This window comes from Novosphingobium decolorationis (genome assembly GCF_018417475.1).
Taxonomy (GTDB): domain Bacteria; phylum Pseudomonadota; class Alphaproteobacteria; order Sphingomonadales; family Sphingomonadaceae; genus Novosphingobium; species Novosphingobium decolorationis.
This window is the reverse complement of sequence record NZ_CP054856.1, coordinates 1,019,314-1,076,462: the sequence shown is the minus strand read 5'-3', so window position 1 is coordinate 1,076,462 and position 57,149 is coordinate 1,019,314. Positions and strand designations below refer to the sequence as shown.

General features: G+C 66.3%; 49 protein-coding genes and 2 riboswitches (2 of these 51 only partly in view). Of the genes, 26 read left to right on the top strand and 23 right to left on the bottom strand.

Annotated elements, in window-relative coordinates:
• The 3 genes in view from HT578_RS04890 to HT578_RS04880 are tightly spaced (at most 14 nt apart) and all read right to left on the bottom strand, a layout consistent with a single transcriptional unit that may run on beyond the window.
• On the bottom strand, positions 1-36 hold the 5' end (the start) of the coding sequence (locus HT578_RS04890) for a sulfotransferase family protein (RefSeq protein WP_213502390.1). The gene continues 846 nt to the left of window position 1, outside the view; 36 of the gene's 882 nt are visible here — the first part of the coding sequence; the start codon lies at positions 34-36; the stop codon falls past the left edge of the window.
• The gene (locus tag HT578_RS04885; RefSeq protein WP_213502389.1) at positions 36-1,238 is read right to left on the bottom strand and encodes a DegT/DnrJ/EryC1/StrS family aminotransferase; all 1,203 of its coding nucleotides are present in this window, start codon (positions 1,236-1,238) and stop codon (positions 36-38) included. The genes HT578_RS04890 and HT578_RS04885 overlap by 1 nt, the downstream gene beginning before the upstream one ends.
• 14 nt (positions 1,239-1,252) lie before the next feature.
• Positions 1,253-3,349: a nucleoside-diphosphate sugar epimerase/dehydratase gene (locus HT578_RS04880; protein ID WP_213502388.1), complete on the bottom strand. Its 2,097-nt coding sequence runs from the start codon at positions 3,347-3,349 to the stop codon at positions 1,253-1,255.
• A gap of 461 nt (positions 3,350-3,810) precedes the next feature.
• Between HT578_RS04880 and HT578_RS04875 the strand changes: the two genes are divergently transcribed.
• From HT578_RS04875 to HT578_RS04860, 4 genes are all read left to right on the top strand, one after another.
• Positions 3,811-5,073: a glycosyltransferase family 4 protein gene (locus HT578_RS04875; RefSeq protein WP_213502387.1), complete on the top strand. Its 1,263-nt coding sequence runs from the start codon at positions 3,811-3,813 to the stop codon at positions 5,071-5,073.
• 49 nt (positions 5,074-5,122) lie between these two features.
• Positions 5,123-6,034 carry a methionyl-tRNA formyltransferase gene (locus HT578_RS04870; RefSeq protein WP_213502386.1) on the top strand — a complete coding sequence of 304 codons (912 nt, stop codon included), beginning with the start codon at positions 5,123-5,125 and terminating at the stop codon, positions 6,032-6,034.
• Positions 6,035-6,037: 3 nt separating this feature from the next.
• Positions 6,038-6,727, top strand: a complete 690-nt coding sequence (locus HT578_RS04865) for a PIG-L deacetylase family protein (protein ID WP_039392713.1) — start codon at positions 6,038-6,040, stop codon at positions 6,725-6,727.
• A gap of 414 nt (positions 6,728-7,141) precedes the next feature.
• The gene (locus HT578_RS04860) at positions 7,142-7,924 is read left to right on the top strand and encodes a LuxR C-terminal-related transcriptional regulator (protein ID WP_213502385.1); all 783 of its coding nucleotides are present in this window, start codon (positions 7,142-7,144) and stop codon (positions 7,922-7,924) included.
• 15 nt (positions 7,925-7,939) lie between these two features.
• Here HT578_RS04860 and HT578_RS04855 read toward each other — a convergent pair whose 3' ends face one another.
• The 3 genes from HT578_RS04855 to HT578_RS04845 are packed head-to-tail and all read right to left on the bottom strand — an operon-like array spanning position 7,940 to position 10,532.
• Positions 7,940-9,319, bottom strand: coding sequence for a cobyrinic acid a,c-diamide synthase CobB (locus HT578_RS04855; RefSeq protein WP_213502384.1), 1,380 nt, complete (start codon positions 9,317-9,319; stop codon positions 7,940-7,942).
• Positions 9,316-9,951 carry a cob(I)yrinic acid a,c-diamide adenosyltransferase gene (gene cobO, locus HT578_RS04850; RefSeq protein WP_239026485.1) on the bottom strand — a complete coding sequence of 212 codons (636 nt, stop codon included), beginning with the start codon at positions 9,949-9,951 and terminating at the stop codon, positions 9,316-9,318. Before cobO ends, HT578_RS04855 begins: the two co-directional genes overlap by 4 nt.
• Positions 9,948-10,532 (bottom strand): hypothetical protein, encoded by a 585-nt coding sequence (locus tag HT578_RS04845; protein ID WP_213502383.1) that lies wholly within the window; start codon positions 10,530-10,532, stop codon positions 9,948-9,950. Before HT578_RS04845 ends, cobO begins: the two co-directional genes overlap by 4 nt.
• A gap of 228 nt (positions 10,533-10,760) precedes the next feature.
• Positions 10,761-10,966, bottom strand: a riboswitch (cobalamin riboswitch).
• 62 nt (positions 10,967-11,028) lie between these two features.
• A riboswitch (cobalamin riboswitch) is annotated at positions 11,029-11,216 on the top strand.
• A gap of 223 nt (positions 11,217-11,439) precedes the next feature.
• Between HT578_RS04845 and HT578_RS04840 the strand changes: the two genes are divergently transcribed.
• The 11 genes from HT578_RS04840 to HT578_RS04790 are packed head-to-tail and all read left to right on the top strand — an operon-like array spanning position 11,440 to position 21,485.
• Positions 11,440-13,371, top strand: coding sequence for a TonB-dependent receptor plug domain-containing protein (locus tag HT578_RS04840; protein ID WP_239026484.1), 1,932 nt, complete (start codon positions 11,440-11,442; stop codon positions 13,369-13,371).
• Positions 13,371-13,790, top strand: coding sequence for a DUF1636 domain-containing protein (locus tag HT578_RS04835; protein ID WP_213502381.1), 420 nt, complete (start codon positions 13,371-13,373; stop codon positions 13,788-13,790). Before HT578_RS04840 ends, HT578_RS04835 begins: the two co-directional genes overlap by 1 nt.
• Positions 13,787-14,806, top strand: coding sequence for a nicotinate-nucleotide--dimethylbenzimidazole phosphoribosyltransferase (cobT, locus tag HT578_RS04830; RefSeq protein WP_213502380.1), 1,020 nt, complete (start codon positions 13,787-13,789; stop codon positions 14,804-14,806). The genes HT578_RS04835 and cobT overlap by 4 nt, the downstream gene beginning before the upstream one ends.
• Entirely contained in the window at positions 14,803-15,384 is a 582-nt protein-coding gene (locus tag HT578_RS04825; RefSeq protein WP_213502379.1) for a histidine phosphatase family protein, read from the top strand. Before cobT ends, HT578_RS04825 begins: the two co-directional genes overlap by 4 nt.
• The gene (locus HT578_RS04820; RefSeq protein ID WP_213502378.1) at positions 15,381-16,094 is read left to right on the top strand and encodes an adenosylcobinamide-GDP ribazoletransferase; all 714 of its coding nucleotides are present in this window, start codon (positions 15,381-15,383) and stop codon (positions 16,092-16,094) included. The genes HT578_RS04825 and HT578_RS04820 overlap by 4 nt, the downstream gene beginning before the upstream one ends.
• A complete protein-coding gene (locus tag HT578_RS04815) occupies positions 16,091-17,071 on the top strand; it encodes a threonine-phosphate decarboxylase (RefSeq protein ID WP_213502377.1) in 981 nt (326 codons plus the stop codon). The genes HT578_RS04820 and HT578_RS04815 overlap by 4 nt, the downstream gene beginning before the upstream one ends.
• On the top strand, positions 17,064-18,017 hold the full coding sequence (cbiB, locus tag HT578_RS04810) for an adenosylcobinamide-phosphate synthase CbiB (protein WP_213504053.1): 954 nt from the start codon (positions 17,064-17,066) through the stop codon (positions 18,015-18,017). Before HT578_RS04815 ends, cbiB begins: the two co-directional genes overlap by 8 nt.
• Positions 18,005-19,465, top strand: a complete 1,461-nt coding sequence (locus HT578_RS04805; RefSeq protein WP_213502376.1) for a cobyric acid synthase — start codon at positions 18,005-18,007, stop codon at positions 19,463-19,465. Before cbiB ends, HT578_RS04805 begins: the two co-directional genes overlap by 13 nt.
• Complete coding sequence (cobU, locus tag HT578_RS04800) at positions 19,462-19,992, top strand: bifunctional adenosylcobinamide kinase/adenosylcobinamide-phosphate guanylyltransferase (RefSeq protein ID WP_213502375.1); 531 nt, start codon at positions 19,462-19,464, stop codon at positions 19,990-19,992. The genes HT578_RS04805 and cobU overlap by 4 nt, the downstream gene beginning before the upstream one ends.
• A gap of 45 nt (positions 19,993-20,037) precedes the next feature.
• Entirely contained in the window at positions 20,038-20,790 is a 753-nt protein-coding gene (yaaA, locus tag HT578_RS04795; RefSeq protein WP_213502374.1) for a peroxide stress protein YaaA, read from the top strand.
• Positions 20,787-21,485: an SDR family NAD(P)-dependent oxidoreductase gene (locus HT578_RS04790; RefSeq protein WP_213502373.1), complete on the top strand. Its 699-nt coding sequence runs from the start codon at positions 20,787-20,789 to the stop codon at positions 21,483-21,485. The genes yaaA and HT578_RS04790 overlap by 4 nt, the downstream gene beginning before the upstream one ends.
• Here HT578_RS04790 and qhpE read toward each other — a convergent pair.
• From qhpE to HT578_RS04740, 10 genes are all read right to left on the bottom strand, one after another.
• Complete coding sequence (qhpE, locus tag HT578_RS04785) at positions 21,482-22,240, bottom strand: subtilisin-like serine protease QhpE (RefSeq protein ID WP_213502372.1); 759 nt, start codon at positions 22,238-22,240, stop codon at positions 21,482-21,484. The genes HT578_RS04790 and qhpE overlap by 4 nt on opposite strands.
• Positions 22,240-24,012 (bottom strand): ABC transporter ATP-binding protein, encoded by a 1,773-nt coding sequence (locus HT578_RS04780; protein ID WP_338422167.1) that lies wholly within the window; start codon positions 24,010-24,012, stop codon positions 22,240-22,242. Before HT578_RS04780 ends, qhpE begins: the two co-directional genes overlap by 1 nt.
• On the bottom strand, positions 24,009-24,950 hold the full coding sequence (locus tag HT578_RS04775; protein ID WP_213502371.1) for a macro domain-containing protein: 942 nt from the start codon (positions 24,948-24,950) through the stop codon (positions 24,009-24,011). The genes HT578_RS04780 and HT578_RS04775 overlap by 4 nt, the downstream gene beginning before the upstream one ends.
• A 155-nt stretch (positions 24,951-25,105) precedes the next feature.
• Positions 25,106-26,209 (bottom strand): YncE family protein, encoded by a 1,104-nt coding sequence (locus HT578_RS04770; RefSeq protein WP_239026483.1) that lies wholly within the window; start codon positions 26,207-26,209, stop codon positions 25,106-25,108.
• Positions 26,210-26,318: 109 nt separating this feature from the next.
• Entirely contained in the window at positions 26,319-26,690 is a 372-nt protein-coding gene (qhpC, locus tag HT578_RS04765) for a quinohemoprotein amine dehydrogenase subunit gamma (protein WP_213502370.1), read from the bottom strand.
• Positions 26,687-28,165: a quinohemoprotein amine dehydrogenase maturation protein gene (gene peaB, locus HT578_RS04760; RefSeq protein WP_239026482.1), complete on the bottom strand. Its 1,479-nt coding sequence runs from the start codon at positions 28,163-28,165 to the stop codon at positions 26,687-26,689. Before peaB ends, qhpC begins: the two co-directional genes overlap by 4 nt.
• A complete protein-coding gene (gene peaA / locus HT578_RS04755) occupies positions 28,162-30,033 on the bottom strand; it encodes a quinohemoprotein amine dehydrogenase subunit alpha (protein WP_213502369.1) in 1,872 nt (623 codons plus the stop codon). The genes peaB and peaA overlap by 4 nt, the downstream gene beginning before the upstream one ends.
• A 234-nt stretch (positions 30,034-30,267) precedes the next feature.
• Positions 30,268-31,494 (bottom strand): MFS transporter, encoded by a 1,227-nt coding sequence (locus HT578_RS04750; protein WP_213502368.1) that lies wholly within the window; start codon positions 31,492-31,494, stop codon positions 30,268-30,270.
• A 71-nt stretch (positions 31,495-31,565) separates the two neighbouring features.
• Positions 31,566-32,261 (bottom strand): TetR/AcrR family transcriptional regulator, encoded by a 696-nt coding sequence (locus tag HT578_RS04745; RefSeq protein ID WP_213502367.1) that lies wholly within the window; start codon positions 32,259-32,261, stop codon positions 31,566-31,568.
• Positions 32,262-32,414: 153 nt separating this feature from the next.
• Complete coding sequence (locus tag HT578_RS04740) at positions 32,415-34,454, bottom strand: tetratricopeptide repeat-containing sulfotransferase family protein (RefSeq protein WP_213502366.1); 2,040 nt, start codon at positions 34,452-34,454, stop codon at positions 32,415-32,417.
• Positions 34,455-34,917: 463 nt separating this feature from the next.
• Here HT578_RS04740 and HT578_RS04735 point away from each other — a divergent pair, with 463 nt between their 5' ends.
• The 4 genes from HT578_RS04735 to HT578_RS04720 all read left to right on the top strand — a co-directional run bounded on the left by HT578_RS04735 (position 34,918) and on the right by HT578_RS04720 (position 41,906).
• Positions 34,918-37,602, top strand: coding sequence for a TonB-dependent receptor (locus HT578_RS04735; protein ID WP_213502365.1), 2,685 nt, complete (start codon positions 34,918-34,920; stop codon positions 37,600-37,602).
• Between the two features lie 256 nt (positions 37,603-37,858).
• Entirely contained in the window at positions 37,859-38,314 is a 456-nt protein-coding gene (locus tag HT578_RS04730) for a (2Fe-2S)-binding protein (protein ID WP_039392729.1), read from the top strand.
• Positions 38,311-40,590 carry a xanthine dehydrogenase family protein molybdopterin-binding subunit gene (locus HT578_RS04725; RefSeq protein ID WP_239026481.1) on the top strand — a complete coding sequence of 760 codons (2,280 nt, stop codon included), beginning with the start codon at positions 38,311-38,313 and terminating at the stop codon, positions 40,588-40,590. The genes HT578_RS04730 and HT578_RS04725 overlap by 4 nt, the downstream gene beginning before the upstream one ends.
• A 221-nt stretch (positions 40,591-40,811) precedes the next feature.
• Positions 40,812-41,906 (top strand): TauD/TfdA family dioxygenase, encoded by a 1,095-nt coding sequence (locus HT578_RS04720; RefSeq protein ID WP_039392731.1) that lies wholly within the window; start codon positions 40,812-40,814, stop codon positions 41,904-41,906.
• Positions 41,907-41,946: 40 nt separating this feature from the next.
• On the opposite strand, the gene HT578_RS04715 is transcribed toward HT578_RS04720, so the two are convergent.
• Positions 41,947-42,621, bottom strand: a complete 675-nt coding sequence (locus HT578_RS04715) for a cysteine hydrolase family protein (RefSeq protein WP_213502364.1) — start codon at positions 42,619-42,621, stop codon at positions 41,947-41,949.
• A complete protein-coding gene (locus HT578_RS04710; RefSeq protein WP_213502363.1) occupies positions 42,621-43,451 on the bottom strand; it encodes an oxidoreductase in 831 nt (276 codons plus the stop codon). Before HT578_RS04710 ends, HT578_RS04715 begins: the two co-directional genes overlap by 1 nt.
• 204 nt (positions 43,452-43,655) lie before the next feature.
• On the opposite strand from HT578_RS04710, the gene HT578_RS04705 reads away from it, so the two are divergent.
• The 7 genes from HT578_RS04705 to HT578_RS04675 all read left to right on the top strand — a co-directional run bounded on the left by HT578_RS04705 (position 43,656) and on the right by HT578_RS04675 (position 52,078).
• Positions 43,656-44,618, top strand: a complete 963-nt coding sequence (locus HT578_RS04705) for a ribokinase (RefSeq protein ID WP_213502362.1) — start codon at positions 43,656-43,658, stop codon at positions 44,616-44,618.
• A 36-nt stretch (positions 44,619-44,654) separates the two neighbouring features.
• A complete protein-coding gene (locus tag HT578_RS04700; protein ID WP_213502361.1) occupies positions 44,655-45,779 on the top strand; it encodes an LLM class flavin-dependent oxidoreductase in 1,125 nt (374 codons plus the stop codon).
• Complete coding sequence (locus HT578_RS04695; protein ID WP_213502360.1) at positions 45,772-46,422, top strand: cysteine hydrolase family protein; 651 nt, start codon at positions 45,772-45,774, stop codon at positions 46,420-46,422. The genes HT578_RS04700 and HT578_RS04695 overlap by 8 nt, the downstream gene beginning before the upstream one ends.
• Before the next feature lie 76 nt (positions 46,423-46,498).
• Positions 46,499-47,749: an MFS transporter gene (locus HT578_RS04690; RefSeq protein WP_213502359.1), complete on the top strand. Its 1,251-nt coding sequence runs from the start codon at positions 46,499-46,501 to the stop codon at positions 47,747-47,749.
• Between the two features lie 41 nt (positions 47,750-47,790).
• Positions 47,791-49,191, top strand: coding sequence for a zinc-binding metallopeptidase family protein (locus HT578_RS04685; protein ID WP_239026480.1), 1,401 nt, complete (start codon positions 47,791-47,793; stop codon positions 49,189-49,191).
• A gap of 133 nt (positions 49,192-49,324) precedes the next feature.
• A complete protein-coding gene (locus tag HT578_RS04680; RefSeq protein ID WP_213502358.1) occupies positions 49,325-51,691 on the top strand; it encodes an acetamidase/formamidase family protein in 2,367 nt (788 codons plus the stop codon).
• A gap of 168 nt (positions 51,692-51,859) precedes the next feature.
• Positions 51,860-52,078, top strand: a complete 219-nt coding sequence (locus HT578_RS04675) for a hypothetical protein (protein ID WP_213502357.1) — start codon at positions 51,860-51,862, stop codon at positions 52,076-52,078.
• Positions 52,079-52,085: 7 nt separating this feature from the next.
• On the opposite strand, the gene HT578_RS04670 is transcribed toward HT578_RS04675, so the two are convergent.
• The 5 genes from HT578_RS04670 to HT578_RS04650 all read right to left on the bottom strand — a co-directional run.
• Complete coding sequence (locus HT578_RS04670; protein ID WP_213502356.1) at positions 52,086-53,555, bottom strand: MFS transporter; 1,470 nt, start codon at positions 53,553-53,555, stop codon at positions 52,086-52,088.
• 67 nt (positions 53,556-53,622) lie between these two features.
• Complete coding sequence (locus HT578_RS04665) at positions 53,623-54,435, bottom strand: TauD/TfdA dioxygenase family protein (protein ID WP_213502355.1); 813 nt, start codon at positions 54,433-54,435, stop codon at positions 53,623-53,625.
• A gap of 122 nt (positions 54,436-54,557) precedes the next feature.
• A complete protein-coding gene (locus HT578_RS04660) occupies positions 54,558-55,652 on the bottom strand; it encodes an acetamidase/formamidase family protein (RefSeq protein ID WP_213502354.1) in 1,095 nt (364 codons plus the stop codon).
• A gap of 57 nt (positions 55,653-55,709) precedes the next feature.
• Positions 55,710-56,492, bottom strand: a complete 783-nt coding sequence (gene ygiD / locus HT578_RS04655; protein WP_213502353.1) for a 4,5-DOPA-extradiol-dioxygenase — start codon at positions 56,490-56,492, stop codon at positions 55,710-55,712.
• A 174-nt stretch (positions 56,493-56,666) separates the two neighbouring features.
• Positions 56,667-57,149: the 3' portion of a VOC family protein gene (locus tag HT578_RS04650; RefSeq protein ID WP_213502352.1), read on the bottom strand. It continues 3 nt past the right edge of the window; 483 of the gene's 486 nt are visible here — the last part of the coding sequence; its start codon lies off the right edge, out of view — the gene reads right to left on this strand; the stop codon is at positions 56,667-56,669.

Below are 57,149 nucleotides of genomic sequence, written 5' to 3'. Positions count from 1 at the left end.
CCATCTGGCCTCAGGGGGTGTGCGGGGCGGCGCCATCAGGTCACGACCTCGCCCAGAGCCTCGGCGATGCGCTGCATGTCGTGCGTTGAAAGGGTGTGATCGCAGGGAAACATGAGGGTGCGTGCGCCAAGTGCGTTGGCGGCGTCCAACGCGCCGTCGCATCGGAACGCCTGCGCCTCGAGTGCGCGCTCGCGGCTCATGTTCGGGCACGATCCGCTGGCCGCCGGAATGCCTCTTTCGTGCAGGGCCGCGATGATATCGAGCCGGCGTTCGGCCAGATCGGGCGCGAGCTGGACATAGAACTTGTACCAGGCATGGCGCACGTGCTCGGGCGGCGCGGGAGGGGCGATGCCAGGAAGCGGGGCAAGGGCGGCGCAGAGCGCCTGTGCATTGGCACGTCGCTGCGCAAGCCAGTCCTCCAGCTTGCTGAGCTGGCGACGGCCGATCGCGGCCTGCATCTCGGTCATCCGGTGGTTCGAGCCCGGACGGGCGTGGACATAGCGAAATTCCCCAGGCCGTCCCTTGCCATCGCGCAGCATGGCCAGGTCCTTGCCGTGATCCTTGATTGACCAGCCCGCCTCCCAGGCATCGTTGTCACGCAGCAGGATCATGCCCCCTTCGCCGCCGGTCGACATGATCTTGTCGGTGCAGAACGAGAATGAGGCGGCAGTGCCGAACGAGCCGACACGACGCCCGTGCCACTGGGCCCCGTGCGCCTGCGCGCAGTCTTCGAGGAGCGCCAGGCCATGGCGTGCGCACAGCGCCACGAGCCTGTCCATGTCGCAGGGCCATCCGGCATGGTGGACACAGATCACGGCGCGCGTGCGCGCCCCGAGGAGACGTTCGACCGAGACCGGATCGATGTTCTGGCTGTCGGGTTCGACATCGGCGAAGGCGAGGCTTGCCCCCACCGCGAGCACCGCGCTGGCGGTGGCAAAGAAGCTGCGGGCCGGAACGATGACCTCGTCGCCTGGCCCGATGCCCAGCGCCTTGAGCGCGATCTCGAGCGAGACCGTGCCATTGGCGACGCAAATGCCGTGCGGCATACCGTTGTAGGCGGCGAACTCCTGCGCGAAGCTGCGGGTCTCATCGCCGTGGACGAGTGCGTTTACGTGCCCGGATTGCAGGACTTCGCGCACGGCTGCAATTTCGTCAGCCTCGTGGCGCGGCCAGGTCGATTTCAGGGGCTGGGGGGCCGAATGCGGGGGCTGTGCATCGGCAAGAACATGGGATGCCATGCGTTCCGGGCTCCTTATGCGGGGCTGCGCGTGCGCGTGCGGGAGGTGTCCTGCGCCATCGCCGGATTCTCGATGACCTGGAACGAGGCCGCGCCGCTGGGCATCTTGACGAGGGTGTGGGTGATGCGACGGGCCTCGGCCTGGTCGCCCGCCTCCACGGCGTGGGCGAGCTGGCCGATGCTGCGGGAAATGAGCGGGAGCGGGATGGGCCGTGACTGGGCCTCGAAGATGCCCTTGATCCGCGAACTGGTCTGCTCCTCGCAGATGTCGAAAAGCTCCTCGTAGAGCTTTTCACCCGGGCGCAGGCCGACGAACTGGACAGGCACGTCGATCTCGGGCTGGAGGCCGTAGAGGCGGATCATGCGGTAGGCGAGATCGACGATGCGCACGGGCTTGCCCATGTCGAGCACGAAGATCGTGCCGCGCTGCGACTGCTCGCTGAGCGCGGCGGCGCTGCTCTGCAGGATCAGCTGTACCGCCTCGCGCACGGTCATGAAGAAGCGCTCGATATCGGGGTGGGTGACGGTGAGCGGACGGCCTTCGCGCAGCTGGCGCTGGAACAGCGGAACGATAGAGCCGCTCGAGCCGAGCACGTTGCCAAAGCGCACGGTCATGAAGCGCGGCGCGTCGGGATCGTCGATCCCGCACATGTCGAGGGCCTGGCTGTAGAGTTCGCCCACGCGCTTGGTTGCGCCCATCATCCCGACGGGGTTCACGGCCTTGTCGGTCGAAACCTGGACCATGGCCCTTGCGCCGAATTCGCACACCGCATCGGCGATGATGCGGGTGCCCAGGATATTGGTGTGGACACCGGCACACGGGCTCGTCTCGACGATCGGCACGTGCTTCAGGGCCGCGGCGTGGTAGACGATGGCCGGGCGGTGCTTGGCGAAGATGCGGCGCACCTCGGAGCGTTCGCGGATGTTGCACAGCTCGGCCTCGATGGGGACATCGGGGTAGCGCTCGCGCAGTTTCATCTCGGCGGCGTAGAGGTGGTATTCGCTGTGATCGAGCACGACCAGTTTGGAGGGGCGGAAGCTGGCCAGCTGCCAGCAAAGCTCCGAGCCGATGGTGCCGCCACCGCCTGTCACCAGCACGCACTTGCCCGAGATCTGGCTGGTGATCTGCTCGCCTTCGAGCGTGAATTCGCTGCGGCCCAGGAGGTCCTTGACCGAGAGCTCCTCGTGAACAGCGCTTGGGCTGCGCTGGAGGATGTGGCTCCAGCAGTCGCGGATGCGCGAGAGCTCGAGGCCCAGATGACGCGCACGGCTGGTGAGCCGGGCCATCTCGCGGTTGGTGAGGTCATTGCCGTCGTCGCTGGCAATCACCAGCGAAGGGCGCTGGTCCTTGGCTTCCAGACGCTCGACCGCATTCACGATATCATCGTGGCTGCCCAGCACCGGCACCTTGCCGATCTGCATCAGCGTGTCGTTGAGGGTCGGCAGGAGAATGCCGGAAATGACGAAGGACGGGGTCGTTTCACGCCGCAGCATCTCGATGATGGAGAGCACCCAGTCGGGCGAGCCCACCAGCAGCGCGTGGGGCAGCTGCCGGCCCGCGACATGGCGCAGATGCGCGCTGCTGGTGCGGGTCAGGTGTTCATGCGCAAGGCGTCGCAGGACGCGCAGCGTCACGAGGCCCGAAGTCGCCAGAAGCCAGTGGATGGCAATGACCGCAGCGAGGTTGGACTGCTCGGCGCGCACCGCCGGAGACAGCAGTGCGACCGCCCAGCCCAGGCCGATACAGGGGAGGATGAGCGCGACCAGATGGATCGAGTGGGCAAAACTGAAGAAGCGCCAGCTGCGGCGGTAGAGGCCGCTCATGAACAGTCCCAGCACGGTCACGATGCCCATGCCCGCAGTCGTCCAGGACACCCCCTCGCTCTGCAGGAAGGGGCCGCGTCCCACGAGCAGGAACGCCGTAACGAACGTGGCGCTGATAGTCAGGGTGTCGAAGCTGATCAGCAACTGGTTGCGAAAGGTTCGTCGCAGGCTGAAGCGTTCGATCGCGGCACTTTCACGCGCGCCGTCCAGCTTGCGAATACGCAGCAGCGGGCGGGAAGATGCGCGCTTGGCGGACGACGCGGCACGGTCTGCAATGTTCTTGCTCATGCGGGCAGCCTTCGCTGTTTTGGACGATCCGGAAGGATCCGGGCGAGGCAAGACGGCCGTGGCGGGAGCTGCGGTGGCCTCTGCAGTTTGCTAGGCTATGGTAGCGCTGCCGGGGGCGCACGTGATCTTAAAGCCATAAGCCGAAATCGCCGTTTTGGGAGTTCACCTCCCGAAAGAAATGCCAGCCCTGTCAAATATACGTATCGGAATTCCCCGTAGCTGTCGCAAAAGGGGATCAGCCACTTGCGTTCTTGCAGTTTCGCCGGCTGCGGGCATCGTTGGAGAGGACCTGGGGGGTCGTTCAGCCAGGAGACGAAAGGCGCAGGAAGGATGCGTGGCACCCGCTGGTGGCCGCGTTCGGCCTCGGCTTTTCCGATCCATGGCGGGCGAGGTCGCGGTGCAAAGGGCATCGTCGATCGCAGCCACCCCGGCCGTCTCGCAATCACGGGCCAAACCGCGCTATGAAAGTTCTTGTCCTCTCCAGTCTTGCCTATTCGCTGACCAATTTTCGCGGCGCCTTGTTGCGCGAACTCGTGGCCAACGGACACAAGGTCGTGGCGGTGGCGCCCGACCGGAACGACGCTGTCGAACGTGAACTGGACGCGTCCGGGATCGGGTTTCGTCAGGTCGCGATGGAGCGCACGGGAACCAATTTCCTGCGCGATCTGGGCCTTCTGTTCGAGTACGTGCGGCTCATGCTGCGCGAGCGCCCGGATCTCGTGCTCGCCTATACCCAGAAACCGATCATCTACGGCGGGATCGCGGCGCGCTTGCTGTGTGTCCCGCGCTTCTACGCGCTGATGTCGGGTCTGGGGCATGTCTTCAGCGAGGACAGCCACGCGCGCGTCGGCCTGCGCAAGCTGGTGAGCGTGCTCTACCGCGAGGCAGTACGCCGGGCGCGGGCAATCTTCGTGTTCAACCGTGACGACCGGGCCGACATGATCCGCTTCGGCATCGTCACGCCCCGGCACAACGTCATCCAGGTGCCCGGCTCGGGCATTGATCTTGAACGGTTCGTAGAGGCTCCGCTGCCACGCCAGGCGCTGCGCTTCCTGCTCATTGGCCGGCTGATGCGCGACAAGGGTGTCTACGAGTTCCTCGAGGCTGCAGCTCGTATCAAGGCCGACCATGGCGACTGCGAATTCTGGGTCCTGGGTCACTATGAGCGCAACAACCCGACCGGCATCGACGAGGAGGAATGCGCCCGGCTCGCCCGGCAGTACCCGGTGACATTCATTCCCGGCTGTACGGACGTGCGGCCCTACCTCGAGGCCTCCTCGGTCTTCGTCCTGCCCTCGTTCTACCGCGAGGGGCTGCCGCGCACGATCCTGGAGGCGATGGCCACGGGGCGCGCCGTGATCACGACCGACATGCCCGGCTGCCGCGAGCCGATCGTGGACGGCGAGAACGGCTATCTCGTCGAGCCGCGCGATGCCGAAGCCCTGCGCGCGGCCATGATGCGCTTCGTCGAGGAACCAGAGCGCGCGGCGACCATGGGCGCAAGGGCGCGCGATCTCGCCGAGAAGGTCTACGATGTGCGTAAGGTCAACCACCAGCTGCTCGAGGAAATGGACCTGCTGCAGGCGCCCTGGCGGGCCGAGCCGGAGGAGGCGGACGCACGGCAGGGCATTTCCAAGGCAGCTTCGGCAGGATTGCCGGCAGGTCCCGTGCCGGTGCGGGCAGATGCGGACACGGTGAGCGAGCCGCGCAAGGTGGCGCATTGAGCCCCTTGCGGTGATGGCGCGGCGTGAAGAGGAAAAGCGGGAGGAGGTGATGGGGGTGCGGGCAGTCGTGGTTGGTGCCGTGGGGAGCACGCAGGTGCTCCTGGAAGAACTGCTCGGGGCGCCCGGCTGGCAGGTGCCGCTGGTCCTCACCCTGCCGCCGGCTCTTCATGGGCGGCATTCCGATCTGGTGGACCTTGCTCCCCTTGCCGGGGATCTGGGCGCTCGACTGGAGCATGCGGGGCAAACGAATTCCGCGCAGACGCTAGCGATGGTTCGCGCTGCAGAGCCCGACTACGTCTTCGTCGTGGGCTGGTCGCAGATCGTGGGGGAGGAGTTCCTGTCCATCGCAGCCTCGGGCACGATCGGATATCATCCCGCGCCCCTGCCACGCCTGCGCGGCCGCGCCGCGATACCCTGGACCATCCTTCTGGGCGAACCGATCTCCGCGTCCAGCCTGTTCTGGATCGGGGAGGGCACCGATGATGGCGACATCCTGGCGCAGAAGTTCTTTCACGTCGCGCCCGACGCGACGGCGCAGCAACTCTATGATCAGCACATGGACGCCTTGCGCGCGATGCTGCGGACATGCCTGGCGCAGCTGGCCTCGGGCACCGCGCCGCGCGAACGACAGGACGCCCGCCTCGCGACGTGGGCAGCGCGGCGGACCCCTGCCGATGGGCGTATCGACTGGCGCGCCGATGCCGCCCGGATCGACCGGCTCGTGCGGGCGGTGGGGCGGCCCTATCCCGGGGCCTTCGCCATGGACGGCCCGCACCGGTTGACCGTCTGGAGCACCCGTCCGTGCCCGGATGCTTGGCGCTACCACGCCTTGCCTGGCCAGGTCCTCGGGATCGAGGACGGGGTCCTGCGGGTCATGACGGGTTCGGGGCCGATCGATCTTGTCGAATGGGAAAGCGCGAGGGGCGCGCCTCCCAAGTTGCACGGTATCCTGGAGGCCTAGATCATGTCGCTTGCGCATTTCGGGAAAGTTCTGGTCGTGGCACCGCACCCTGACGACGAGATACTGGGGTGTGGCGGGACAATGGCCCGTCTCGTTGAGGAAGGGCACGAGGTGGAAGTGTGCCTCGTCACGCGCGGCCGACCACCGGCCTTCGATGAGGAGGGCGTTGCCCGCGTCATGGCCGAAATGGAGCAGGCCCATGCGCACCTGGGAGTTTCGCGAGTGCATCGCCTCGATTTTCCCGCGGCGCGGCTCGATACGGTTCCGGCCTGGCAGATCAACCGGGCGATCGGTGAAGTGGTGGAGGAGGTCGCGCCCGATACCCTGTTCCTGCCTTTCGTGGGCGACATCCATCTCGACCATCAGATCGCCTTCTTGGGGGCAATGGTCGCTGCGCGACCGCGCAACGCGAGCGTCCCCAAGCGCATTCTGTGTTACGAGACCCTGTCCGAGACCAACTGGCTGTCCGCGCCCGTGACACCGGCCTTCGTGCCCAACTGCTACGTCGATATCGGCGCGACGCTCCAGCGCAAGCTCGATGCCTTTGCCCTGTTCGAAAGCCAGCTCAAGCCGTTTCCCGATGAGCGTTCGCTCAAGACGATCGAGAGCCTGGCGGTAGTACGCGGCTCGACTGTCTTTGCCAAGGCTGCGGAGGCGTTCGTTGTCGTGCGGCAGATCGAAGGGCGTTCGTAGGTCCGCCGCGCGTGACCGCGCGGGCGCGGGAGGCCCGATCGACTCGTCGAGTCGTTTCCTTTCGGTATCAAAATATTTCTGAAGGGGTATCCTATTCCACTCTGAATCTGAGGTATTTCGCGTATTTTTACGGCAATTGTATAAATGCGTAGACTTGGCATTAACTATGTGGTTTACTTATTCTCATGAAGTGCAGTCGCAAGATGACGTAATGTAAAAAAATAATATACAATATCTGCGCATGGCCGCGTAATGCGTCCAGATTATCTCGACAAGTTCGCGCCGCTTGGGTGGTGGCACTTGGAGAATGGCAGGTATGATCTTCTTGTGCGTCAAATCTTGCTTGTTTTTGTAATTTTCATGTCTGTTCAGAATTTGAATGGATGATGAAGGGGCAAATTTTCAAGTGCGGTCTTGGGTCGTCCGTATTTCCATATTAGGGAGAGAAAGGCGATGACATCTCTTGATTCCGTAGTGGATGTTTCCATCATCGGTTTTACTTCACTCATACGTGAAGGTATCGGCAAAATACTTGAGGGAAGTGAGTTTGCCTGTGCGAAATGCTTTCCCTCATGCGAGGATGCGCTGACCGACGAACAGGCGTCGAACCTCGATCTGGCCATTCTCGACCTCGCCGTTCTGGAAGGCGACATCGATAATCTTCACCCCTTGAAGGAGCGCTTTCCCGGCCTTCGCATCGCGGCGCTCGTGGACTGCTTCAACTTTGGTCAGATGGTCGATGCCTTCAATCGCGGCGTCGATGCCTACCTTCTCAAGGAAATCGCTTCCGACCCGCTATTGGGGTCGCTGCGTCTCGTCCATCAGGGGGAGAAGGTCATGCCCACCGCGCTGCTCGAACATCTCGCGCACAAGCGTCCGCTGATCGAGGGGGAGGCCGAGATCAAGGTCGAGCTGGGCGAACTCTTGTCCGAGCGCGAGATCGATACGCTGCACTGTCTGGTGATGGGCTACCCCAACAAGGTGATCGCCTATCGTCTCGATATCAGCGAGGCGACCGTGAAGGTTCACGTCAAGGCGATCCTGCGCAAGCTCATGGTCCAGAACCGTACTCAGGCCGCGATCTGGGCGGTCAACCAGGGTCTCGTCCTGGCCAATGGGCGTTTCGCCGATGCGGACGCCGGCGAGGTGGTGCCGTCCGAGGATGCGACGCCGCCGCTGGTAGCCATGGCGCACTGAAGGGGCGCAAGGCCGTCAGGCCCTTGCGGGTTGCGGCGTGCGACCGGTGCTGTCGGCAGGACTTTCGGCACCGGCGCGCGTTGCGCTTTTCTGGAAAAGCAGCGCCGTCGCATCCGGGGCGGATGCGAAGTAGAGGTGCATGTAGGTAGCGGTGAGACGACCGCTTGCAAACACGTCTTCACCGGCGCGGCCGCGCGGCGAGCGCGATTGCGCGATCGGCGACAGCGACGTTTCCATGGTCGAGTAATGGAAGGTGTGGCCGCGCAGGCTCCCACCCTCAAGGGCGACCTCCTGAAGTCCGAGCGCGGCGAGGCGCGGCTGCAGCGCCGCGTGGCCGGGTAGCAGCCCGGCCATCGGAACAGATGCGCTCTCACGCGGGGCAAGGGTCTCCAGGCAAAAGAGCATGCCCCCGCACTCGGCAAGTATGGGCTTGCCTGCGCGGTGGTGGCTTTGGAGGTCCGTGATCAGGGGCGTGTTGGCGGATAGGCGCTGGGCGTGGAGTTCGGGGTAGCCTCCCGGTAACCAGACCGCATCGCAGGCGGGAAGCGCCGTGTCCTCCAGTGGCGAGAAATAGACAATCCGTGCGCCAAGCGCTTCGAGACAGGCGATGTTGGCGGGGTAGATGAAGCCGAATGCGGCATCGCGGGCGACGGCGATCGTGTGCCCCTCCAAGGAGCGCGCGGGGACTGGGCGTCTGGCCGGGGCGGAAAAGGTGACGGCTTCGGGCAGCCAGTCGGCGCCATCCGGGAGGCTGGCCGCGGCCCGGTCAAGGCGTGCGTCGAGATCGGCAATCTCGTCGGCCTGGAGAAGGCCCAGGTGGCGCTCGGGAAAGGCCAGGTCGGGATCGCGGGCGAGGGCGCCCAGCCAGGCGATGCCTTCGGGCAGGCTTTCTTCCAGCATTTCGCCGTGACGCGCACTGCCCACCCGGTTGGCCAGGACGCCCAGGAGGCGCGTGTCGCTGCGATAGCGGGCGAGCCCCAGCACCAGTGCGCCGAAGGTCTGCGCCATCGCCGAGCCGTCGAGCACGGCGAGAACCGGCAGGCCGAACCGTGCGGCGAGGTCGGCGGCGCTGGGGTCTCCGTCGAAAAGGCCCATGACCCCTTCCACCAGGATAACGTCCGCGTCCTGTGCCGCCTCATGGAGCAGGCGTCGGCATTCCTCCTCGCCGACCATGAACAGGTCGAGCTGGTGGACCGGAGCCCCGCTCGCCCGTTCAAGGATCATCGGGTCGAGGAAATCCGGCCCGCACTTGAAGACGCGCACGCGCCGCCCAGCACGCCGGTGGCGGCGGGCGAGGGCGGCGGTCACCAGCGTCTTGCCCTGGCCCGAGGCTGGGGCGGAGACGAGCAGGGCAGGGCACTGCGCACTTTCGGTTGCGGGGCCGCAGGGGCTCACAGGTCGATCCCGACCTGCGCACGCACGCCCGCGCGAAAGGCGTGCTTTTCGTCGCGGATGGCGCTGACCGTGTCGGCCAGTTCGACCAGTTCCTCGTGCGCCGCGCGGCCAGTGATGACCACGTGCTGCATGGCGGGGCGGCCCCGGATTGCGGGCAGGATCTCATCCAGTTCGAGGTAGCGATACGTGACGAGGTAGGTCAGTTCATCCAGCACCACCAGGGAGATGTCGGGATCGGAGAGGGCGGCCCTGGCCTTCTCCCAGCCCGCCCGTGCGGCGGCGATGTCGCGCGCACGGTTCTGGGTTTCCCAGGTGAAGCCCTCGCCGCAATTCTCCCAGGTCACGCCGTCCTGGCGCGAGAGAAAAGCGCGTTCGCCCACGTCTTCCTTGCCCTTGATGAACTGGAACACCGCGGCCTTGCGGCCATAGCCGAGCGTACGTGCGACCATGCCGAAGGCGCTGGAGCTCTTGCCCTTGCCGTTGCCGGTCAGGACGAGCACCAGGCCCTTGTCGATCCTGGCCGCCGCGATCCGCGCGTCGACCACCTTCTTGTGCTTGGCGGTGCGCACCTTGTGGCGGCGCTCCTCCTCGCTCAGCGTGGCGGTTTCGGGTTGGCTGGAAGCCTCGCTCACCGCGCGGCCTCGCGGCGCAGGTCGGGGCGTGCGCTCAGGGTGAGCGCCCAGAGGGCTGCGGCAATACCGCTCCAGGTCAGCGAGGCGACCAGGGCGCGCGGGAAGTAGCGTGCGAAGCGGGGCGCGAATTCGGCCAGCGTCGGGTCGGGATAGCGTCCGCCCAGGAAGTAGAAGCCGCCGCTCGAGCAAAGGTGCGCGACGACCGTTGCGCCGCCGACGAGGAGCGCCATGGTGGGAAGCGAGGAAAGGCGCTCGGGCAGGTTGGCGGCAAAGCGTCCGGACATCCACATCGCCGCGTAGGCGGGGACCAGCATGGCGTAGGCGGGCGTGTAGCAGAAGTCCGAGACCCCCAGCACCGACATCGAGACGACGTCGATCGCGTAGGCAAGGCCGAACAGGCCGGCAAAGCCCGCCGCACGGCGCACGAAGTAGCCCAGGACGAAGAAGCTGGCGACCGCGGTGCTGGGCACATGCTCCATGTGCGTCAGCGCATGCGAGCGGGTGAGCAGCATGACAGCGGCGAGGATGGCGAAGATCGTCCACTGGAAGCGGGTCGAGGAAAGGGCAGGGGAGCGGTGCATGCGGGGTATCTCCTTGCAGAAAAGGGGAAAGGTGCGCTGGCGCGCGCCCATGCAAGGACACGGCCAGAGGAAGCCGACAAAACGGGCCTTGGCTGGAAAACGAAAAAAAGTTCAGCAGTACGGCATGAATTTCAGGCTCCCTTCGAGGCGACACACGAATGTCGTCCGCCAAGGGGTATCCCCGCAGATCGCGAGGCCCTCGTCCGCCCGGTTCATCCCGCCCGCGCGAAAAAACGACGGCATCGGGCCGGTTTCCTGACTTCCCGGTTCACAGCGCGTCTTCGCCGCCTTCTCGGGAGATCCCTCCCAATGGCATGTGGCGATGCGCTCCCCGGTCACAGTTGCGGGAGCAGTGCCGGCCCAGATCGCCTCCTGGCGACCTTTCCGGACTTCCCGATTAAGCCCTCTCGGGCACCCGTTGCGCCCCCACGATTAGGCGACCATCGTCTTTCCCGCAAGTATATTGCACTTGCGCAGCGGGCAACGGACCTATAGTTCGCGGGCCCAAGCGACAGGTTCCCCGCAAGGGGATCAAAAGGGAACCGGGTGCAAGACCCGGGCTGCCCCTGCAACTGTAAGCGGCGAGCCATCCGGCCAATCTGCCATTGGGACATGCGTCCTGAGAAGGCGGTCGGAGCGCCCTGACCCGCGAGCCAGGAGACCTGCCTGACGCCGTCGTTCTTCATCCGGGCAGGGTGCACCGGGTGTTCGAGGGCCGCGCCGTCACTGGTCAAGGTCATCCCTCGCGTAGCGACAGCCACCGCCTTGCCGGATGCGATCCGGGCAGGGGGCGTCGGGTCGTGCGCTCTTCTCGAAAGCAGAAGATCTGCGATACGGCGGTTCCTTGCCACAACGGAGCGCAAGCGGCGGGCAAACCGTTGTTTGCATGAAGGGAATTGTCCCGCCCGTGTTGAAGTTTTCCTATCTGGCCGGAGTTTCGGCCCTCGTTTTCCCGCTGTCCGTCCTCGCACCTTCCTTCGCCCATGCAGAGGAAGCTCCTCCGGGTACGATCTACGTCAGCGCCTTGCGCACCCCGGTCGCCGCCGAGCGGGTTTCCTCCAGTGTCACCGTGCTTGATGAGGAGGCTATCGAGGACGCGCAGACTTTCTCCGTCACCGACATCCTGCTGCGCACGCCCGGTGTCTCGATCTCGCGCAACGGGGGGTACGGCACCAGCACCAGCCTGCGCATCCGCGGCGCGGATGATGGCACCACGGTCATGGTGATTGACGGCATGCGCCTGTCCGATCCCTCCTCGACGGCGGGCGGCGTCAACGTCTCCAACCTGTTCCTCGACGATGCCGAGCGCATCGAGATCCTCCGTGGGCCGCAGTCGATCCTGTGGGGCAGCAACGCCATCGGTGGTGTCGTCAATGTGACCACGCGGCAGGCGTCCCAGCCGCTCGAAGGCAGCTTTGCCGCCGAGGCGGGCTCCAACCAGACCGTGTCGGCCCGCGCGGGCGTGGGCGGCACGAGCGACCTTGTCGACTGGCGCGTGGCGGGCTCCACCTTCCGCACCGACGGCATCTCGGCCCGTTCAAGCGGGACCGAGGATGACGGCTATCGCCGCACCTCGGCGAGCGGGTCGGCCCGCTTCAAGCTGGCCACTGACGTGTCGCTGGACCTGCGCGGCTACTGGTCGGATGCGCGTTCGGAGTTCGACGGGTCTTCGGGCGATACGTATGCGTTCGGCACGACGCAGGAATGGTCGGGATATGCCGGGCTCAACTTCGGCCTGTTCGATGGGCGCCTCGTCAACCGGCTTGCGGTCACGCAGACGACCTCGGATCGCGAGAACTTCGATCCTGAGCGTGACATCCGCCAGATCACCTTCGACGCGCATGGCCGCCTGCGCCGCTTTGAATACCAGGGCACCTTCACGCTGAACGAAGCCGTGCAGCTGCTCTTCGGCGCCGAGCGCGAAGAGCAGCGCATGACCACCGCTTCGCCCGGAAACAGCCTTGTGCCCTATGAGCTGACGCGCCACGCGGTCGATACCGACAGTCTCTACGGCCAGTTGCGCGTGACCCCGCTCGAGGGGCTCACGCTCGATGGCGGCGTGCGCTACGACCACCAGTCGCGCTTTGGGGGCAACACCGTGGCGAGCGCGGGCGCGGCCTACTCGCCCAACGACGGCGTGACCGTGGTGCGCGCGAACTATTCCGAAGGCTACAAGGCGCCTTCGCTCTACCAGATGTTCTCGGCCTATGGCGTCGCTGATCTCGAGCCCGAGCAGGCCAAGGGCTGGGAAGTCGGGATCGAGCAGGGGCTGGGCGAGATCCTGCGCGCCTCGGCCACCTGGTTTGAGCGGCGCACGACCAACCTCATCAACTTTGCCTATTGCCCGAGCGGCGCCGACCAGCCCGAGGTCTGCTACATTCCGGGCACCGACACCACGCGCTTTGGCTACTATGCCAATGTCGACAAGGCGCACGCGAAGGGACTGGAGCTGGCCGCGACGGCGCGCCTCGGCGTCTTCTTCGCCGATGGCAACTACACCTGGACCAATGCCGAGGACCGCACGCCCGAGGCTTCGACGTATGGGCGCCAACTCGCCCGCGTACCGCGCCATACCGCCAACGTCGAGGGCGGTGTGGACGTTGCGGGGGTTCGGGCCAGTGTCGCCGCGCGCTATTCGGGCAAGACCTTCACCAGCGCCAGCAGTTCGACCGTGCTTGACGATTACTGGCTGGTCGATCTGCGCGCGCAGATGGAGGTGATGCCCGGGCTTACCTTCCAGGCCCGCGTCGAGAATGTCGGGAACACACGCTATGAAACCGCGAGCGGTTACGGGATGCTGGGCCGCACGGTCTACGCCGGTATCCGGAGTCGGTTCTGATGCTGCGCGCGCTGGAGGAAAGTGGGGCGGGCACGACGCAGGTGGTGGTCTGCTCCACCTGTCGTCACACCGCCGAAGCGCGCGAGGACGGTGAGGGGCTGCGCGGCGGCGCGCGCCTCGCCGCGGCCCTGCGCGAGGTGAAGGCGGCTGAGGAGGCCTTCGCAGGGGTCGAAGTGCAGGACATGCCTTGCCTCTTCGCCTGCAAGCGGTTCTGCACCATCCACATCCGCGCGCCCGGCAAGGTCGGCTACGTGCTGGGCGACTTCTCGGCCGATGCCGAGGCCGCCCGCGCGATCCTGACTTATGCGGCGGCCCATGCCGAGAGCGAGGAGGGCGTGGTGCGCTACGCCCATTGGCCGGACGGCGTGAAGGGCCACTTCATCACCCGCACTCCGCCCGAAGGATACCTGTGCACATGACCCTGTTCGAGAACCGCGCCGCCTTTCTCGATGCGCTTGCGGCGATGCCCGGGCCCGATGCCGGGGCCATCGCGGCCGCGCGCGCCCGGCAGGCCCAACTGACCAAGCCGTCCGGATCGCTGGGGCGGTTGGAGGAGATCGCGGTCTTCATGGCCGGATGGCAAGGGGCCGAGCGCCCACGGCTGGACGTGGTTCAGGCGTTGGTCTTCGCGGGAAATCACGGCGTTGCCGCGCGCGGGGTCAGCGCCTTTCCGGTCGAAGTGACCGCACAGATGGTCGCCAATTTCGCGGGTGGCGGGGCGGCGATCAACGCACTTGCGGCGGCGTGCGGGGCTGATCTTTCCATCGTCGCGCTCGATCTTGATCGTCCGACCGGCGATATCGCCTGCGAACCGGCCATGGACGAGGCGGACTGCCTGGCTGCGCTGAACGCAGGCGCACAGGCGGTGAAGGAGGAGACCCAGCTTCTCTTCGTGGGCGAAATGGGCATTGCCAATACGACCCCCGCAGCCGCGCTTGCGGCGATGGCTTTCGGAGGCGAGGCGGCCGACTGGTGCGGACGCGGTACTGGCCTCGATGCAGCGGGTGTTGCGCGCAAGGTCGCCGCGGTCGAGGCCGCGCTGGCGTTCCATGCCGGGGCCTGCACCGATCCCTTCGAGACCCTGCGCCGCCTTGGAGGGCGCGAGATCGCCGCGATGGCAGGCGCCATGCTGGCTGCGCGCATGCGGCGCATTCCCGTGCTGCTTGACGGGTTCATCGCCTCGGCATCAATCGCGCCGCTGGCTGCGGCCTTTTCGGCGTTCACCGACCATTGCCTGGCCGCGCACCGCTCAGCCGAAGCCGCGCACGGACGCTTGCTGGAGCATCTGGGGCTCGAGCCGCTGCTCGCGCTGGGCATGCGGCTGGGTGAGGGCTCCGGCGCGGCGGTAGCGGTGCCGCTGGTGCGCGCCGCGCTGGCCGCGCACGGCGAGATGGCGACCTTCGCCGAGGCCGAGGTGGCGGCCGGGAGCGCATGAACGTGCGGCGGATCCACCTTGTTCGCCATGTCCCTCCGGTGAGCCCGGGACTGCTGTGGGGGCATGGCGACGTGGCGCCCGCGGTGGTGGATTGCGCCGTGTTGCACCAGCGTGTGCAGGAGGTGGCGCCCACACGGCTGGTAAGTTCGGATCTTGCGCGTGCGATGCTTCCGGCGCAGCGTTTGGCCAAGAAGCTGGGGCTCGAACTGGAGACCTCCCCGGTTTGGCGGGAACTCGATTTCGGTGCCTGGGACGGCCTTGCGCCCGAGGCTATCGATGTTGAGGCCCTGACCGCCTTCTGGGAAGATCCGGAGGGAAATCCTCCTTCCGGCGGCGAGCGCTGGTCGCAACTTTGCGCCCGGGTCCGCAGGGGACTTGCGGCCCTCGACGACGGCGCGCTGGTTGTCACACATGCAGGCGCGATGCACGCTGCCCTATCCGTGCTGACCGGGCTCGACCATCACGGCGTCTGGGCCATCGACCTGCCGTATCGGGCGTGCCTGACCTTGCGGATCTGGCCGGGCTCGACACTGGCAGGGCAGGTCGTGGGGCTCGATATCGGGGATGCCTTGCCATGAAGGCAGCGATCCTTGCGCTCCAGTTGATGACGCGCCTGCCGCTGCCGGACGTGGGAGCGACCAGCGATGACATGGCCCGAGCGATCCGCTGGTTTCCGATGGCGGGCCTTGTGGTCGGCGCCTGCCTTGCAGGGGCGGTCTGGGCCGGGGGGCTCCACAGCGCAGCCCTTGCCGCCCTGTGCGGACTTCTAGTTTGGGTCGGCATGACCGGCGCGCTCCATCTCGACGGTCTGGGCGACATCGCCGATGCGGCGGGTGCGGCCCATGGGGACCGTGAGCGCCTGTCCGCCGTCCTTGCCGACCCGCATATCGGCAGCTTCGGCGTGGTCGCCATCGTCCTGCAATTGCTCGCCAAGCTGGTTCTGCTGTTCCTCGCGTGGAGCACGGTGCCGCTCCCAGCGCTGGTTCTCGTGCCCGTGGCAGCGCGTATTGCACCGATGGCCTGGACGTTGCTGCTGCCCCCGCTCCATGCCGGAATGGGTACGCGCTTTGGAAGCGGCGCAAGCTGGCCGGTGTGCCTTGCCTGGTCCGCCTTGCTGGCGGTGTGCGCGTTGGTATTCGCGCCCGCTCTCCTGGCCGTATTCCCGGCGAGCGCGCTCTGGGCGCTCTGGCTCAAGCGCCGTATCGGCGGCATTTCGGGCGATGGGCACGGTGCGGGGATCGAGCTTGTCGAGACCATAACGCTTGCGGCACTGGTGGTGCTGGCGTGAGCGCCTTCGTGGCCCACGGCGGGCGCCTCTCGGCGGCTTGCGCGCGCTACGGCGGTACGCCCGAAGACTGGCTCGACCTTTCCACCGGTATCAATCCGGAGCCCTGGCCGGGGGCTCAGAACTATGTGCCTGACTGGCGGGCCTTGCCCGACCCGGCGGCCCTGACCCGGCTTGAGGCGGTAGCCGCGTCCCACTTCGGAGCCGATCCGGCCACGTGCGCGGCGGTGCCGGGAAGCGAAGCGGGCCTTCGCGCTCTGGGAGAGGTCCTGCGGCAGTTTCCGCTTGCGCCCGGCCCCCTCACGTACAGCACCTATGCCAAGGCTTTCGGCTCCGCTCCGAACGGAGCGCTGGGTCCGACCGTGCGTGTCCTCACCAATCCCAACAACCCCGACGGCACCTTGCAGACGCGCGCCGAGGTGCTGGCGGCGCTGGATTGGCAGGAGGCTGAGGGCGGCTGGCTGATCGTCGATGAAGCCTTTGCCGACGCGCATCAGGGTGCGAGTGTTGCGGGCAAGGTGCGCGAAGGGCGCCGCTTGATCGTGACCCGTTCGTTCGGCAAGTTCTTCGGGCTGGCGGGGCTTCGCCTCGGCTTCGTGCTCGCGCCGCCGGCCCTCCTTTCGGCCCTACGCCGCCTGCACGGGGACTGGCCACTGTCGAGCGCGGCCATCGATCTGGGCCTCGCCGCCTACGCCGATACCGACTGGATCGGGCAGGCGCGTCAGAGCCTGCCGCGCCGTGCACAGCGGCTGGATACGCGGCTCGCGCGTCACGGCCTCGTCGCGCAAGGGGCTTCGCCGCTGTTTCGATTGGTGTCCACCGACAGAGCCCCTTCGCTGTTCGAGGCACTCGCCAGGGCGCATATCCTGACCCGGCCGTTCGAGGGCCATCCCAAGCTTTTGCGCTTCGGCTTGCCGGACAGCGATCACGCATTGGCCCGGCTGGAGGCGGCTCTCACGCGCTGGTCCCGTGATGGTTGAGGGCGCCGCCGTCCTGGGCGCGCTGATGCTCGACGCCGCGCTCGGCTGGCCGGAGGGGCTCTACCGCCGGATCGGCCACCCGGTTGGGGCCTTCGCGCGGGTGATTTGTGGTCTGGAGCGCCGCTGGAACCTTCCCGACCTTTCGTTTTCCGCGCGGCGCCTGCGGGGCGTTGCCGCGATGATCGTGCTCCCGGTGATGGTGGGAGGGGCGGCCTGGGGCGTGGAAACCGTCGCAGGCCGCTTTGCTGGATCGTGGAGCTGGCTGGTGATTGCGCTTGTCGCCTGGCCTGCGCTGGCCCAGCGCAGCCTGTACGACCATATCGTTCCGGTTCGCCGCGCGTTGGCCGCAGGAGATCTTCCCGCAGCCCGCAAGGCGGTTGGGCGCATCGTCGGGCGCGATACCCGGGAGCTGGACGAAGCGGGCGTGGCGCGTGCGGGCATCGAGAGCCTGGCCGAGAGCTTCTGCGACGGGGTGATCGCGCCGCTGTTCTGGTTTGTTGTCGCGGGCCTTCCGGGCCTATGGATCTACAAGGCGATCAACACCGCCGACAGCCTGATCGGCCACCCTGAAGAACCCCTGCGCGCCTATGGCTGGGCGGCGGCGCGGATCGATGATCTTGCCAACTTCGTGCCCGCGCGCCTGAGCGGTGTTCTCATCTGTCTTGCAGGGGGGCGAGGCTGGCGCATCTTGTGGCGCGACCATGCGCGCCATGCCTCGCCCAACGCGGGCTGGAGCGAGGCGGCGATGGCGGGCGCGCTGGGCCTGAGACTTGCCGGTCCCGTGCACTACGACGGTGTCCGAGCCGACAAGCCCTGGATCGGAGACGAAGGGCGCTGCGCCGATGCCCCGGCGATGCGCAAGGCCGAGGGCATCTATCTGCGCGCCTGCCTGCTGGCCTGGCTGGCGTGCGCACTTGTTACAGGAGGCCGCACATGGCTGGGGTGATGCTGCAGGGAACCGGCTCCGATGTCGGCAAGTCGGTGCTGGTCGCGGGGCTGTGCCGTGCGCTGTCGAACAGGGGGCTGTCGGTCCTCCCGTTCAAGCCGCAGAACATGTCGAACAACGCCGCGGTCACCGTCGATGGAGGCGAGATAGGCCGGGCGCAGGCGCTCCAGGCGCTGGGAGCCCGCGCGCCGCTCCACACCGACATGAACCCGGTGCTGCTCAAGCCTCAGGCCGACCGCACCTCGCAGCTGATCGTGCACGGGAAGGTGCGCGGCACGCTGGGATCGGGCAACTTTCGCGAGGGGCGCCGCAGCCTGTTGGGCGAAGTGCTCAGCAGTTGGAAGCGCCTGTCCGAGCGCTGCGACATGGTACTGGTCGAGGGCGCGGGCTCGCCCGCCGAGATCAACCTGCGCAGCGGGGACATTGCCAACATGGGCTTTGCCCGCGCGGCGCATGTGCCCGTTGTGCTGGTGGGCGATATCGACAGAGGCGGGGTGATCGCCTCGCTGGTAGGGACCCGCGCCGTGCTCGAGGCGCAGGACGCAGCGATGATCCGGGGCTTCATCGTCAACAAGTTCCGGGGCGATCCGGCGCTTTTTGCCGATGGCTATGCGGCGATCGAGGAGCGCACGGGCTGGCGCGGCTTTGGCCTCGTACCCTGGCTCTCCACCGTCGCCGACCTGCCGAGCGAGGACGCGGTGATCCTCGAAAAGCGGCCGATGCGTGGCGAGGGCAGGACGCTAATCGCCTGCCCGATGCTACCGCGCATTGCCAACTTCGATGATCTCGATCCGCTGCGCGCCGAAGAGGGCGTCGATGTGGCGATGATCCCGCCCGGCACGCCCATTCCGCCCGAAGCGGCCCTGATCGTCCTGCCCGGCTCCAAGGCGACGCGCGCCGACATGGATTTCGTTCGCCAGCAGGGCTGGGACATCGACATCCTGGCCCACCACCGGCGCGGCGGGCGCGTGCTGGGGATCTGTGCGGGCTTCCAGATGCTGGGCCGAACCATTGCCGATCCTGACGGGATCGAAGGTCTGCCGGGCGAGACGCCGGGGCTCGGTCTGCTGGACCATGCGACCGTGCTCGGTCCGCGCAAGGCCCTGCGGCAGGTGCGCGGAACGGCCTTGGGTGAAGGCTTTTCCGGTTACGAGATGCACATGGGCGAAACGCACGGGGCCTCACTGGCTCACCCTTTCGCCATGCTGGACGCGGATCGGCCGGATGGGGCGCTGTCGCGCGATGGGCGTGTCATGGGGACGTACTGCCATGGCCTGCTCGCCGCCGGGCCGTTGCGCCGCGCCCTGCTGGAGCGGATCGGCGTTGCCAGTCCGGGCGCAGATCACGACGCGCGTGTCGATGCTGCGCTCGATGCATTGGCGCAAGGGCTGGAGGCGCACCTAGACATTGACGCGCTGATTGCGCTTGCCAGGGAGAAAACGGCATGACCAGCCTTCTGGTTCTGGGCGGCGCGCGCTCGGGCAAGTCACGCCACGCGCAGGCGCGGATCGAGGCCGTGCCCGGCCGCCTGGCCTTCATCGCCACCGCGCAGGCTTTCGATGCCGAGATGGAAGAGCGTATTGCCCGCCACCAGGCCGACCGCGACGCGCGCTGGACGACCATCGAGGCGCCGCTGGACCTGGCCGAAGCCTTGGCGCGCGCGGCGCAGGAGGCCGATGCGGTGCTGGTCGATTGCCTGACCTTGTGGCTTTCCAACCTGATCCTGGGCGACGAGGATGTCGCCGCACGCAGCGAGGAATTGCTGGCCGCGCTGGCTCGCTGTCCGGTGCCCGTTGCCTTTGTGGCCAATGAAGTGGGCATGGGGATTGTGCCGGGCAACGCGCTCTCGCGGCGGTTTCGCGACGAGGCGGGGCGGCTCAACCAGCGCCTCGCTCAGGAGGTCGACGAGGTCGTGTTCGTGGCGGCGGGACTGCCCCTTGCGCTCAAGGGGGCGGGCAAGTTTGCAGCGGGCTGATCTGGGCGTTTGACGCTGCCCTTTGTCATGGGTACCCAGCCTCCCATGATTGCGCTTCTGTCCCCTGCCAAGACGCTCGATTTCGAGCGTGAACTCCCGCCGCTCGACCTGACCACCCCGCACTTCGCCGAGGAGGCGATGGGGCTGGCGAAATCGGCCTCGAACCTCAGCCAGAAGAAGCTGTCCGAGCTGATGCACATCTCGCCCAAGCTGGCGAAGCTCAACGCGGATCGTTTCCGCGACTTTCCCGAGCTTCCCGAGCGCCAGGCGCTGTTCGCCTTTGCGGGCGACGTCTATGCAGGTTTCGACGCCTTCTCGCTGCACGAAGAGGGCATCGCCTTTGCGCAGAACCACATCCGTCTGCTTTCCGGTCTTTACGGCCTGCTGCGCCCGCTCGATGCGATGCGCCCCTATCGCCTCGAAATGGGCACGCGCTGGGCACCGCGCAAGAAGGCGCTGACCGACTGGTGGGATGACCGCATCGCCGCCTTCCTGCGCGCCGAAGTCGCCGAGGAAGGCTCGGGCGCGATCCTCAATCTGGCGAGCCAGGAGTACTTCGCCTCGGTCAAGGGACGCCTGGAAGGCCTGCGCGTCGTCGACGTCGATTTTCGCGAGCCGGGCCCCAACGGCCCGCGTTTCATCAGCTTCAACGCCAAGCGCGCGCGCGGCATGATGGCGCGCTGGATGTGCGAGCACCACATCACGAAGATCGAGGACATGAAGGGCTTCGACGCCGAAGGCTATCGCTTCGTGCCCGAACAGAGCGAAGAGGACCGCTGGATGTTCTCGCGCGCATGAGTTCGAGCGCGGTCGTCATTGGCGCCTCGGGCGGGATTGGTGCGGCTTTCGAGGCGGCGCTGATCGAGGAGGGCGCCTTCGAGGTCGTCCACGGGTTCGCCCGTTCGCGCAGGGGTGACGCGCATATCGACCTTACCGACGAGACGAGCATCGAGGCCGCCGCTGCGCAGGTGGCCAAGGGCCCGCCGCCATCGCTGGTGATCGTGGCGACGGGGCTCCTCCATGAAGGCGAGAAGGGCCCGGAAAAGGCGCTGCGCGATCTCGATCCCGAGTGGCTGGCGAAGACCTATGCGGTCAACGCGATCGGTCCGGTGCTGGTCGCCAAGCACTTCCTGCCGCTCATCCCCAAGGGCCAGCGCGCGGTCTTCGCCGCGCTTTCGGCGCGGGTCGCCTCGATCAGCGACAATGGCCTGGGCGGTTGGCACGGCTACCGTGCGTCCAAGGCCGCGCTCAACATGATGGTGCGCAATCTCGCCATCGAGGAAGCGCGGCGCAAGTCGCGCACGGTTGTCGTCGCGCTGCATCCGGGCACGGTCGATACGCCGCTCTCCAAGCCGTTTCAGGGCAATGTGCCCGAAGGCCGCCTGTTCGATCCTGAACGCGCCGCGCTGCAGCTTCTCGATGTGATCGAGGACCTGAAGGTGCCCGACAGCGGCAAGCTGTTCGACTACGAGGGGCGCGAGATCGCGTTCTAGGACAGCGCCGGAGCGGTCTCGAGCGCCGCGACGAGCGCGGCGTGCAGAGCCTCGGCTGGCGCGCCCTGGTCATGCCTTTCACGTCCCTCCAGAGCGCACGCGGCGAAGCCGGTCACCTGCGCAACGGCAAAGCTGATGCCGTAGAGGTTACGCCGGGGCGCGACCCCCGGGATCGCGCGCGGATAGCCCGAGGCGCACAGGGCGGTGGGGATGGTGCCGGGCACATAGTAGCGTTCGCGCGGGCAGTCCCAGTCGAGCGTGACGCCCAGCACGCAAGGCAGGCTTCCGGGCAGACACGCGGTTCCGTCCACATCGTGCGCGGCGATTACCGCGATTCCCCTTGCCGCGGCCTCTGCAACCGCCTCGGCGAAGACCGCGGTGTGGGCCGTGTTGGTCGTGCCGAGGCTGAGGTTGATGACATCGACGTCCTGCGCCGTGGCCCAGCGGATCGCGGCAAGGAGCGCGCGGGCATTGGTGGCGAGGCTCTCGGCAAAGACGCGCACGGGGATGCAGGTGGCACCGGGGGCCTTCTCGAGGATCGCGGCCGTGACCGCCGTACCATGGCCAAGCCGGTCAAGCGTTTCGTCCGGTCCTTCATGGCACAGGCCTTCGCGGTCGATGCGAACGCCCGGCGCGATGCGGGCCGCATCGATGTGGTCATGCTCCGGGTGGACGCCGCTGTCGATCACCGCGACGCGCACGCCCGTTCCGGTCCGTCCGGGAAAGAGCGGGGGGACGGGCCTATCGGGACCCATCAGGCGTCGACCAGCGGCGCGAGGGTCTCGGGTGTGCGCACGTGCGCACGGCCTTCCTCGATGGTGATGATGCGATCGGCCACTTCGGCGAGCGCGGGTCTGTGGGTGATGGCGATGATCGTTGCCTCGGGGAGGACCTGGCGCAAGGTCTGCGCGATGTGGCGCTCGGTCTCGGGATCGAGCGCGGAGGTGGGTTCATCGAGGATCAGGACCTCGGGGCGGCGCAGCAGCACGCGGGCAAGCGCGATGCGCTGGCGTTCGCCAGCAGAAAGGGCAAGGCCGCGCTCGCCCGCAGGCGTCGCCAGCCCTTGTGGCAGGCGTTCGAGCAGGGGATCGAGGCCAGCCTGATGCGCGGCGGCGCGGATCGCCTCTTCGCTTGCTTCAGGGCGCGCAAAGGCGATGTTGGCGCCAATGGTGTCGTTGAAGAGATAGGGCGTCTGGTCGAGCAAGATCACCTTCTCGCGCAAGGACCCCAGCGTAAAGGCAGACAGCGGTGCCTGGTCGAACAGGATGCGCCCCGCGTCGGGATCGAGGTAGCGCACAAGAAGATCGGCAAGTGTCGACTTGCCCACACCGCTCGGGCCCAGGACCGCGCAGAAGCTGCCGCGCGGGATTTCCAGCGTGAAGTCCTTGAGGACCGCCCGGTCGTCATGGGCAAGGGCGACATCCTCGAAACGGATCGCATCGGCAAGGCCGGGGAAGGCACGGGCGTTGGCGCTTTCGTGGACTTCGGCTGGCGTGTCGAACAGCTCGAAGATGCGGGCAAGTGACACGCGCGCCGAACTGAGCCCGGAGACGAGGCCCATCAGGACCTGGATGGGGGAAAACAGGCGCGACTGGTAGGCCATGAAGGCGACCAGCGTGCCGATCGACATGGTCCCCTCGATGATCTGGTAGCCGCCGTAGAGGATCACCCCCGAGGTGGTGACGGCCAGCAGCGTGCCGGGCACGGCTCCGGCCATGAACGAGGCGACCTGCATGCGCAGCATGGCTTCGACGAAGGCGGAGTTGCGGGTGCGAAAGCGCTCGGTCTCCTGCGCGGCGGCGTTGAGCGAGGAGACGACGCGCATGCCCATGATCGTGTCGACGAGCAGACTGCCCAGGTCTGCACCGCGCTCGCGCATGGTGCGGGTGAGGCGGTCGAGCTTCCTCTGGAAGACCACGAAGAGGCCGACGCACGCGGGCAGCAGAACAATGGCAAGCAGGAACAGCTTCCAGTCGAGCCAGAGCATGATCGCGACCCCGCCTGCCAGCATGAGCAGGTTGCTGAGGACCGAGAGCATGGTGTCGGCGGTGACGCGCTGGATGTCGCTCACATCGCTGTTGATGCGCGACATGAGATCGCCCAGCCGAAAGCGGCTGTAGAAGCGCGGCGAAAGCGTCTGGAGATGGCGCAGCAGCGCCACGCGGATATCGAAGAGCATGTCCGCCGAGGTCGAGATGTAGCGGTAGCTCGCCAGGATATTGAGCGCGTAGTTGCCGATGGTCACGCCGACCATGGCGAGCCCGATGGCGACGAGCGCGCCCATGTCGCGCGGGAGCAGCGCGTTGTCGATCAGCATCTTGGAGAGATAGGGCTGGGCAAGGCCGAGCGCGGTCGAGACCAGACTGACGAGGAGAACCAGCGTCAGGCGTCCGAGATAGGGGCGCAGGTAGGGCAGGAGGCGCGCGTAGCTGCCCCAATCGGCGATCCGGTCCGGCTCGCGCGCAGCTCCGGGCGGGCCGATGGGGCGCTGGGGCATGGAGACGGTATCGAGGGGCGGGCGGCTCATTGCGGGCTCCCGAGCGGTGTCAGGGTCAATCCGTTGAGACGGTAGCGCGGTTCGGGGAAGGTCGCCAGCTGCGCGCTGCACCAGTCGAAGCCTTCGCGCGTCGCGTCCAGTTGCGCGCGCCACCAGGGGCTGTCCGCGCCGGTCGCGTAGAACTGCCCGCATTGGCGCAAGTGACGGCGCATGCCCGCGAGCAGCATCGAATGGTAGTGGTCGAGATAGGGGCGCACGGCCTCTTCGCTGCCGTTGGTCCCTGCAATGGCGTGGAGCGTGGCGGCGGCAAGGCTTGCCTCGCGGGCGGCCTGCGCGGTGCCATCGCCGCACAGCGGATCGAAGGCGAGCGCGTAGGTTCCGCAGGCGAGCCAGTCGGGGCCCGAAAGGCGGGTCAGCATGCGCGGGGCTGTCTCGAAGCGGGCGGAAGGGGATGCTTCGCCGCGCTCGATGCGCGGGGCGATGTGGCGGCTGAGTTCAAGGAGTTCAGGGATCTCGGCGCCGACGCCCAGCAGCCAGGCTGCCTTGGGGGCCGAGGGGATCATGAAGAGCCAGCCCTGCGCCACGGCTTCTACCCAGCAGGCCTCTTCGTCTTCGGCGTGGAGGAGGGTAACGGCCTGGGCGCTGGCGGGGCGGGCGCCGAAGCGGCACATGTCTTCAACCGGGAAGGGAGCTTCGGTGTGGATGCCGAAGGCACAGGGAAGTACGGCCTCGCCGGTCCGGGAGGTGCGTACGTGCTCCATCGCGGCATGCAGGTCACCGCCCGACAGGACGACGGCATCGTGGGGAAGAACGGTCGGCTCGGAGCCGCCCCAGGCGACGATGCGGCGCCGGACGTGACGGGCATTCGCCAGGAGATCGGGGGCTTCCAGGCAGTCGCGCAGGAGCTTGACCGCCACGGCGCCCAGCAGGATCGCAGGCGCCGAGGAAGGACGTGCTGGTGGATGCACCGCCGCAAGTCCCGCCTGGCGCAGAAGCCCTGCGCAACAGTGCGCCGCTACGCCTCCCCCGCGGATCAAGATTGGAGCGATCTTCGGGGAAGGCGCCGTCTCTGCCTGAAGAGACGTGTCGCGGCGACCCGCGGCATTGCGGCGCATGGTTTGGGTCACGGCAGGTGCAGGAGGCCCGCCATGGTGATGTCGTTGCGCACCTCCCAGTCGGTTTCGAGCTTGAGTGTGGCAGCATCGTAGACGGCGATGTCGTAGCCTGCGCCGTAGATATAGAGCTTCTTTCCGTCGGCCGACATGGCGAAGTAGAAACGGCGACGGCATTCGAATTCGGCCTTGCCGACCGCGGTGTTGGTTTCGAGGTCGAAGTGCCAGAACTCGCAGCGCTGGTCGCCCAGGTCATCCATGACCGCGACGGTGTAGCCGTCCTTGCCATCGGGCGTGACCTGCAGGCCTTCGAGGCGGTCGGGCGCGGGGCCGATGGGATCGAAGGTGAAGCTGCGCTGCGTCAGGTCGAAGCGGGCGATGCCGAAGACCTTGTTGTGGATGTAGGGATCCTCGCCGTTGAAGAGCGAGACATAGCTGCCCGGATCCTGGCGCGAATTGAGCGTGCCGCCAAAACTCACGTCCTGAAGCGCAGAGGATTGCGGCTTGGCCAGGTCGATGCGGTCGAGCACCGAAAAGTCCTTGGTGTCGAGCACGCGGACCTTGTCGCCAAAGACGTAGAGGGTCTTGCCGTCGGGCGAAATCGCCATGCTGGCTGCCCAGCCCGGACCGTTGTCTTCCTCGGCAAAGTCGACTGCGCGCACGACATCGCCGCTCTTCAGGTCGATGGTGTAGTACTGGAACTTGCTGACCCGGAAGAGGTCCACTTCCTTGTCGAAGCGCTGGCCGATGGCGTAAAAATAGCGCCCGGTGGGATCGGGCACACCACCCTTCAGGCGGTAGCGCGTGCTCGGCGTGTTGAGCTCGAAATGGTTGAGGACCTTGCGGGTCTTCGTGTCGATCACCTCGATTCCCGTGCGGGTGAGGGTGGTGACGTAGAGCTTGGAGCGGTCCTGCGAAAGCTGGAGGTTGTCGGGCAGGCCCGTCTCCAGCGTGACGAGGTCGGTTACCTGGCCGCTGGTGTCGTCGATGAACTGCACCTGGTCGGGATAGCCGCCGATGACGATGGTGTCGGCGGCGGCGGGCTGGGCGAAGGCCAGCGCGGCACCAAGGGCGGCGCAGGCGCTGCCGGCAAAGGCATGACGAAGCGATTTCATGAAGGCTGCCTCTTTCTCGAGGGGCGTGAGCGCAGGGCGGACAGGGTGGACCGGGCAAGGTCCGCACGGGTCCCCTTCGTGCACGCGCAGCGAAGGGGATGGGTCCGCATCACGGGAAGACCAGGTCGAGATTGCGCCAGTCCTTCGCCGCCGAGGCGCAGTTGCTGGCCCAGTCGGGCGAATAGTTGACGTGGTCGGGCACCTGCACGGGCCAGAAGCAGCTGACGTAGCAGTCGTAGATGTCGCGCTCGACCGGCTGGCACAGGCCTGCCGTGCCGCCGCCCGCATCGACTTCCCAGCCCGGTGAGAACGCCAGCGTGCAGCCCATCGGCACATGGGGCTGCTGGGTCTTCTGCTGGAGCGCGACGACGTCGTCCTCGCCCAGCGGGTCGGAGGCGGCATCCAGGGTGGTTTCGGGGGCAGGAGAGGCCAGATCGTCGATCCTCTGGGCCTTCCGGTTGATCGGCTTCAGGTGCTTCATGCGTTGGCCTTCCGCGTTGCGAAACGTTCGAGAAATCCGGGGTTCTGCGCTGCGACCGCGCCGTAGACACGCAGGCACGTGTCGGTCCATTCGCGGATCCAGTCGCAGTAGTGCAGATTGGCGTGGCCGGTGTCGCCGTAGCGCACGAAGGCCTCGTGATGGCAGCCGCCTGCGCACAGGGGCCGTGCCCAGCAGCTCTGGCATTCGTACTTGGCGCTGACGTGCCCGCGCGAAAGGAAGTCCTCGCGCTTGTCCGCATCGATGCCGCTTTCGATGTTCCCCAGCGTGTGGGTGTCGGCGTCGGTGAAGCGGTGGCAGGGCGACAGGTCGCCCGAGGGGCTGACACCCAGCAGGCCAAGTCCCGCGCCGCACGGGTGCGACTTGTTCACGCCCTGCATCAGTTCGGCGATGGTCTCCGAGACGTTGGAGAAGCCGTGCATGCGGTTCTCCAGCGCATAGTCCAGCCATTCGTCGGCCAGCGCATGGAAGTCGACCAGAACCTTGCTCATGCCATCGCCGTTGATCGCATAGTCCTGCTCGCCCGAATTGGTGACAGGGGCAAAGCCGACTTCGTGAAAGCCCAGTTCGTCCTTGAGGTGGCGGTAGATGCGAAGGACGTCGGTGACGCCTTCGCTCAGCGTCACGCGCGCGGTGATGGCGCGGGTGCGGTGGCGGGCGATGAGCTTTTTCAAGCGCGGTTCGATGACCTCGTAGGAGCCCTTGCCGCTGCGGTAGATGCGGCGATGGTCCTGGAGGTCGGCCGGCCCGTCGATGCTGACGGTGACGCCCACGTCGTTGTCGGCGAGGAACTCGATGATCGGGTCCGAAAGCAACGTCGCATTGGTGGTGAGGCTGTAGGTGATCGCGCGGTTCTGCGCGGCCGCGGCGTCATTGGCGTAGAGGACGACTTCGCGCAGCAGCTTGAAGTTCATCAGCGTCTCGCCGCCGAAGAAGGTGACGTGGACCGTCTCGCGGCTGCCCGACTGGGAGAGCAGGAAGTCGATCGAGGACTTCGCCGTCTCCAGCGTCATGAACTTGGGCTTGCCCTGGGGCGTCGCGATCTTGTCCGCACCGAACTCGTAGCAGTAGGTGCAGGCAAGGTTGCACTGGTTGGTGATGTTGAGCACCAGCGCCTGGAGCGGGAAGTCGGCGGGCGGGGCGGTCGGCTGCGGATCGAGCGCGGGCGCGATCCGGTCCGAGACGATGCCGCGCACGAACAGCAGTTCGCGGATCAGCTCTTCGGCATCGCCGTGCGCATAGCCATGGGTGACGAGCGCGGAGACGATTTCGCCGTGCGCCATCTCGCCTTCGCGCAGTTCATCGAGTACCGCGCGGGCACCGTCGTCGAGCGCGAAGATCGCGCCTGCACCGACGAGGTAGACGTAAGGCTGATCGGCCGCTTCGAACTCGTGCAGTTCGCCGAGGCGATAGCGCGCGGTGCGAAAGTCGGCGGCAGGGGTGGTCATCGTGTTCATTCGGACACCTCCGGCTGGTCCCAGCGCTTGTAGGTGGGAACGGTGGTGACGAGGTAGGAACGGCCGACCAGCGGCTTGCCGTCCTTGCCCGCGAAGTTCTTCGCAGTGGCGACGACCCAGACCTCGCCGTAGTTGTTGCGCCCGAAGCGGCGCTCGGGGTTGGGGCCTTCGACGTTGGGCGTGAAGAGACCCGAAGCCGCGTCGAGCGCGCCCACGAACTTCGTATCGTTGTCGTAGGTCGTGGTGATGAACTCGCCCAGCGACCAGGTCGCCTCGATGGGCATGATCGCGAAGTCGTCCTTCGTGCCTTCCTTGCCATCCGGACCGTTGGAATAGCCCCAGGCGGCGAACTGCTCGAAGCCCTTGGCGTACTTGATGCCGCCCAGGTGCGCGAGTGCGGTGTCGGGGGTGACCTTCACGTAGTCGACGCTGGCATAGACCGGCAGGGCCTTTTGCAGCACCGCGCTGCCGACCGTGACGTCGCGCGGACCGGGTACGGCATTTGCGGCGATGTCGAGCGTGACAACCGCTTCGCCCGGTGTGACCGAGACGAGCTTGGCCACCTTGGTGCCGCTGCCGAAGTCGATGTCACCTGCCGCGAGATCGGCGGGAAGGTTCGCGCCATAGATGTGGACTTCGGCACCCTTGGTGCCGGTCTTGAGCGCGTCGAGCGAGATCGCGGCCAGTACCGGCGCTCCGCTCTCGCGGCGCAGCGTCACGTCGTAGCCGAATTCATGGTATTCGCCCCAGTACCAGCGGCCCATGGCCATGGTCTGGTCAGGCGCAAACCACAGCGTCTCGCGCAGCTTGCTGTCGAGGTCGTCCGGTGCGGCCGAAGGCGCGGCGCCAAGTGACGAACCGCGCCACGAGAAACCGCCGTAGATGAGCGATGCCCCCTTGCGGGTGTGGACCGAACCGTCCTTGAGCGAGCGCAGCACGGTCGAGGTGATGTACTCGTCCGATCCGGGTTCGCGCGGGGCAATGGTCATTTCGCCCACGAAACGGCCGTGGCCGCGCATTTCGGCCGAGACGAGCCACTTTCCGCCCAGCTTCGGAGCGCGAATGCGCGGTCGCCAGGCGGACCATTCGGGGGTGTGCAACGGGGCGTTTTCGGAGAGCCACTTGAGCGCGGCAATCGCCTGCTTCTCGGGCTTCGCGCCGTCGCTGTCGCCCGCGCCGCCGTTCTCGTCGTAGCCGCCGCCGACCGGCGTCTCGTAGATGAACTCCGCGGTCGAGTAGAGCGCACGGTGCATGTTTTCCAGCAGGCCCCATTCGCGCTTGGAGCGGCGCGAGGACATCGGCTGGGCAAAGGCATGGCAGCTTGCGCAGGTCTGGCGCAGCGTGTCGTTGGGGACGATGGTCTCGTCCTGGATGCGCTTTTCGGCGAGATACATCACCGGCTTGGCTTCCTCGGGGGCAAGGCCATGGTAGGTCGAGAGGTACTTCACCACCTCGCGCGCTTCGCCCGGTTCGATCTCGAGGCCGTTCAGCTTGACCATGCGCTTGATGGTCTGCGCCCAGCCTTCGGGCGTCGCGCGGATCCAGGAGATGCGCGAAAGATTGCCGTCCGCGTCGGGCGCGTGGCAGGTGCCGCACTTCTGCATGGTGAGGCTGTCGGTGACCGGAATGCCGGCTTCGGTCTCATCCCAGCCGGCCGGGTCGCTGGTGAAATCGTCCTCACCCCCGGCCTGCGCGACGACCACGCTGGTCGAAAGGGCGCCTGCGGCCAGCAGCGCGGCGACGGGCAGGCGGTGCCAGCTGCGGGTGGACGGCCCCCTGGCGGCAAGTACGCTGTCCGCTTCAACATCGGATGTGACTTGGGGCGTGCGCGCAAGGGCGTCGCCGCGATTCTTTCGCGAAAGGCGCATTATTTGAAAATACCCCCCTGATTACACGCGCAATTCGGTGATTCCGCGCTTGGGCAGTAGAAAACTGGACAATCATCAAGAGTTGGTCAAGGCGCTTTTTCGTGTCGCCGCATTTTTGTGTCGGCGCGGCAGTGGAAACGGGCTTCGTTGCCTTCGCAAAGGGCTGCAAAAGCGCCATATCTTGCGCAATGCCCGCTGCTTTCAAGCCATCACGCAGGTGCAGCATCGGTGGGCTCAGGCGGCCTGGCGTTCCTCGTAATAGAGCTCCGCCGGGACGGCCTGCGGGACGGGGCGGCGCTGCCAGGCGATGAAGGCGCTGCAGGCCAGGATCGTCGCGAGCGCGGCAGCCTCGAGCGGGCCGTTGCGGCTGTCGCCCATCGCGGCCAGCGATCCGAGCGCGGGACCTGCGATCATGCCCAAGGTCTGCATCGAGGAGACGAAGCGCAGTGCGCGCGTGGAGGTGCACGAAGCCGCGGCAAGCCCGGAGCAGCGAATGACGCTGGCCGTCGCGCCAATGTTGAACAAGACGATGGCGGCAATGAACAGCTCCGGCTGGCTCGGGCGCGCGCCCAGCATGGGGGCGAGCAGCGCTGCCCCGCACAGGAGCGCGGTCAGCGCCGGAGGGACCACGATCCGCTCGCGAAGGACGGCAAGGGCGGTCACGGCGCCGGCGAGCGAGCCCAGGCTGACCGCGGTGCCAAGTGTCTCGTTGTCAAGTCCGGCCCCGAGCGCGAGCGCGCCGGTCAGCGACCACACGATCATGTTGGCGCAGACGAAGGCAAAGATGGCACCCGCGATCAGCAGCGTACGGGACGTGATCGCGCGCGTGCTCGCGCTGGCGTGCCTGGCCTCACGGCGGGGGGCGATGTCCCATTCGGCGCGTTGGCCCAGCGCATCGCGGCAGGTGCCAAGGATAAGCAGAATGCCGAAGGGGGCGAGGGCAAGCAGTTCGAGAGCCGCGGGCGCGCCGCGCTGATTGGCAAGGCTGGGCAGACCTGCAGCTACCACCATCGAGAGCAGCAGTTGGACAAGCAGCGCGGCGGCAAAGGCACCGGTCGGGCGGTGGCGAGCGGCGTGGGCCATGGCCTGCGTGTAGATGAGCCCCATGGCCGCGCCGTGGGCCGCGCGCAAAGCGAGGAGCGCCGGGAAGTGGGCAATCGCGCCTGTTGCCAGGGCGGCGGCCATGGCGGCCAGCGCGGCGGCGGCAAAACTCCACGAGGGCAGGCGTGCGCCCGCAAGAAGGCTCAGCAGCGAACCGAGGGCGAGGCCCGCCTGCGCGGCGGCCACGACCCAGCCATGAAGGTTCGGCGAGAGAGAATGGGCCTCGCTCAGCAGGGCGAGGAAGACCGGGTCGATGCCCGGTTGCAGGATCGCGAGCGCGGCAACGCCGATGGCCGGTGCAATGGCGCGAAATCCGGAATCGAAAACCTGCACGAGCCCCCCTGATGTGAACGAGTGCATGCACGCCCCCACGTGCACGTCCCATCAGGTCATCGCTCTTCCCGTCCGGCGAATTCGCGAAGTCCTCTTCGTCAGAAATCGATCGCCTTGGTCATCTCGGCAATGTCACCGGGTTTCAGAGTCTTTGCAAGATGAATAAAGGTCTCGACGCTGAGCGCCATTATCTTGGGCATTTGGGCACGCCAGGGCTTCTCGTAGCCGAGGAACGGCGTGGTGCCTTCCATCGATGCGCTGATGAAGAGGGCGAGAGTGCGCACGTCTTCGTCGTCGAGCGCGGGGTTGAGCACGCGGATCTGCTCGCCGATCTGGACGTGGACGTCGCTATAGAAGGCCTCGATGCGCTCGGCGATGAACGCGCTCTGGTTGGCGAGCGACCACAGTTCGGTGAAGAGGCGGGTGGTGCGCTTGGAGCAGATGTCCTCCAGGCACATCAGGATCACGCGGCGCAGGCGCTCCTCGGCCGAGATGTCGGCAAGGCGCACATCGTCGTCGAGCTTGGTCTGGTAGCTCTCCATCATGTCGTCGAGCATGACCTTCACCAGCAATTCCTTGCGGGGGAAGTGGTAGCTGACGTTGCCGACCTTGAGGCCACACTCCGCGCCGATCCGGCGGATCGAGAAGGCGGTTGCGCCCTCATCGATGATGACGCGCAGCGCGGCCTTGATGATGGTGTCGACCGTGTCCGCACCGCGCGCGTAGACGCCGGGGCGCTGGTGCTCGGTGGCCGTGTCCTTGGGATTCTCGTTGGTTGCCGCTTTGCGGGGCATGGCGATTCTCCCTTGTGTTATGTCGCCTGTCGATCCTCGTCCCTCAGCCTTGCGTCTCTGCGAGGAGGCGAAACGGGGCCGGAGGGGCGCCCTAGGCCCCTTTGCTGCGCACGTAAATACAGTGTCTTGCCCGTCCCGCGGGTGAGAGCGCTCTCAGCGTGCGGGGGGCTGGGGGTAGATCGCCTCGATCGGGCCGAGCGCCTCTGCGAGGGGGCCGAGCCAGGGGGCGTAGTGGGTCCAGGCATCAAGACCTGTAGTGAAGATGGGTTGGCGTACTTGCTCGGAACTGGCCGTACGGACCGCGCGCGCGTTGGTGTGGAATTGGAGGCAGGCCTCCTCAAAGGGAAGATCGAGATAGGCAAGGAGGCGGCGTATCTCGGCCTCGGTGGAGTGCACCATATCCTCGTAGATCACGCGGTGAACGGCGCCTGGCGCGGCGGCATCGTAGGCGGCCATCAGCCCCACGTAATCCCGGTAGTAGCGCGCGATTTCGGCGAGGTCATAGGTGAAGGTCTGCCCGCGCGCGAAGTGCTGTTTCCAGCCCGAGAAGCAGCACGACATCGGGTGGCGGCGCGCATCCACGATCTTCGCGTTCGGCAGGATCGTGCGGATAAGGCCCACGTGCTGCCAGTTGTTGGGCATCTTGTCGATGAACAGCGGCGCATCGCTCTTGCGGTGGACGCGCGTGCCTTCGAGGTATTCCTCGCCCAGGCGCACCCGGTCACGCGGCGTCAGGCTTGCGATCATGGTCTTGAAATCGGCAAACTCACCCTCGTCGACACGCGCCTGCAGGCGGCTGGCGATGATCATCATGTCGGGCAGTTCGAGCGTGCCTTCGACCTGGCTGTGGCTGGAGAGGATCTGCTCGACCAGCGTCGAGCCCGATCGTGGCAGTCCCACCACGAAGATCGGGTCGGGCGCCGGGCATCCGCCATCGCCCAGCGTGGCGAGAAAGGGGGCGGTAAAGGTCTGCGCCGTGGCGGCCACTTCGGCGGAAAAGCCTTCCGGATCGTGGGGCACGCGGGCGCGGCGCAAGCGGTTGCCTTGGTCGTAGTGGCGAAACGAGGCGGCGTAGTCCTTTGCATCTTCCAGCGCCTTGCCGAGCGCGAAGTGCAGGTGGAAGCGGTCCTCGGCGTGTTCGTCGCTGTCCTCGGGCAAGGTAGCAAGAGCGGCCTCCATCGCGGCGATGTCCTCGGCCCCGAGCCGTGCGGTCTTGAGGTTGGCGAGGCTCCACCAGGCCTCACCCATCGAGGGCTGGCGGGCAACGGCCTCGCGGTAGGCGGCGATCGCCTCGGCCTGTTCACCCAGGGTCTTGAGGACATGGCCCAGGTTCTGCCAGAGCTGGGGCTGGTCGGGCTTGAGATCGAGCAGGGCGCGGTAAAGATCGCGGGCGCGCTCGTGTTCGCCCAGGCGCACCAGCACCGAGGCGAGGAGCAGGCGGTGCGCCGGGTTTTCGAGCGGCGATTCGACCAGGATCTCGGCCTCGCGGCGCGCTTCGTCCAGGCGGTTGGTCTGGAGCAGGAGGCGGATGCGAAAGTCGCGGGCAAGGTCGAAGCCCGGCGCGCGTCCGAGTGCGCGGCCGCAGTAGTCGAGCGCCTTGCTCATGTCGCCCTTGCGCCAGTGCAGTTCGCCCAGGAGGCGCAGCGAGGGCGCATCCTCTCCGCCGCGCGCCGCGCGGGCCTCCAGCAGGGCAATGCCCTCGTCCAGCCGTCCCTCGTTCATGGCAAGGGCCGCGTCGACCAGTTCGGGATCGCCCGCCGAGGCGTGAACGCCCGAGATGTCCGCGCGCCAGGCGTCCTCGGCTCGTCCGGCCTTGCGCAGTTCGCTGGCGAGGAGGAACCAGCCGTGGCTGATGCCGGGCTGCAGTGCGGTCAGGCGTTCGAGTGCGGAGATGGCCGCCGTGCTGGCGTTGGCGGCGAGCGCGGTCTGGGCGAGTTCCCAGAGCACGGCAGGTACCCTGGTGTCACGGCGAGCGAGCGCATCGAGTCGGGACAACGCCTCTTGCGTGCGGCCAAGCTGGCGCAGCGCCTGGCAGGCAAGCAGTTCGGCCGGGCCGAGGCCGGGCGCGGTCTGCAGAAGGTTCTCGGCCTCGGCCAGAGCGCGGGCGGGCGCGCTGCCGACGAGCGCGGCGATGCGGGGCAGGGCGCTTGCGGGCGAAACGGGACGGGCGGCCTCAGTCGTCGATCCGGTCATGGTCTGGCGGTCTATGTCCTTTCTGCGAGAGGCGGGGCCGAGTGCCAAAGGCGTCGCGGCGCGGGTGAAGTTGCGCGGCTGCGAACATTTTCAAGTGTGCACATGCACATCTTCAGGATCATCATTTCCCCGGCCTGGGCAAGCACGAAATAAAGCTCCAAAATTCGTGCCGATAGGCGCTTGACAGGATCGGGTCGTGTCGGTTTACTCAATCTAGGACAGGCGTTCAAGTTTGTGCAAGAGCGAACGCGTCCGGACGGATTTTTCAATACGAGTTCTTTGCAGGTGCAAGTTGGGCCTGCGAACCCGAGGGCAACTTCGGGGCAGGAGGTGTGCGTCTGCAAGGGCCGGCAAAAGGTCGCGGGCGCACTATTCGTGAAAATGGGGGGACCCGCGCCAAGCGGGCAGTCTTCTTGGGGGAGGAGACGCACGAATTTCAGGGAAATAGGGGGACTCCAACAGTATGAGTATTCGTACCCGTGTGCGCCGGTGGAACGCCGTGTGCCTTCTTTCCACGACTGCGATCGTCGCGCCGCTGGCGGGAGCCGGAACGGCCTACGCCGAGGACGACGTGCCGGCGGCTGCCGCCGAAGCACCTGAGGCCGCGCCCCAGGCGCAGTCCTCGCTCGGCGACATCGTCGTGACCGCGACGCGCACCTCGGAGAGCGTCCAGAAGGTGCCGATCTCGATTCAGGCGCTGGGCGAGGCAAAGCTGGAGGCGCGCCAGATCAACGGCCTTTCCGACTTTGCCAACCTGCTCCCCTCGGTCACTATCGCCGGGCTCGGGCCGGGCCGTCAGACTCCGTATTTCCGCGGCATCGTGCCCGCTGGCGGCGCCTACGCCTCGGTCGGGTACTATCTCGATGACATTCCCATCGCGGGCACCGACCTTCCCGACATCCACGTCTACGACATCGAGCGCATTGAGGCGCTCTCGGGGCCGCAGGGCACGCTCTATGGTGCGGGCTCGCTGGCGGGCACGATCCGTTTCATCTCCAAGAAGCCCGAAATCGGCGAGTTCGAGTGGGGCTACAACGCCGAACTCAACAAGTACGGCGCGGGTGACTTCGGCCAGCAGATCGAGGGCTACGTCAACATTCCGGTGAGCGACACGCTCGCCGTGCGCGTGATGGGCTACTATCGCCACGATGGCGGCTTCATCGACAATGTCGCCAACAACGGCCTCAACAACGTGGGCGATTCGCTTGCGCTGGAACTGGGCGATCTCAATCCCGCTACAAGCTATACGCTCGACAACGGCGACATCGCCGAGAACGACTATAACCCGATCTACGAAGTGGGCGGGCGCCTGCAGCTTCTCTGGGAGCCTGCACCGGGCTGGGAAATCCGCCCCGAAGTGACCGCGCAGCGCCAGATCGCCTATGGCTATTTCGGCTACGATCCGCGCGTCGGCGATCTGGAAGTCCACGATTACGATCTGACTCGCCAGAACGACAAGTGGTACCAGGCACAGCTCGCCATTCATGGCCACATCGGCGACTGGGACGTGGTTTCGGCAACGGGCTACTTCAACCGCAAGGTGAACCTGCGCAACGACTATACCTACTACACGGTCACCTACGACAGCTTCGGCCCGGGTTACGAAAGCTATCTGCAGTTCTGGGATCGGTCGAGCTGTTCGGGCTCGGGCGCGGACATGGCCTGCACCGGGCTTATCAACCCGCAGCAGTATTATAAGGGCCTGACGCGCGACAAGCAGTTCACCCAGGAACTGCGCGTGACTACCCCGTCGAGCTGGCCCTTCGACGTCACCTTCGGCGGCTTCTACCAGTCGCGCAAGGAGCAGACGAACGACCAGTACGCGACCCATGGTCTGGCCGACATGATGGGCTACACCCAAGCCGGTGGCGGCGATGTCGCAGGTGGCCTGCTGGGCGTTCCGGGCATGTACGGCATCGCCTGGGACGATGATGGCACGCCGTTCTTCGACACCAGCGACGTCATCAATCCCAACGGCGATCCTATGGGCACGATGATCCTGGGCTCGCGCGCGGTGAAGTACGATGCCTTCTACCTTTCGGAACGCAACAACGACTGGAAGGACAAGGCGCTCTTCGCCGAAGGGCACTACGACATCACGCCGACCCTGAAGGTCACGGGTGGCATCCGCTTCTTCTGGACCAGCTTCAAGTCGGAAGGCTTCAGCGGCGTTGCGGCCTCGGCGGCAGGCGCGGGCTGTTCGGTGCCGTTCCCGATGGAGCGCCTCTCGTGCATCAACGCCAACGGCTCGTACAAGGAATCGGGTGAGACCCACAAGATCGCGCTCGACTGGCAGATCGATGCCGACAAGATGGTCTACGCCACCTACTCCACCGGCTTCCGCCCGGGTGGCTACAACCGTGCCCTGCGTGTGAACGGGGTCGGTTTGGTGACGGTGCAGCCCTACGAATCGGAGACGCTCTCCAACTACGAGATCGGCTTCAAGACGACCTGGGGCAACATCTTCCGCTTCAACATGGCCGCCTATTACGAGACCTGGGACAACATCCAGTACAGCGTCGTCGTCTCGGGCACGCAGGGGGCGGGCATGACCGGCAATGCCGGCAAGGCCGAAGTGAAGGGTATCGAATACGATGCCGACCTGAAGCTGGGCGATGTTACGATCTCGTCTTCGGGTGCGTTCAACGACGCCAAGCTTAAGGGCAACTTCTGCAACTTCGCGCTCGATCCGGTGGCGATGTCGATCTCCCAGCTTTCAAGCTGTACCGCCGGGGCCTACGTGCCGGATTCCTATCCGCCCACGCCGCAGGTTGCGGCCGCGGACGGCACCCGCCTGCCGCGCCAGCCCCGCTTCAAGGGGACGACCTCGGTGCGCTACGACACATTCCTGGGCGGGATGGACGCCTACCTCATGGGCTCGGCGAACTACCAGACCGGCGCGACGCAGGACCTCAACGTCGCGAACAACGAACTGCTCGGCAACACGCCCGGCTTCGTCTCGTTCGACTTCTCGGCGGGCCTGAAGCGCGATGGCTGGACGCTCGACCTGTTCATCCAGAACGCCTTCGACAAGCGCGGGCAGCTGACCAGGAACACCTTCTGTTCGATTACCTTCTGCTCGGGCTCCTCGCGTACCTTCGCAATCAAGCCGCAGTTCTTCGGCCTGCGCTGGGGGCAGACGTTCTGAATCACCCGTCTCTGACGACCTGAACGGCTCCCTCCTGTGGTCTCGCACCCCGGGAGGGAGCCATTTTTTCAGAGGCTTGAAAGAAAATTGATCGGGGTTGCCGGAGAGGCTAGAGGGCCGCCTGCCCCGGACGAGCGTTGGGGCGTTGTCTCACGCGAAACGATTGCGTATTCCTGTCCCTCGGGGTCGACGGCAGGTGTGCGCCGCACGTGGGCCAGACGGGCGGACAACCCGCAGGACTATCAGGGGAAAGACCATGAAGCTTGAGATCAACGGCGAGATGCGCGAGCTCGACGCCGAGCCTGAAATGCCGCTGCTGTGGGCACTTCGCGACGTGCTGGGTATGACCGGCACCAAGTACGGCTGCGGCATTGCGCAGTGCGGCGCTTGTTCGGTGCTGGTCGATGGGGTGGTCACCCGTTCGTGCGTGACGCCGGTCGGCAGCCTCGAAGGCAGCAAAGTCTCCACCATCGAGGCGATGGAACAGGACGCGGTGGGCCAGAAGGTCGTCGCGGCCTGGGTCAAGCACCAGGTCCCCCAGTGCGGCTACTGCCAGTCGGGCCAGGTCATGGCGGCGGTCTCGCTGCTCAAGGAAAACGCAGCGCCCAGCGAAGAGGACGTGCGCGCCTCGATGCAGAACCTGTGCCGCTGTGGCACCTACAACGCCATTCACGCCGCGCTGAGCGACCTTGCCGGACAGGAGAACGCATGATGGCCCGCATCTTTCTCGATGGTCCCGCAAACGGCAGCGGGGATGAGCGTTTTGCCGCGCCCGCGCAGCCTGTAAACCTTTCACGCCGCCGCTTCCTTCTGGGTAGCGCGGGCGTCGCCACGGGTGCGCTGGTCCTGGGCTTCGGTATTCCGGTCGGACCGGCCCGTGCGCAGGGCCCGGCCGCGCCCGCGCCCAAGGCGCTCGACGTGCCCGCGTTCCTGGAAATCCGCCCGGACAACACCGTGCGCTTCCTCAGCCCCTTCATGGAAGGCGGGCAAGGGGCCTTCACCGCGATGGCGCAGATCGTGGGCGAGGAACTCGACATGGACCCGGCCGTCTTCGAGGTGGAAGCTGCCCCCGCGGGCAAGGTCTTCCAGGTCATGTTCGGCGGCACGATGCGCATCACCGGCGGCTCGATGTCGGTGCGCACCAGTTATGACACGATGCGGCGCCTGGGCGCCTCGGCCCGCGCGATGTTGATCAGCGCGGCGGCAAAGCGCCTGGGCGTCGGCGCCGACACGCTCACGACCGAGCCGGGCAAGGTAATCCACACCGCCTCGGGCCGCTCGCTCAGCTATGGCGAACTGGCCGAGGGCGCTCTCGACATGGGTGTGCCCGAAGCGGGCCGGATATCGCTGAAGGATCCCAAGAACTTCCGTTGGATCGGCAAGCCTGTCGCGCGCATCGACATGCACGCCAAGTCGACCGGCCAGGCAATGTACGCCATCGACAGCCAGGTCGAGAACATGCTCCAAGCCGCTGTGCAGCACGCGCCGCGCCTGGGCCTCCAGCCCGGAGCCATCCGCAACGAAGCGGCGGTGAAGGCGATGCCGGGCGTTCACTCGGTGCACACGCTCGATGGCGCGGTGGCCGTGGTCGCCCCGTACTGGTGGCACGCACGTCAGGCGGCCGACGCGCTCGATGTCGACTGGCAGGATCCGGGCGAGAGCGCGGACGTGCGCTACATGCCCGCTGACTTCGCGACCGATGCTTTCACACAGCACCTCTCCAGCCAGACCGGGCGCGGCGAGGAAGCCGAGAGCGCTGGCGACAGCGCAGCCGCCTTCGCCTCGGCGGCCAAGGTCGTCGAAGGCGAGTTTACCAGCCAGTACCTCCACCACGCCCAGCTGGAGCCGCCCTCGACGCTGGCGCGCTTCAACGCGGATGGCAGCCTGGACCTGTGGATGCCCAACCAGGGGCCCGAGATCTTCCAGGCGGCGATTGCGGCCAAGACGGGCCTCGCGCCCGAGAAGATCAACATTCACAGCCCCTTGCTGGGCGGTTTCTTCGGCCGCCACTTCCAGTACACCTGGGGCAACCCCTATCCGCACGCCATCGCGCTCGCCAAGGCGACGGGGCGTCCGGTCAAGGTAATCTGGAGCCGCGAGGAGGAATTCCTGCGCGATCCGATGCGCCCGATGGCCGTCGTCAAGTTCAAGGGCGCGCTCGATGCCGATGGCTGGCCGGTCGGTCTGGACGTTGTCAGCGTGTGCGAGGGACCGGGTGAGGGCATCGCCAACAAGCGCGGTGAAAAGCTCGACGAATCCGCGCTGGAGGGCATCACCGCCAAGTCCTACGCGATCCCCAACCGGCGCATCGCGCAGCTTTTCGTCAAGAACCCGACTACGCTTGCCTACTGGCGCTCGGTCGGCAACTCGATGAACGACTTCTTCTACGAGAGCTTCCTCGACGAGATGGCCGATGCAGGCGGCAAGGACCCCTATGCGCTTCGCCTGAAACTGCTGGAAGGCAACAAGCGCCTGACCACGCTTCTCAAGGCGGCGGTCGAGCTTTCGGGCGGCTGGAAGCGCGGGCCCTTCACAGCAGCCGATGGCACGCGCCGTGCACGCGGCATCGCGATGGCCTCGCCCTTCGGATCGGAAGCGGCGGCGGTTGCCGAAGTTTCGATCCAGGACGGGCAGGTCGTGGTCCATGACGTGTGGGAAGCCATCGATCCGGGCAGCATCGTCAACCCGGCCATCGTCGAGGCGCAGGTCAATTCGGCCGTGGCGCTGGGTCTGTCGCAGGTTCTTGTCGAAGGGGCCGAGTACGAGGCCGGGATGCCGGTTGCGCGCAACTTCGATGCCTACCAGATCCTGCGCCCTGAACAGATGGCTAGGGTCCACGTCAAGATCGTGGAAAGTGGCGCGGAGATGGGCGGTATCGGTGAGCCGCCGCTGCCCGCGATCCCGCCCGCCGTCGCCAATGCGGTTTCGGTGCTGACTGGCAAGCGCGTGCGCGTGATGCCGCTCTCGAAGGAAAGCTTCGAAGCCTGAGGCAGGAAGACAGGAAGGCAGGAATGGGTCCGAGGGCCATCGCCCTCGGGCTCCCCATACCGTCTGCCTCACTTCGTGCCAGCGGCATCGGCTGAGCGGGGTGAGGTCGCCAGTTCCAGGCTCTCCCAACTTTTTGAACATCGCGCGACAAGTCTTGTCCTGACTGCACGGCTAGTCTGCCCGAAACACAGACCGCATTTTCAAGGAGCAAGGATCAGCGCATGGCCACCAATCCGTCCGCGTCGATGGAGGCAATTCCTCCGGTTACCACCGCGGCTGCCTGGCGCGGCGATGAACTGGTGAAGTCGGGGGAGTGGATCTACCTTCTCTCCGACGCGCAGGTCCTCGAGCTGGAGCAGCTGGGCAAGCGTTTCCTGGATGAGAACCCGGACCTGCGGACCGTGCAGGCCTCGGACTACCCGCTCGTCGCCTGTGCGCAGGCGGTGAAGGAATGGGGCGCGGACGTCGATTATGGGCGCGGCTTCGTGCTCGTGCGCGGACTTCGCACCTACCTCTATTCGGACGCGTTTTCCGCGGCGATCTATTACATCCTCGGCCTGCACATGGGCGATCCGATCCGCCAGAACGAGATGGGCGATCTCATCGACCATGTCTACGCGACCTCGGACAAGACCATGGACGATCCGACCGCCTTGTCGGCCAAGGTGCGCGACAAGCTGGTCTACCACTCGGACAGCTCCGACATCGTTTCGCTGATGTGCCTGCGCCCGGCCAAGGAAGGGGGCGCTTCGTGCCTCGTCTCGGGCGCGCAGATCTACAACGAGATCCTGAAGCGCCGTCCCGATCTGGCCCCGCTGCTGCTCGAGCCTTTCCACTGGGACTGGCGCAAGCAGGACCACAGCGCACCGGCCGATACCTACACCTCGCCCATCGTCAGCCTGGTTGACGGCGTGTTCTCGATGTACGCAGGCTCGCTCTACATCCTGACCGCGCAGGAGTACGAGGGCGTGCCCAAGCTGACGCCCGAGCAGATCGAGGTGCTCGAACTCTTCGACACGATCACCTACGAAGAGGGCATGGCGATCGAGATGGATTTCCGTCCCGGCGACATCCAGTGGCTCTCGAACTACGCCGCACTTCACGCGCGCACGACCTTCTGGGACTATCCCGAACCCCAGCGCCGCCGCCACCTGCTGCGCCTGTGGCTGAGCCGCGATGCCGGGCGTCCGGTCGTCGATGGGTTCGGCAAGAACGGCGTTGTCCAGGTCCGCTCGGCCCCGCGCGATGGCGCGCCCGAGCATCCCGAAGCCCACTTCGACATCTACGGCATGTCCGTTCCGCGCGTCATCGAATAAGCGCCGGATAGAGAGGTCCCAACCGGAAGGGCGCCGTTCCTCATGAAGCGGCGCCCTTCGTCATTTCCAGGACCTGTGCGCAGCTCTTCACGTCGGCGAAGTTGAGCCGCAGGTTGAGGAGCGCGGCGTCCTGCTCGGCATCGGTGACGGCCGAGCAGGCATCGGCTGCAATCAGTACCTTGTAGCCGCGCATGTTGGCTTCGCGCGCGGTCGAATCCACGCAGACATTGGTGAGCGTGCCGACCAGCACCACCATCTCGATCCCGCGCCGCGCCAGCGCCCGGGCAAGCGCGCCATCGGGGCATGAGAAGGCCCCGTAGCGATACTTGTCGAGAAGGACGTCACCCTCGTGAAAGTTCATCGCGGGATGCAGCGCGTGGGACGCGCAGCCGGGCCGCAATGCCTCGACCGCACGGGCGACCTCGGGATCGGTGAGGTCGTATTGCCAGCTGGGCATGGCGAGCGGTGCGCGGTCGCTGACGGTCTGGCGCGTCCAGATCACCGGCGCGCCGAAGGTTCGCAAGGCGGAGCACAGCGCGTTGATCGCAGGGATCGTGGCACGCGAACTCGCCTTCCCGAAAACCTCGCCTTCGCCCACGAACGCGCTCTGCATGTCGATCACGACAAGCGCGGTCGCGCCCGGTTCCAGTGCATCGAAGCGGTTGAGGCCCTGTCCGCGCGCAACGGCCCAGTCGGGCAGGTGGAACGGGTGCATCAGACCTCGGCGAAGGCGATGGAGCGCGCGAGCGTTTCCCAGGTCTGCATGTCCTGCGCAACGCGCGCGTGCTGGTCGCTGGCGTAATGGAGTGCATCCTCGCCCAGCAGGAGGTGCAGCGGCGGCTCGGGCGCGTCGAGCGCTGCGAGGATGGCCTGCGCGGCGCGTGCGGGATCGCCAGCCTCCGCGCCCGCGTTTTCGGTCAGCGAGCGGCGGGCGAAGTGGGCGACCTCGTCGTACTCGGCAATGTCGCGCGCGGCGATGGTTAGGCTGCCGCCTGCAAACTCGGTGCGCATGCCGCCCGGTGCGACGTTGGTGACGCCGATGTTCATGGGCGCGACTTCCTGGGCAAGCGTCTGCCCGATGCATTCCAGAGCGTACTTGCTGGCCCCGTAGAGGCCGGTTCCGGCCCAGGGCGCATGGCCGCTGACCGAGGTCACGTTGACGATGTGGCCGCGCTTTTGCGCGCGCATCGCGGGCAGCACGGCGCGGATCATGCGCAGGGCGCCGAAGACGTTGATTTCGAAGAGCGCGCGGGCCTCTTCGATGGAGACTTCCTCGATCGCTCCGACAAGGCCGTAGCCTGCGTTGTTGACCAGCCGGTCGATGCCGCCAGTGAGGATCTGCGCGCGCGCGACGGCCGCTTCGACCGAGGCTTCGTCGGCAAGATTGACCTGGACGATGTGCATGCGCCCGGGCGCGAGGGCGGTCAGCTCTGCATCCTCCCGCTTGCGGGTAAGGCCTACGACCGTGTCCCCGCGCGCGAGGGCGGCTTTTGCAAGTTCGCGGCCAAGTCCGCCGCCGGTGCCCGTGATAAGCCAGTTCGTCATGTCTGAGGTCTCCTTCATGGCGCCGAGACTAGGTAGTGGCCCTGTGCATCCTCTTTGCGCTGGCGCCCGCAAATCTTGTGCGAGGGCGCACCGCCCGTGCCCGCGCTTGACCCGCGCGCGCAACCCATGCTGCACCACTGGGGCTGCAATGCCATTCGAGGCATTTTCGGCAAGGTTTTTTGGGTAACGGGACGGGGCGCGCACTTGGCTGTTCACATCGTCGGTTCGATTAACATTGATATCATCACCTCGCTCCAGCGCCTGCCGCTGCCGGGCGAGACGGTTCTGGCCGAAGCTACCGCCCGCCTGCCGGGCGGCAAGGGTGCCAACCAGGGCGTGGCCGCGGCCCGCATGGGGGCGCAGGTCCACTTCGTGGGCGCGGTCGGCGAGGACGACTCGGGCAAATGGATGGTCCAGCGTCTCGCCATGGAAGGCATCGACGTGGACGGCATTCGCATGCTTGCGGGCGAAGCGACCGGGACCGCATACATCGCGGTTGATGCCCTGGGCGAAAACCAGATCATCGTCGTTTCGGGCGCCAATGCGCGGCTGGGAGGTTGTGTGCCGGTGGACGGCGGGGTGCTGCTTTCGCAGCTCGAGGTGCCGATCCCGGCGCTTGCCTCGCTTCTGGCCGAGAGCGGGGCGCTGCGGATCCTCAACACCGCGCCTGCCCTGGTTGAGGCCAAGGCACTGTTCCCGCATGTTGATATCCTTGTCCTCAACCGTCCCGAACTCGACGTCTACGCGCCCGCCGCGCAGGTCCGCGCGCCGTTGCCGGGCGAGGACGCCGAGATGGCGGCGCTGGCGGCTCGCACGCGCACCCTGTTCTGCCGCGAGGATCAGGCCGCGATCGTGACGCTGGGCGCGGGTGGCGCACTGATCGTGCGCCAGGGGAGCCTTGTCCACGTGCCCTCGATCCCGGTCCAGCCGGTCGACACGGTGGGCGCGGGTGACTGTTTCTGTGGGGCGCTGGCGGCGCTTCTTGACGAGGGACGCACGCTCGAACAGGCGGTTCCCTTCGCCTGCGCGGCGGCGGCGCTCTCCACGCTTTCGCATGGGGCCGCGCCCTCGATGCCCTCGCGCGCGGTGGTTTCCGACCTGCTTTCCGAACCGGCAACAGAACATGCGCTGCCAATCAAGAACCGGTCGGCCGCCATCCTACCTTGATGGGGCGAGACACGAGAGAGACGATGGGACAAAGTGATGGCTGAACTGCAACCGACCCAATTCGGCGTGCCTTCCGATACAGGTGGCAAGGATCTCGGGATTTTCCTGCCGATCGCCAACGGCGGCTGGATCATCTCGAAGAACAAGCCCGAGATCGACGGCTCCTACGATTACTGCCGCCAATGCGGCGTGCTGGCCGAGGAGGCCGGGTTCGACTTCATCATGGCGATGGCCAAGTACCGCGGCTACGGCGGGGAGACGCACCACTGGGACAGTTCGCTCGATTCGGTGATGGCTATCGCCGGTCTTGCCGAGGCGACCAGCCGGGTGAAGACCTGGGGCACGGTCCATACGCTTCTCCAGAACCCGGGCGTCGTTGCCAAGATGATCGCGACGCTCGACCAGATTTCGGGCGGACGCGCGGGGCTCAACGTCGTTACCGGCTCCTACAAGGGCGAGTTCTCGCAGATGGGTGCCTGGCCCGAGGGCGTGGACCACGACGCACGGTATGACCTCGCCAAGGAATGGGTCACCGCGATCAAGCGCCTGTGGGCCGAGGATTCGGTCACGATGGACGGCATCTACGTTCAGCTTGAGGACTGCCAGTCCTGGCCCAAGCCCCGGAAGCGCCCTTTCCTCGTGTGCGCGGGTTCGTCCAGGAAGGGCATGCGCTTCACGTCCGAAGAGATGGACGCGATCTTCCTCTCGGGCGGCGAAGCCGAGCAATTGGCTGAGGCCAGCAAGGAGGCCAAGGAGGACGCCGCGAGCATCGGGCGTTTCGTGCGCACGTATTCGATGATGACCATCGTGCTGGGCGAAACCGACGAAGAGGCACAGGCCAAGGCAAAGCACTACGCCGACGGGTTCGACGAAGGCGCGCTGGAAGGCATGATGCGCGCCTACGGGTTCCTCGATAACGAAATCGGCAAGGAAAACGACTTCACCCGCAAGGCCCGCTCCAGCTTCATGTCGGCGCACATCGCCGGTTCTTCCGAGACGGTGGCGGCCGAGTTGACCCAGCTCTTCGAGGTGGCCGGGACCGATGGTCTCATGCTGATCTTCGACGATTACGTCACCGGCATTCCCAAGTTCGGCAAGGAAGTCCTGCCTCTCCTGCGTGCGCGGTTCCCCGGCAAGATCACGGTCGGACAGAATGCCTGACACGGCCGATCTGCCCCACGTTGCAGGTCCTGATCTTGCAGGCATGATCGACCCGGTCAGGACGGCGCTTGTCGTCGTTGACATCCAGGTCGACTTCGCTTCGCCCGAAGGCGTTGCAGGCACGTTCTGCAGCGACTTCGCGCCGATCGAGACGGCCATCGAGAGGATCGAGGAGCTGATCGCGGACATGCGCCGTGCAGGTGGCACCATTGCCTTCATGCGCGTGGTCACGCGCCCGGAAACCGACAGCGATGCGCTCAAGACCCTGATGGTCCGGCGCGGGATGCCGGGCGGTGAGGCGATCTGCCGGGCCGAGGGCGGCGGGGCGGACTATTACCGCGTGGCCCCGCAAGAAGGCGACATCGAAATCGAGAAGCTGCTCTTCGACAGCTTCCACGCAACCGATCTCGATGCGCAGCTGCGCGCCCGCGGCATCGACACGCTGCTGATGAGCGGCATGACCACCGAGTGCTGCGTTGACAGCACCGCGCGCACGGCCTTTCACAAGGGCTACAACGTGTTCCTCGTGAGCGATGCCTGCGTGGCGTACGAGGAGCATCTGCACGCCAGTACGCTCGACGTCTTGGCGCAGAACATCGGTCTTCTGACCACGAGCGCGGCCGTGCACGAGGCGCTGGCCTGATGCGCGGTGGGCCGGGCCTTGCACAGCGGCACGCCCGGCCAGCCTCCCGAGACATTTACAGGAAAGGTGCTTGCCGATGACCCCGCGAGATCCCTCCGCCGTAGCGGGACGCACACCTGTCCTGTTCGCCTGCACGCTGGGCAATGCGGTCAGCGTGACGCCTGCGGTTCACGCCGTCTTCGGCCTGTTCCTGGTGCCCTTGTCCGAGACCTTCGGATGGTCGCGCGCGAGCATATCGGGGGTGCTCGGCATTCTCGCGGTTGTGGGCGCGGTCAGTTACCCGATCATCGGGCGCCATGTCGACGCGCACGGCGCGCGCCGCACCTTGCTGACGGGCGTGGTCGGACTGGCTCTGTCGATTGCCGCGCTGGCGCTGACGAGCGGGAGCCTGATCCAGTTCTACGCGACCTTCGCGGTGCTCTCGATCTTCAGCGCGATGGCGGGAACGCCGATCTACCAGAAGGTCGTGGCCGACTGGTTCGAGAGCAACCGGGGGACTGCGCTTGGCATCAGTGCGGGCGGGGGCTGCGGGATCGGATCGGTCATCATGCCGGTGCTGGCCGCAGTTCTCGTCGGCGCTTGGGGCTGGCGCGCGGGGTATCTGGGGATCGCCGCCTTCGTGCTGCTGCTGGCCTTCCCGATCCTCGTGCTGTTCCTGCGCGACCGGACTGCAAGTGCGAGCGCGGCGCAGGAAGAGGCCCCGCGCGAAGGTCTGACCCTGGCCGAGGCCGCGAGGCTTCCCTCTTTCTGGCTGGTCCTTCTGGCCGTTGCGGCCGGAGCTGGCGGGACCACCGCGATCTTCAGCCACGTCGTGCCGATCCTGGGCGACCGGGGCGTTTCTGTCGCAACGGGTACCGCGGTGGTCAGCGTCTTCGCGCTCGCGACCTCGGGCTGGCAGGTTGTGACCGGGCGGATCATGGACAAGATCCAGACGCCGCGTGTCGCGGTGCCGATGTACGGCCTTGCCATCGGTGGCCTCGCGCTCCTGGAATTCGGGGTGGGAACACCGGTGCTGCTCTTCGCCGGATTGCTGCTGGGCGTGGGCATGGGGGCGCAGTATGGCGCGCTTCCCTATTACATCGCGCGCTATTTCGGGGTCCGCCACTTCGGCTCGATCATCGGGGCCATGTATTCGGCGGTGATCGCCGCGCAAGGGATCACCCCGATCCTGCTCGACCTCGTCTTCGACAACGTCCAGTCCTATCGTCCGGCGCTTGTGGGTGTGGGCGCGGCGCTTGCGGGCGGCGCGGTGCTGCTCCTGCTGCTGCCGCGCTATGGCGAAGAAGAGGGCACTTCCCCGGACGCCATGCCCGTGCCATCCCACTGACGCCTTCCCTCCGGCAACACCTGACAAGACAAGGATCTTTCGTGGCCGATATTCCTGCCTCTGCCCCCATCTTCGCTGATCCTGCCGCTGCCCCTTACGCGGTGAGCGAGGAGGAGCGCGAGGCGATTGCCGCCGCGATCGATACCGACGAACTGGTCGCACTGGCGCTGGAGCTGGGCAACATCCCCAGCCGCTCGCGCGAGGAACTGGCCGCGGCCGAGTTTGTCCACGACTGGATGGGCCGCGAAGGCTTCAAGCCGCGCAAGGTCGGCGCCGTGCCCGAGCGCCCCAACGTGATCGGCGAATATGGCGGCACCGCGCCGGGCGCGAACCTGCTCTTCACCGCCCATCTCGATACCGAGAGCCCGAGCGGCATCGCCGAGCAGGACCGCTTCCGCTACCGCGAGAGCACGATGGCCGACCCTGAGTGGACGAAGTGCTGGCTCGACGAGGAGGGACGCCTTCGCGGCTTTCCCATCTCCAATGACCGGGGGCCCATGTCCTGCTTCCTGATCGCGGCGAAGGCACTGAAGAAGGCAGGCATCGGGCTTGCCGGAAAGACCTGGCTGACTGCGTGCCCGGGCGAGATCGGCCCTGAACCGATCGAGGAATTTGCCGGGATCGACTACATGGGCAAGGACATCGGCGCCCATTACCTGTTCCACCACGGCGGCGTCGCGCCCGATTACGCCATCGCGGCGGAAGGCACCGACTTCGGCCTCACCTGGCAGGGCTCGGGCTATGCGGTCTTTCGTGTGCGCATCTACGGGCAGGGCATGTTCACGCCGATCCTGGAAGCGCCGCGCCTGGCGACGGCCCACCCCAACCCGATCTATCGGCTTGGCCCGGTGATCGAGGCGCTCCACGCCTGGGGGCTCACGTGGGAGGCGAATTCGATCTTGCGCACCGCGAGCGGCGAGGTCGCGCCCAAAGTGCAGATTGCTTCGGTGCGCGGCGGAATGCCTACTGACTTTGGCGCCGGCACCGAGATCTGTGCGCTCTACATCGAGGTCGGCCTCAATCCGCGCCAGAAGGCGGCCGAGGCCATGCACGGGATCACTTCGGCCATGCGCAGCGTCGATGTCGAGAGCTTTGATGTCGAGCCGGTTGTCGTACGCCACGGTTTCGAGGCCGCCGAGCGCGAGGTCGCCGCGCTCACTGGCGCCGTCGATGCCGCGACCCGGCTGGCGCGTGGCGCCCCGCTGGAGGTAGCCCATCCGGTCTATTCGAGCATGTGGCGGGACCATAACGTGTTCAACATGCACCGCATTCCTGCCGTAACCACGGGTATGCCGCGCTGGCGCCCGACCCCTGACGACATGGCCTCGAGTGCGCTTGTCTACGCGCTCACCATGCTGGCTGTCTGCGGACGCGGCGAAGCGCCGGGCGATGATGGTCCGACCAGCGTCTATGGCAGCGCCGAGACCCCGTTCGAGAGCTGATCCCAACGCTTTTGTCTGGGTACTTGCCGTAATGGGAAGGGCGCGCTAGCCATGCGGCCGCGGTGGCGGATGAGGGCGGAGCGAAGGCTCCGGCTGTCCCCGTGCAGATAGCAGGAAAACGGGTGGAAATTCCTTGCGCATAACGACAAATGTCTATCCCAAGGAACAGCGCCGCGATGCCTGGCGCTTTGCCTTGAAACGCCTTTCGCTGACGCTGGACGAGGCCGATGAGGCGACGCTCTATGGGGAGCTGATCCAGTTCAAGTCGAGCACGGGCATCAGCTTCATTCGTGTGACCGGGACCCAGCAGACCTGGACCATCGATTTTCGCGATCAACCCCAGACCTACTGGGTGGCGCTGCTGCTCGATGGCAGCGCGACGATGCGCGATGCCAAGCAGGAACTGCGCCTCTCCGATGGTGAACTGATCTGCGGGCAGGGCGATGTGCCGGTGCAGCTCTCCTTTGCGGGCGACAACCGCACCCTCATCGTGCAGGTGCCCCACAGCGAACTGACCGCGCGGCTCAAGACGCCCGTCGGCGCCGCGCCGCGCCAGATCGCGACCGATACCGGCACCGCGCGTGTCTTTGCCGGCATGCTGCGCTCGCTGGCCGACACCATCAACGAGATCACCACCGACCAGGCGCGGCCGGTGGAACTTGCGTTCCCTGAGTTCCTCGTCACCAGCCTGCTCGACAACGCGCCGCCCAAGGCGCTGGGCGGCGCGGCGGGCATGCGCGCGGCGCTGCTGGAGCGGATCTTCCAGACCATCGAGATCCGCCTGTCCGACCCGGACCTCAACTACCAGCAGGTCGCGGCCGAGCATGGCATCTCGCCGCGCTACCTCCAGAAGCTGTTCGAATCGATCAACGACAGCTTCGGGCACTACGTGAAGGTGCGAAGGCTGGAGCGCTGTCGCCTCGACCTGCGCAGCCCGCTGCACGTCCAGAAATCGATCTCGGACATCCTGTTCGAATGGGGCTTCAACGATTCCGCCTCGTTCAGCCGGGCGTTTCGCGAGCAGTACGGCATCTCTCCGCGCGAGTACCGCAAGGGCCAGCCCCAGGAAAACGAGGCGGTCGAGCTCCTGCGCCGCGGCAAACCCGCACGCGGCGAGACGCCTGCCGCCAAGGCCGAGAACGAACCTGCCGAGAGCGACGATGGCACCGATGCGGAAGTACCGGATACGGCGGAGGCAGCGCAAGGCGGCCCCAAGGTCGGGGCACCCTACAGCCCCCATCCCGAAGGCGAGCAGGTGCGCCACCACCATTTGCCCGCTTCGCCCGAAACGGTGCACTGGGGCTTTCTCAGCAAGGACCTGAAGCCGGCACTCTCCATTCGCTCGGGGGACTTCGTGACCATCGAGACTCTGACCCACCACGCCAACGACGATGCCGAGCGCATGGTGGAAGGCGATGGCGGCGCGGAAAGCGTGTTCCACTGGGACGCGCAGGGAAAGTCGGTCAACCGGCGCGGGGCCGGACCGATGGACGCCTCGGCTCTCGGGCGTGGTCCTGGCGAGGGTTTCGGCGTCCATATCTGCACGGGCCCCATCGCCATCGAAGGCGCGATGCCGGGCGATCTCATCGAGGTGCGCATCCTCGATCTGAAGCCCCGGCCCAGTGGAAATCCGCGCTTTGCGGGCAAATCCTTCGGCTCGAACGCGGCGACCTACTGGGGTTTCCACTATCAGGACCTGCTGACCGAGCCCAAGCAGCGCGAGGTCATCACCATCTACGAGGTGGAAGCAGGCGGCATGCGTCCCCCCACGGCCCACGCGGTCTATTCCTACCGCTGGACCGAGCAGACAGACCCCTCGGGCGTGGTCCATCCGCGCTACGATTATCCGGGCGTGCCGGTCGATCCGGCGACGATCGAGAAGAACTTCGACGTGCTGCGCAATGTCGAGATCCCGATCCGGCCGCACTTCGGCGTGATCGCAGTGGCACCCAACCATAACGGGCTTGTCGATTCCGTGCCGCCCTCCAGCTTTGGCGGCAATCTCGACAACTGGCGCACCGGGCCCGGCGCGCGGGTGTTCCTGCCGGTACAGGTCGAGGGCGGGCTTCTTTCACTGGGCGATCCGCACGCCTCGCAAGGCGACAGCGAACTGTGTGGCACGGCCATTGAATGCTCGATGACCGCGCTGATCCAGGTCGTCCATCACAAGGCGCAAGGCGTCATGGAGCAGCTGCGCGATGTCGATTACCCGCTGATCGAGACCGAGACCGAGTGGGTCATCATGGGCTTCTCGCACCCGGATTATCTCAAGGAACTGGGCGCGGACGCACAGAGCGAGGTCTACAAGAAGTCTTCGCTCGATGAGGCGATGCGCGATGCCTTCCGCAAGGCCCGCCGCTTCCTGATGACGGCCAAACAACTGTCCGAGGACGAGGCGATCTCGCTGCTTTCGGTCGGGGTCGATTTCGGGGTGAGCCAGGTCGTGAACGGCAATTATGGCGTTCACGCGGTGATCCGAAAGGCGCTCTTCACGAGCTAAACAGGAAGAGATTATTCAAGGGGTTATTACCCCTTGACCCCAAGAATGGGCGACGTTGCCTTTTGCAGCCAGGGGAGCCCGAGGGCGCTGACCCTCGGACATGTCCTTCCTGCTAGGGGGACAATTCGCCCGCTGGCAGGTCTCACGACCCTGTGCTAGCGGCCGCCCATGCCTTCCAAACTTGCTGCCGGGGCGTTCGTTCTCCTCGCCCTTGTCTTCACGTTCGTCATTCTCTTCGCGATCCTCGTCATCGTGGGCTTCGCCGGGTTCGACGCGCTGTTTCGCCGTCCGCTCGAGTTTCTGATCGTGCTGCTTCTGGCGGGATCGCCGGTGCCGGTGTGGAGCTGGTGCGTGCGGCGCGCGCGCCGTGCCTGGGCCAAGGATTAAGGCAGGCTCAGGCCTGCGACTTGCGACCCACGAAGCTGTCGCCCGCATCGCGCGGAAGGCGCAGGGCTTCGACGAGCGTGGCGAGGCACAGCACGCTGAGTGGCAGGAAGGCAAGGCGGTAGGGCACGTCGGGCGCGCCGGTGCCCAGCGTGTCGCCCAGCTTTACCGCGAGTGCGGAGAGCGCGATGCCGCTGGCCATCATCAGCTGGATCGAGGTGTTGAACAGGCTCGTCGCGTCGCTCATCTGCGGCTTGGGAATGTCCGAGAAGGCCATCGTCCCCAGCGTCGTGAAGTGCATCGAGCGGGTCATCCCTGAGAAGAACAGGAACGCGCAGATCAGCGTGACGGGGGTTCCCGGAGCAAGCAGCGCGCCGCCCGCGATCCCGGCAAAACTGGCGAGCGAGGAACCGATGAGCACGCGGCGGTAGCCGAAGGTGCGCAGGACCGGCGTCGTCACCGACTTCATGGCCAGATTGCCCGCAAACAGCGCGATCAGGATCAGGCCGGCTTCGGATGGGCTGTAACCAAGGCCAACCTGCAGCAGCAGCGGCACGAGGAAAGGCGATGCCGCGACGCCGGCCCGCGCAAGCGAACCGCCCCGGATGGTAGCGCGGAAGGTCGGGATCGCGAGATTGTCGAGCCCCACCATCGGGTTGGGCGCGCGGGCCATGTGCCGTAGCGCAAGGACCAGCAAGGCGAGGCCCAGTGCGACGAGGGCGAGTGCGGCGAGGTTGCCCGTCGCGCCCAAGAGTTCCAGCCCGGCAAGCAGCCCGAAGGTGCCGAGCGCGGTGATCGCAAATCCCGGCCAGTCGAAGCGACGTGGCTCATCCGGGCGGGCGGTCCTGGGCACGAGTATCCAGGCACCCACGAGGCCAATGAGGCCGAGCGGCACATTGAGGTAGAAGATCCAGTTCCAGCCCAGATGCTCGGTGATGAAGCCGCCGAGCGGTGGTCCGACCACCGGCGCGATGAGCGCAGGCCAGATGAGGTTCGACATCGCCACCATCAGCTTGTCGCGCGGGGTGCAGGTGAGGACGATGACTTGGCCAACCGGCACCATCATCGCGCCCGCAGCCCCCTGAAAGACGCGCAGGGCGACGAACTCGGTCAGGCTGGACGCCTGTCCGCACAGCGCCGAGGCGAGGGTGAAGAGACCTATGGCGATGGCGAAGATACGCCGCGCGCCGAAACGTTCGGCCACCCAGCCGCTGGCGGGGATGAGGATGCCGAGAGTCAGGATGTAGGCGGTGACGCCGATGTTGAGCCCCACCGCACTCGTCCCGAAATCGCGCGCCATGCGCGGCAGTGCGGTGATGATGATGGAGGCATCGAGGATCTCCATGAACAGGGCGCCGGTGACCAGCGCCATGATGAGACGCAGGCGCAGCGGCGAGAGTGCCTCGGGCTCGGGGGCAGGGCTCGTCGTGTCGCGGCTCATCGTGGGGCTTGCCTCGTTGCTGGCGATGGTTGGGACCACCTGTCTAACGCATTGGGTGGCCTAGGACCTTGCGCCAGCGCAAATGCCTTCGCTTTGCAGTTGCTGCTCAGAAGGGGCGGTCGCCGGCAATCGTCACGCGGTAGCCCGAGCGCGTTTCGGGGAAGTAGTCCCACACCGCGAAGTGCTGGGTACAGCGGTTGTCCCAGAAGGCGATGGAGTGCGGGCGCCAGCGGAAGCGGACCTGGAAATTGGGGTCCTTCACGTGCTCGTAGAGGCACTTGAGGACCGCATCGCTTTCGGTCCTGGACAACTCGTTGATCTTCGTGGTGTAGGAGGAGTTCACGAAGAGCAGCTTGCGGCCCGTTTCCGGGTGGGTGCGGATGACCGGGTGGGTGTTGCACTCGTACTGCTTGTCGATGTCCGGGAAGATCGCCTTGTAGACAGGGTTCGCATCGTGAACTGCAGTCAGCGGCTCGAGGAAGCGCTTCATCGGCTCGGACAGCGCCTCGTAGGCCGCGGTCATGCTGGAAAACAGCGTATCGCCGCCGTCCTCGGGCATGGTGTGCATGTAGAGGATCGAGCCCATCGGCGGCTCGGGATCGCACGAGAGGTCGGAATGCCAGTTGTCGCCCGCGATGTACTTGCTGTTGGCGTCGGCGTGGATCTGCACAATGTGCGGGTGCTCGGGCAGGCCCTTGACCGCCGAGTGCGTGTGGAACTTGCCAAAGGCCTGGCCGAAGGCGAGGTGCGCTTCGTGGTCGATCTCCTGCTCGCGGAAGAACACGACCTGGTGCTTGAGCAGGGCTTCGCGGATCTCGGCATAAGTCTGGTTGCCGAGCGGCTTCGTCAGGTCGACCCCGAAGATCTCCGCACCGATCCGCTTGGTCACCGGCCGCACGTCGATCGTTTCATAGCTCATGGTCATTCTCCCTCGGGCCTTGCCCGTATCTCTAGCGCGGTCGGTGGACAGGCGCGAGGCCGGACGGGAAAGAGGAGGTTTTCCGGTCCGGCCTCGCCTTGCGGTTGCCCGCAAGTGGTGTGTCATTCCGGATCGGTGAAGGTGCCCTTTTCGGGGAAGATCCGCCGTTCGATGCGGCAGTGGATGCCCTGCGTGCCGTCCACGACCTGCGTCACGCCGAAGTCCGAGGCGACGCTCATCAGCGAGTAGCTGTCGTGGCGCGAGAGGCCCTGATGCTCGGTCAGGAGGTGCATCATGTCGAGCGAGGCGCCCTTCATGGCCGCGTCGAGATCCTCGCCGAAGCCGTGGACGATCCAGTAGTCGGGCGTTTCCAGAAGCGGCGAGGGGAACGAGAAGTCCTTGCGCAGGATGATCTGGAACAGGACGTCGAGCGAACTTTCGATCGCCGTGCCGCTGATCTCGCCGTCGCCCTGGCTGACATGGGGATCGCCGATCGAGAAGAGCCCGCCCTTGACCTGCACGGGGTAGTACATCTTGGCGCCTGCGCCGATGCGCCAGTTGTCGATGTTGCCGCCGTGAAGGCCGGGCGGGATCGTGCTGACCGGCTCGTTGACGGCGGGCGCGACGCCTGCGGTGCCCAGGTGCGGACGGGCCGGGATGGTGATGCCGGGCAGCGCCTCGGAGCGGTCGCAGGTCGGGCAATGCGTGATGCGCCCGGGCGTCGTGTAGACGCCTTCGACATCGTAGGCGTAGAGCGCAGAGGCCGTCATCGCGTTGGGATCGAGCTTGTAGATCGTCACGCGCTCGGTCTCGTCGAACTCCTTGTAGAGGTGGCCCCAGTTGGCCTGGAGGTTCGAACCATAGTTGTGGCGCGGCTTCATCTCGAAGTAGCGCACTTCCAGCATGTCGCCCGGTTCCGCGTCCTCGATGTAGATCGGGCCGGTCATGATGTGGCAGCCGGGCGCGCGGCTGGTGGGATCGATCTCGGTGAAGATACGCTTGATGTTCTCGTCGAACATCAGGTCGGGATCATCGCCAGCGTGGTGGGTGATGGCCTCGCCGTGGATGAGGTCGCCGCTCTTGACGCGCAGCACCGGCTTGATCTCGGGCGAGAAATAGCCCCAGTGCACGGTCTCGGGCGTGGCCTTGAGATGGTGCAGGGCGCCGGGCATCGCGGTTGCGCGCGCGGCTTGGGACTTGGGGTTGATGAGGGCCATCGAAACTCCTGTGGGCGTAGAAAGGGGAATGCGCGAGGTGCAGGATGCGGCGGACGGTCAGTCCGCTCCGATCAGCACGCTCGTCATGGAAAGCGACTTGTGCTGGATGAAGTGGGGCGCGAAGGTGGCGTCTTCCCCTTCATGCCGGGCACCCAGGAAATAGAGCAGCGGCAGGAAGTGGTCCGAGGAGGGCACCGAATAGCGCGCCGCATCGCCCAGCTGCTGGTAATCGATCACGACCTGCGGATCGTCGTTCTCGACCGCCTGGCACATCGTGTCGTTGAAGAGGGTGGCCCAGGGGTAGGGCTCGGCCAGCGGATTGGCCCAGTCCATCGCGGGCAGGTTGTGGACGATGTTGCCCGTCGCCATGATGAGCACGCCCTCGTCGCGCAACGGACGCAGCGCGCGGCCGATCTCCCAGTGCTCCTGCGGGGTCTTGGCCAGGTCCATCGAGAGCTGGATCACCGGCACGTCGGCTTCGGGATAGGCATGGACGAGGACCGTCCAGGTGCCGTGGTCGAGGCCCCAGTTGGCGTCCATCTTCACGTCCATGGGCGCGAGCAGTTCGCGCACGCGCTGGGCAAGTTCGGGATCGCCGGGCGCGGGGTACTGCACGTCGAAGAGCGCCTGCGGAAAGGCGCCGAAGTCATGGATGGTGCGCGGCTGGGCCATGGCGGTGACGGCGGTGCCGCGCGTCTGCCAGTGGGCCGAGATGCACAGGATTGCGCGGGGCTTGCCGATGCGCTCGCCCATGGCCTTCCACTGGCGGGTCACGTCGCTCTTTTCCAGCGCGACCATCGGGCTGCCGTGCCCGAAGAAGACGATGGGAAGTCGGCTCATTGCTCTTGGCTCTCCTTGGACCTGTCGGCCCCCCTTGTCGTGTTGTCGTGTCGTCGTGGCTCTGGGGGCGTGCTTGGACGCTATGGCGCAGGCTGCCTCCCGGTCTTGGATCGCGGCGCACAAGAACTTGTCGCGCAGCTTTCGGGCCGGAAGGCAGGTCCTCCTGCGTCCCGCTTATTCGCGGGTATAGTCCTCGGGTACCTTGGGCGGATTGCCGGCCTTGCCCCAGAGCATGATGTGGTTGCCCCAGGGGTCGACGAAGCAGTGGTTGAGGCCGTTGAACTCGGCCCAGTAGTGGTTGCGCCACAGGACCGTGGCGCCCAGCTTCTCGGCGGTGGCGAGGATGCGCTCGGGCGTGTCGTTGTCGTCGATCAGGATCCAGATGCGCGGGCCGCGGCCACCGCTGCTCATCGTGCGCGGCTCGATGCCCTCGGGATCGGGATGGGGGCGCATGTTGGAGACCTTGCCGATGCCCATGTGCAGGTGGCCGATCTCGCTCTCCGAACCGTCCTTGTTGGCGAAGAAGCCGCCCGGAACCATGCGGTGGTACGCGCCGCCCAGGCGCGGATCGTCCTCCCACCCGAAGACCTCGGCGTAGAACTTGCCCGCCGCATCGGGATCGTCGCTGGGAATGTCGAAGAAGATGAGGCTGTTGGT

Excerpts from the sequence above, each read along its gene's own strand:
- HT578_RS04885 (WP_213502389.1), bottom strand. The coding sequence starts at position 1,238 with ATGGCATCCCATGTTCTTGCCGATGCACAGCCCCCGCATTCGGCCCCC.
- HT578_RS04880 (WP_213502388.1), bottom strand. The coding sequence starts at position 3,349 with ATGAGCAAGAACATTGCAGACCGTGCCGCGTCGTCCGCCAAGCGCGCA.
- HT578_RS04875 (WP_213502387.1), top strand. The coding sequence starts at position 3,811 with ATGAAAGTTCTTGTCCTCTCCAGTCTTGCCTATTCGCTGACCAATTTT.
- HT578_RS04870 (WP_213502386.1), top strand. The coding sequence starts at position 5,123 with ATGGGGGTGCGGGCAGTCGTGGTTGGTGCCGTGGGGAGCACGCAGGTG.
- HT578_RS04865 (WP_039392713.1), top strand. The coding sequence starts at position 6,038 with ATGTCGCTTGCGCATTTCGGGAAAGTTCTGGTCGTGGCACCGCACCCT.
- HT578_RS04845 (WP_213502383.1), bottom strand. The coding sequence starts at position 10,532 with ATGCACCGCTCCCCTGCCCTTTCCTCGACCCGCTTCCAGTGGACGATC.
- HT578_RS04835 (WP_213502381.1), top strand. The coding sequence starts at position 13,371 with ATGCTGCGCGCGCTGGAGGAAAGTGGGGCGGGCACGACGCAGGTGGTG.
- cobT (WP_213502380.1), top strand. The coding sequence starts at position 13,787 with ATGACCCTGTTCGAGAACCGCGCCGCCTTTCTCGATGCGCTTGCGGCG.
- HT578_RS04825 (WP_213502379.1), top strand. The coding sequence starts at position 14,803 with ATGAACGTGCGGCGGATCCACCTTGTTCGCCATGTCCCTCCGGTGAGC.
- HT578_RS04820 (WP_213502378.1), top strand. The coding sequence starts at position 15,381 with ATGAAGGCAGCGATCCTTGCGCTCCAGTTGATGACGCGCCTGCCGCTG.
- cbiB (WP_213504053.1), top strand. The coding sequence starts at position 17,064 with ATGGTTGAGGGCGCCGCCGTCCTGGGCGCGCTGATGCTCGACGCCGCG.
- HT578_RS04805 (WP_213502376.1), top strand. The coding sequence starts at position 18,005 with ATGGCTGGGGTGATGCTGCAGGGAACCGGCTCCGATGTCGGCAAGTCG.
- cobU (WP_213502375.1), top strand. The coding sequence starts at position 19,462 with ATGACCAGCCTTCTGGTTCTGGGCGGCGCGCGCTCGGGCAAGTCACGC.
- yaaA (WP_213502374.1), top strand. The coding sequence starts at position 20,038 with ATGATTGCGCTTCTGTCCCCTGCCAAGACGCTCGATTTCGAGCGTGAA.
- HT578_RS04790 (WP_213502373.1), top strand. The coding sequence starts at position 20,787 with ATGAGTTCGAGCGCGGTCGTCATTGGCGCCTCGGGCGGGATTGGTGCG.
- qhpE (WP_213502372.1), bottom strand. The coding sequence starts at position 22,240 with ATGGGTCCCGATAGGCCCGTCCCCCCGCTCTTTCCCGGACGGACCGGA.
- HT578_RS04780 (WP_338422167.1), bottom strand. The coding sequence starts at position 24,012 with ATGAGCCGCCCGCCCCTCGATACCGTCTCCATGCCCCAGCGCCCCATC.
- HT578_RS04770 (WP_239026483.1), bottom strand. The coding sequence starts at position 26,209 with ATGAAATCGCTTCGTCATGCCTTTGCCGGCAGCGCCTGCGCCGCCCTT.
- qhpC (WP_213502370.1), bottom strand. The coding sequence starts at position 26,690 with ATGAAGCACCTGAAGCCGATCAACCGGAAGGCCCAGAGGATCGACGAT.
- peaB (WP_239026482.1), bottom strand. The coding sequence starts at position 28,165 with ATGAACACGATGACCACCCCTGCCGCCGACTTTCGCACCGCGCGCTAT.
- peaA (WP_213502369.1), bottom strand. The coding sequence starts at position 30,033 with ATGCGCCTTTCGCGAAAGAATCGCGGCGACGCCCTTGCGCGCACGCCC.
- HT578_RS04750 (WP_213502368.1), bottom strand. The coding sequence starts at position 31,494 with ATGCACTCGTTCACATCAGGGGGGCTCGTGCAGGTTTTCGATTCCGGA.
- HT578_RS04745 (WP_213502367.1), bottom strand. The coding sequence starts at position 32,261 with ATGCCCCGCAAAGCGGCAACCAACGAGAATCCCAAGGACACGGCCACC.
- HT578_RS04740 (WP_213502366.1), bottom strand. The coding sequence starts at position 34,454 with ATGACCGGATCGACGACTGAGGCCGCCCGTCCCGTTTCGCCCGCAAGC.
- HT578_RS04735 (WP_213502365.1), top strand. The coding sequence starts at position 34,918 with ATGAGTATTCGTACCCGTGTGCGCCGGTGGAACGCCGTGTGCCTTCTT.
- HT578_RS04730 (WP_039392729.1), top strand. The coding sequence starts at position 37,859 with ATGAAGCTTGAGATCAACGGCGAGATGCGCGAGCTCGACGCCGAGCCT.
- HT578_RS04725 (WP_239026481.1), top strand. The coding sequence starts at position 38,311 with ATGATGGCCCGCATCTTTCTCGATGGTCCCGCAAACGGCAGCGGGGAT.
- HT578_RS04720 (WP_039392731.1), top strand. The coding sequence starts at position 40,812 with ATGGCCACCAATCCGTCCGCGTCGATGGAGGCAATTCCTCCGGTTACC.
- HT578_RS04715 (WP_213502364.1), bottom strand. The coding sequence starts at position 42,621 with ATGCACCCGTTCCACCTGCCCGACTGGGCCGTTGCGCGCGGACAGGGC.
- HT578_RS04710 (WP_213502363.1), bottom strand. The coding sequence starts at position 43,451 with ATGACGAACTGGCTTATCACGGGCACCGGCGGCGGACTTGGCCGCGAA.
- HT578_RS04700 (WP_213502361.1), top strand. The coding sequence starts at position 44,655 with ATGGCTGAACTGCAACCGACCCAATTCGGCGTGCCTTCCGATACAGGT.
- HT578_RS04695 (WP_213502360.1), top strand. The coding sequence starts at position 45,772 with ATGCCTGACACGGCCGATCTGCCCCACGTTGCAGGTCCTGATCTTGCA.
- HT578_RS04690 (WP_213502359.1), top strand. The coding sequence starts at position 46,499 with ATGACCCCGCGAGATCCCTCCGCCGTAGCGGGACGCACACCTGTCCTG.
- HT578_RS04675 (WP_213502357.1), top strand. The coding sequence starts at position 51,860 with ATGCCTTCCAAACTTGCTGCCGGGGCGTTCGTTCTCCTCGCCCTTGTC.
- HT578_RS04665 (WP_213502355.1), bottom strand. The coding sequence starts at position 54,435 with ATGAGCTATGAAACGATCGACGTGCGGCCGGTGACCAAGCGGATCGGT.
- HT578_RS04660 (WP_213502354.1), bottom strand. The coding sequence starts at position 55,652 with ATGGCCCTCATCAACCCCAAGTCCCAAGCCGCGCGCGCAACCGCGATG.
- ygiD (WP_213502353.1), bottom strand. The coding sequence starts at position 56,492 with ATGAGCCGACTTCCCATCGTCTTCTTCGGGCACGGCAGCCCGATGGTC.